The sequence below is a fragment of the Thiolinea disciformis DSM 14473 genome, from assembly GCF_000371925.1.
Taxonomy (GTDB): Bacteria; Pseudomonadota; Gammaproteobacteria; order Thiotrichales; family Thiotrichaceae; genus Thiolinea; species Thiolinea disciformis.
This window is the reverse complement of the sequence record NZ_AQVE01000023.1, coordinates 1-57,671: the sequence shown is the minus strand read 5'-3', so window position 1 is coordinate 57,671 and position 57,671 is coordinate 1. Positions and strand designations below refer to the sequence as shown.

At 46.5% G+C, this 57,671-nt stretch carries 45 protein-coding genes and 2 tRNA genes (1 of these 47 running past the window's edge); 8 read left to right on the top strand and 39 right to left on the bottom strand.

Annotated features, from left to right (window positions below):
- Nucleotides 1–608, top strand: the end of a protein-coding gene (locus tag A3IE_RS0115375) for a putative Na+/H+ antiporter (RefSeq protein WP_020396516.1). It extends 667 nt beyond the left edge of the window; 608 of the gene's 1,275 nt are visible here — the last part of the coding sequence; its start codon lies off the left edge, out of view; it ends in the stop codon at nucleotides 606–608.
- A 30-nt stretch (nucleotides 609–638) separates the two neighbouring features.
- Here the strand turns inward: A3IE_RS0115375 and A3IE_RS0115370 are convergent, their stop codons facing one another.
- Complete coding sequence (locus A3IE_RS0115370; RefSeq protein ID WP_020396515.1) at nucleotides 639–2,183, bottom strand: AAA family ATPase; 1,545 nt, start codon at nucleotides 2,181–2,183, stop codon at nucleotides 639–641.
- A 212-nt stretch (nucleotides 2,184–2,395) separates the two neighbouring features.
- Here A3IE_RS0115370 and A3IE_RS0115365 point away from each other — a divergent pair, with 212 nt between their 5' ends.
- Nucleotides 2,396–4,264 (top strand): putative nucleotidyltransferase substrate binding domain-containing protein, encoded by a 1,869-nt coding sequence (locus A3IE_RS0115365; RefSeq protein ID WP_020396514.1) that lies wholly within the window; start codon nucleotides 2,396–2,398, stop codon nucleotides 4,262–4,264.
- A 47-nt stretch (nucleotides 4,265–4,311) separates the two neighbouring features.
- Here A3IE_RS0115365 and A3IE_RS0115360 read toward each other — a convergent pair whose 3' ends face one another.
- Entirely contained in the window at nucleotides 4,312–5,598 is a 1,287-nt protein-coding gene (locus tag A3IE_RS0115360) for an ATP-dependent 6-phosphofructokinase (protein WP_020396513.1), read from the bottom strand.
- Between the two features lie 44 nt (nucleotides 5,599–5,642).
- Between A3IE_RS0115360 and A3IE_RS0115355 the strand changes: the two genes are divergently transcribed.
- A complete protein-coding gene (locus A3IE_RS0115355; protein ID WP_020396512.1) occupies nucleotides 5,643–6,047 on the top strand; it encodes a PGPGW domain-containing protein in 405 nt (134 codons plus the stop codon).
- A gap of 109 nt (nucleotides 6,048–6,156) precedes the next feature.
- Here A3IE_RS0115355 and A3IE_RS0115350 read toward each other — a convergent pair whose 3' ends face one another.
- The 21 genes from A3IE_RS0115350 to A3IE_RS0115250 all read right to left on the bottom strand — a co-directional run bounded on the left by A3IE_RS0115350 (nucleotide 6,157) and on the right by A3IE_RS0115250 (nucleotide 30,746).
- Nucleotides 6,157–6,576, bottom strand: coding sequence for a MaoC family dehydratase (locus A3IE_RS0115350; protein ID WP_020396511.1), 420 nt, complete (start codon nucleotides 6,574–6,576; stop codon nucleotides 6,157–6,159).
- A gap of 12 nt (nucleotides 6,577–6,588) precedes the next feature.
- Nucleotides 6,589–8,346, bottom strand: a complete 1,758-nt coding sequence (locus A3IE_RS0115345) for an acyl-CoA dehydrogenase family protein (protein ID WP_020396510.1) — start codon at nucleotides 8,344–8,346, stop codon at nucleotides 6,589–6,591.
- 62 nt (nucleotides 8,347–8,408) lie between these two features.
- Nucleotides 8,409–12,302 (bottom strand): DUF3683 domain-containing protein, encoded by a 3,894-nt coding sequence (locus tag A3IE_RS0115340; protein WP_020396509.1) that lies wholly within the window; start codon nucleotides 12,300–12,302, stop codon nucleotides 8,409–8,411.
- A 131-nt stretch (nucleotides 12,303–12,433) separates the two neighbouring features.
- Nucleotides 12,434–13,354, bottom strand: coding sequence for a porin (locus A3IE_RS0115335; protein WP_020396508.1), 921 nt, complete (start codon nucleotides 13,352–13,354; stop codon nucleotides 12,434–12,436).
- A gap of 104 nt (nucleotides 13,355–13,458) precedes the next feature.
- The gene (gene rpsI, locus A3IE_RS0115330; protein WP_020396507.1) at nucleotides 13,459–13,851 is read right to left on the bottom strand and encodes a 30S ribosomal protein S9; all 393 of its coding nucleotides are present in this window, start codon (nucleotides 13,849–13,851) and stop codon (nucleotides 13,459–13,461) included.
- Between the two features lie 3 nt (nucleotides 13,852–13,854).
- Nucleotides 13,855–14,295: a 50S ribosomal protein L13 gene (gene rplM, locus A3IE_RS0115325; RefSeq protein WP_020396506.1), complete on the bottom strand. Its 441-nt coding sequence runs from the start codon at nucleotides 14,293–14,295 to the stop codon at nucleotides 13,855–13,857.
- Between the two features lie 270 nt (nucleotides 14,296–14,565).
- Nucleotides 14,566–15,543 carry a glycosyltransferase family 2 protein gene (locus tag A3IE_RS0115320; protein WP_020396505.1) on the bottom strand — a complete coding sequence of 326 codons (978 nt, stop codon included), beginning with the start codon at nucleotides 15,541–15,543 and terminating at the stop codon, nucleotides 14,566–14,568.
- A 23-nt stretch (nucleotides 15,544–15,566) separates the two neighbouring features.
- Nucleotides 15,567–16,463: a glycosyltransferase family 2 protein gene (locus tag A3IE_RS0115315; RefSeq protein WP_020396504.1), complete on the bottom strand. Its 897-nt coding sequence runs from the start codon at nucleotides 16,461–16,463 to the stop codon at nucleotides 15,567–15,569.
- A 2-nt stretch (nucleotides 16,464–16,465) separates the two neighbouring features.
- Entirely contained in the window at nucleotides 16,466–16,684 is a 219-nt protein-coding gene (locus A3IE_RS0115310) for a hypothetical protein (RefSeq protein WP_020396503.1), read from the bottom strand.
- 1 nt (nucleotide 16,685) lies between these two features.
- Nucleotides 16,686–18,734 carry an HAD family hydrolase gene (locus A3IE_RS0115305; RefSeq protein ID WP_020396502.1) on the bottom strand — a complete coding sequence of 683 codons (2,049 nt, stop codon included), beginning with the start codon at nucleotides 18,732–18,734 and terminating at the stop codon, nucleotides 16,686–16,688.
- Nucleotides 18,727–19,905, bottom strand: coding sequence for a glycosyltransferase family 2 protein (locus A3IE_RS22220; protein ID WP_020396501.1), 1,179 nt, complete (start codon nucleotides 19,903–19,905; stop codon nucleotides 18,727–18,729). The genes A3IE_RS0115305 and A3IE_RS22220 overlap by 8 nt, the downstream gene beginning before the upstream one ends.
- Nucleotides 19,906–19,970: 65 nt before the next feature.
- Nucleotides 19,971–20,969 (bottom strand): class I SAM-dependent methyltransferase, encoded by a 999-nt coding sequence (locus A3IE_RS0115295; protein ID WP_020396500.1) that lies wholly within the window; start codon nucleotides 20,967–20,969, stop codon nucleotides 19,971–19,973.
- A gap of 7 nt (nucleotides 20,970–20,976) precedes the next feature.
- A complete protein-coding gene (locus tag A3IE_RS0115290) occupies nucleotides 20,977–21,873 on the bottom strand; it encodes an LpxL/LpxP family acyltransferase (protein WP_020396499.1) in 897 nt (298 codons plus the stop codon).
- The gene (locus tag A3IE_RS0115285) at nucleotides 21,870–23,048 is read right to left on the bottom strand and encodes an ABC transporter ATP-binding protein (protein ID WP_020396498.1); all 1,179 of its coding nucleotides are present in this window, start codon (nucleotides 23,046–23,048) and stop codon (nucleotides 21,870–21,872) included. The genes A3IE_RS0115290 and A3IE_RS0115285 overlap by 4 nt, the downstream gene beginning before the upstream one ends.
- Entirely contained in the window at nucleotides 23,045–23,836 is a 792-nt protein-coding gene (locus tag A3IE_RS0115280; protein WP_020396497.1) for an ABC transporter permease, read from the bottom strand. The genes A3IE_RS0115285 and A3IE_RS0115280 overlap by 4 nt, the downstream gene beginning before the upstream one ends.
- Nucleotides 23,837–23,960: 124 nt before the next feature.
- The gene (locus tag A3IE_RS0115275) at nucleotides 23,961–25,448 is read right to left on the bottom strand and encodes a hypothetical protein (RefSeq protein WP_020396496.1); all 1,488 of its coding nucleotides are present in this window, start codon (nucleotides 25,446–25,448) and stop codon (nucleotides 23,961–23,963) included.
- Between the two features lie 115 nt (nucleotides 25,449–25,563).
- Nucleotides 25,564–25,962, bottom strand: coding sequence for a hypothetical protein (locus A3IE_RS0115270; protein WP_020396495.1), 399 nt, complete (start codon nucleotides 25,960–25,962; stop codon nucleotides 25,564–25,566).
- Nucleotides 25,952–28,162: a type II secretion system secretin GspD gene (gene gspD / locus A3IE_RS0115265; protein WP_245539204.1), complete on the bottom strand. Its 2,211-nt coding sequence runs from the start codon at nucleotides 28,160–28,162 to the stop codon at nucleotides 25,952–25,954. The genes A3IE_RS0115270 and gspD overlap by 11 nt, the downstream gene beginning before the upstream one ends.
- A 99-nt stretch (nucleotides 28,163–28,261) precedes the next feature.
- Nucleotides 28,262–29,125 carry a hypothetical protein gene (locus tag A3IE_RS0115260; protein WP_020396493.1) on the bottom strand — a complete coding sequence of 288 codons (864 nt, stop codon included), beginning with the start codon at nucleotides 29,123–29,125 and terminating at the stop codon, nucleotides 28,262–28,264.
- Nucleotides 29,122–29,706, bottom strand: coding sequence for a type II secretion system protein GspM (gene gspM / locus A3IE_RS0115255; protein WP_020396492.1), 585 nt, complete (start codon nucleotides 29,704–29,706; stop codon nucleotides 29,122–29,124). Before gspM ends, A3IE_RS0115260 begins: the two co-directional genes overlap by 4 nt.
- Complete coding sequence (locus tag A3IE_RS0115250) at nucleotides 29,703–30,746, bottom strand: PilN domain-containing protein (protein ID WP_020396491.1); 1,044 nt, start codon at nucleotides 30,744–30,746, stop codon at nucleotides 29,703–29,705. Before A3IE_RS0115250 ends, gspM begins: the two co-directional genes overlap by 4 nt.
- A 158-nt stretch (nucleotides 30,747–30,904) precedes the next feature.
- On the opposite strand from A3IE_RS0115250, the gene A3IE_RS0115245 reads away from it, so the two are divergent.
- Nucleotides 30,905–30,995 (top strand) — tRNA-Ser (locus A3IE_RS0115245).
- A gap of 161 nt (nucleotides 30,996–31,156) precedes the next feature.
- Nucleotides 31,157–31,741, top strand: a complete 585-nt coding sequence (locus A3IE_RS0115240; RefSeq protein WP_020396490.1) for a ProQ/FINO family protein — start codon at nucleotides 31,157–31,159, stop codon at nucleotides 31,739–31,741.
- A 198-nt stretch (nucleotides 31,742–31,939) separates the two neighbouring features.
- On the opposite strand, the gene A3IE_RS0115235 is transcribed toward A3IE_RS0115240, so the two are convergent.
- Both A3IE_RS0115235 and dusA read right to left on the bottom strand, forming a co-directional pair.
- Nucleotides 31,940–32,015: transfer RNA gene (locus tag A3IE_RS0115235), tRNA-Asn, on the bottom strand.
- Between the two features lie 82 nt (nucleotides 32,016–32,097).
- Complete coding sequence (gene dusA, locus A3IE_RS0115230) at nucleotides 32,098–33,060, bottom strand: tRNA dihydrouridine(20/20a) synthase DusA (protein WP_026154973.1); 963 nt, start codon at nucleotides 33,058–33,060, stop codon at nucleotides 32,098–32,100.
- A gap of 164 nt (nucleotides 33,061–33,224) precedes the next feature.
- On the opposite strand from dusA, the gene A3IE_RS0115225 reads away from it, so the two are divergent.
- The 3 genes from A3IE_RS0115225 (at nucleotide 33,225) to A3IE_RS20915 (ending at nucleotide 35,845) form a co-directional block, all read left to right on the top strand.
- Complete coding sequence (locus A3IE_RS0115225) at nucleotides 33,225–34,331, top strand: tyrosine-type recombinase/integrase (RefSeq protein WP_020396488.1); 1,107 nt, start codon at nucleotides 33,225–33,227, stop codon at nucleotides 34,329–34,331.
- A 504-nt stretch (nucleotides 34,332–34,835) separates the two neighbouring features.
- Nucleotides 34,836–35,627 (top strand): phage antirepressor N-terminal domain-containing protein, encoded by a 792-nt coding sequence (locus A3IE_RS22215; protein ID WP_020396487.1) that lies wholly within the window; start codon nucleotides 34,836–34,838, stop codon nucleotides 35,625–35,627.
- Entirely contained in the window at nucleotides 35,624–35,845 is a 222-nt protein-coding gene (locus A3IE_RS20915; protein WP_020396486.1) for a helix-turn-helix domain-containing protein, read from the top strand. Before A3IE_RS22215 ends, A3IE_RS20915 begins: the two co-directional genes overlap by 4 nt.
- A 42-nt stretch (nucleotides 35,846–35,887) precedes the next feature.
- Here A3IE_RS20915 and A3IE_RS22210 read toward each other — a convergent pair whose 3' ends face one another.
- The 14 genes from A3IE_RS22210 to A3IE_RS20900 form a co-directional block, all read right to left on the bottom strand.
- Entirely contained in the window at nucleotides 35,888–45,952 is a 10,065-nt protein-coding gene (locus A3IE_RS22210) for a PLxRFG domain-containing protein (protein ID WP_020396485.1), read from the bottom strand.
- On the bottom strand, nucleotides 45,953–48,205 hold the full coding sequence (locus A3IE_RS22205) for a transglycosylase SLT domain-containing protein (protein WP_020396484.1): 2,253 nt from the start codon (nucleotides 48,203–48,205) through the stop codon (nucleotides 45,953–45,955). It lies immediately after the preceding gene.
- Nucleotides 48,205–48,813, bottom strand: a complete 609-nt coding sequence (locus A3IE_RS0115200) for a hypothetical protein (RefSeq protein ID WP_020396483.1) — start codon at nucleotides 48,811–48,813, stop codon at nucleotides 48,205–48,207. Before A3IE_RS0115200 ends, A3IE_RS22205 begins: the two co-directional genes overlap by 1 nt.
- Complete coding sequence (locus A3IE_RS0115195; protein WP_020396482.1) at nucleotides 48,813–49,481, bottom strand: hypothetical protein; 669 nt, start codon at nucleotides 49,479–49,481, stop codon at nucleotides 48,813–48,815. The genes A3IE_RS0115200 and A3IE_RS0115195 overlap by 1 nt, the downstream gene beginning before the upstream one ends.
- Entirely contained in the window at nucleotides 49,481–49,747 is a 267-nt protein-coding gene (locus A3IE_RS0115190; RefSeq protein ID WP_157832889.1) for a hypothetical protein, read from the bottom strand. The genes A3IE_RS0115195 and A3IE_RS0115190 overlap by 1 nt, the downstream gene beginning before the upstream one ends.
- Before the next feature lie 3 nt (nucleotides 49,748–49,750).
- A complete protein-coding gene (locus A3IE_RS0115185) occupies nucleotides 49,751–50,218 on the bottom strand; it encodes a hypothetical protein (RefSeq protein WP_020396480.1) in 468 nt (155 codons plus the stop codon).
- Entirely contained in the window at nucleotides 50,218–51,927 is a 1,710-nt protein-coding gene (locus tag A3IE_RS0115180; protein WP_020396479.1) for a hypothetical protein, read from the bottom strand. The genes A3IE_RS0115185 and A3IE_RS0115180 overlap by 1 nt, the downstream gene beginning before the upstream one ends.
- Nucleotides 51,924–53,168, bottom strand: coding sequence for a hypothetical protein (locus A3IE_RS0115175; protein ID WP_020396478.1), 1,245 nt, complete (start codon nucleotides 53,166–53,168; stop codon nucleotides 51,924–51,926). The genes A3IE_RS0115180 and A3IE_RS0115175 overlap by 4 nt, the downstream gene beginning before the upstream one ends.
- Nucleotides 53,169–53,180: 12 nt before the next feature.
- Complete coding sequence (locus A3IE_RS0115170; RefSeq protein WP_020396477.1) at nucleotides 53,181–53,489, bottom strand: hypothetical protein; 309 nt, start codon at nucleotides 53,487–53,489, stop codon at nucleotides 53,181–53,183.
- A complete protein-coding gene (locus A3IE_RS0115165) occupies nucleotides 53,477–54,157 on the bottom strand; it encodes a hypothetical protein (protein ID WP_020396476.1) in 681 nt (226 codons plus the stop codon). The genes A3IE_RS0115170 and A3IE_RS0115165 overlap by 13 nt, the downstream gene beginning before the upstream one ends.
- Nucleotides 54,154–54,795 carry a phage adaptor protein gene (locus A3IE_RS0115160; RefSeq protein WP_033407336.1) on the bottom strand — a complete coding sequence of 214 codons (642 nt, stop codon included), beginning with the start codon at nucleotides 54,793–54,795 and terminating at the stop codon, nucleotides 54,154–54,156. The genes A3IE_RS0115165 and A3IE_RS0115160 overlap by 4 nt, the downstream gene beginning before the upstream one ends.
- Before the next feature lie 66 nt (nucleotides 54,796–54,861).
- Nucleotides 54,862–55,386, bottom strand: coding sequence for a hypothetical protein (locus A3IE_RS0115155; RefSeq protein WP_020396474.1), 525 nt, complete (start codon nucleotides 55,384–55,386; stop codon nucleotides 54,862–54,864).
- An 11-nt stretch (nucleotides 55,387–55,397) separates the two neighbouring features.
- The gene (locus tag A3IE_RS0115150) at nucleotides 55,398–56,708 is read right to left on the bottom strand and encodes a phage capsid family protein (RefSeq protein WP_020396473.1); all 1,311 of its coding nucleotides are present in this window, start codon (nucleotides 56,706–56,708) and stop codon (nucleotides 55,398–55,400) included.
- A 41-nt stretch (nucleotides 56,709–56,749) separates the two neighbouring features.
- Nucleotides 56,750–57,671 (bottom strand): hypothetical protein (locus A3IE_RS20900; protein ID WP_033407334.1); only part of this gene is annotated, 922 nt, incomplete at its 5' end.

Below are 57,671 nucleotides of genomic sequence, written 5' to 3'. Positions count from 1 at the left end.
TGTTATTCGCCAAAGAATTAAAGCCGATTGAAACCGTTACGATGCAAGAAGAAGGCAATCGGCCAGTTCCAGCCGCTATTATTATTGTGCATCTCTTATTTTTAGCTGGCGTTGTCGTGTTTTCGCATCATCCTGCAATCTTCATGGGCTTATTCTTATTTTTCTTAGGCGTTACCGCTGCGTATCCGCAATTCCAAAATCGCTTGATTGTCCGTGAGGGCTTGTTGGTGGCCTTCTTCTTAGCAGGTCTAGTTGTACTGGGTGGCGTACAACAATGGTGGCTAAAACCGCTATTAATGAGTATGAGTGATACAGCTGTGTACTTCGGTGCTACTGCATTAACGGCTGTGACTGACAATGCTGCACTTACCTACCTAGGCTCAACCGTCGATGGCTTAAGCGATAGCTTTAAGTATGCTTTAGTGGCTGGTGCTGTGACGGGTGGCGGCTTAACCGTGATTGCGAATGCGCCAAACCCTGCTGGTATCGCTATTTTAAGAAATTATTTTGAAGGCGACGCTGTAAATCCCTTAGGTTTGCTGCTAGCTGCACTTGCCCCCACCTTGGTGGCCATTGTAGCGTTCTACTTTATTCCGAGTATTTTTTAATAGTACCTTTCTGTAGCGGCTTGAAATTAATCAAGCCGCCACGCGTTGAGTCAGTTCTTCAATCCGCTCTAAACTCTGACGTAAAGCGGTATTATCCCCCCCCAAACGCGCATAAGCCGCACACTGACGTAAACAAGCTACAGCCTGCTTCATATCACCCTGATGAGTATAGACCGTGCTTAATTGTGCCGACCAACGTAAAGCATCCAACCAATTCTTTTCTTTTACTGCCTGATCGATACTAGCCTCTAGCTTAGCGGGATCAACACTCAAAGATTTGCGGGTAAAAGGATTAACTACAATCGTTTCCGTTAGCGGCAATAAGGCTAAAGACTTGTGATATTTTTCATAAAGGACGCGGTAAAACTCCATCCAATCGGAAGGATAACGCGTTTTTAATTCACTAAAAAAATAATCGCGTGCCACACTATGTAGCTCGAAACTTTCCGGCTCAGCTTCAGCGGCTAATAAACCCAAATGCTCTAAACGCTTATAAGTAGCCTTTAGTTTGCGTAAGGCCATACCACGTATGGGCCAAAACCACTCGGGTAGACCCACACCGTCCTCTTCTTCATCATGATGCTTAGCGGGCAAAATAAACGAAAACCAATACCCAGAAACACCCGAACGTTTAGAACAAGCACGGGTTAAATAATCAATGCATTCAAATAATTGCTGTGGCCTGACTGATTGGCGAATAAAGCTTAATAAATATAATAGTGCTAGTTCAGGGGTGTCTTTTAATTTCTTAGAAAATCCTGCCAATACCCGCCGCGCGGCATAAGAACCGTTGGAGTCCTTCCAAATGGGTAAACTATCTAAACCCTCTTTATGGCCTCGATAATAGTTTTTGAGATAGCTAGCACCATAGGAAAAAGCTAAAGGATGATTATTAAGATGCCGCACTATTTCACCTAGTGAAACCTCGTCCGCAGCTACCCCTTGTTTTAATAAAAATGATTTAGCATCCTCGGCAGGCATTGCTTGGAGTTTTATTACTCCGACCTTAGGATCATCAGTAATAGTTTTGGATAAAACAGCATCAGTGATTAAAACGCATAGCCCTGTATTATTTTCCCATAGATACCCTAAAAGCTTATGCAACCAATCCAAAGGCATAGGCATAGAAGAATTAAGCTGGAAAATATCACTGGGCACATTATCAAAAACCAATAAGGTTTTATGCTGAGAAAAGTGTACGGCGAGTTGAGCAATTTTAGCCGAGGTATTTAAAGTATTCGAAGACGATCCTAAAAAGCAACGAGCCAATTGCTCTAGGCCAGCCAGATCCTCTGGGTCATTGGGTAATTCGCTGCCAAAAGTCCAACCATAAATACACTCAACATCCAGATCATTTTTTTCTGTTAAACGCTGAAGCCAAGTGCGAACCAAGGTGGTCTTACCCATACCAGCCGGTGCGTGGATAGTAACAATTGGATGCTGCCGATTATTAAGAAACTTACTCAATTCCGCTAGCTCTGCCTCACGCCCAAAGCGCATAGCTGACCAGTCATGTTTTAAACCACCCGATAACGCCCCTGCTGCGTTCGGATGATAGGTCATGAAGACCCCCATGCAGTGCCCCTTCTTATTATTGTTAAGCTTATTTGGAAAGTTCCTGAATAGTAAAGGTTTAAACACAACTCCTAGATGAATGAAAACCATGCCGTTAACGCTAATAATTTTTATTTCTTGCCTCAAATCAACAAGCATGGCAAGTTCTTAGCGTAAAATTAATTTTTAATTCTTAAAAATAAAGGGTATAGCAGCCCTCGACAGGTTAAATTATGAGCATTGAGCAACTCGAAATTCGCGATTATCTAGCGAAAACCCCTCCTTTTAAGCATGTTCCCATGGATGAACTCAACACCGTGTCTAAACAAGTTCAATTACGTGAACTTGCTGCTGGAACAAGCCTAATGCGGGTTGGTGACTCAAATACAGAAGTCTTCCTGATTCGCGATGGCGCGGTGGATGTATTCCAAGATAATGGTGAACTCTATGGGCGGTTCAGCGATGGTGATTGGGTAGGTTATCGCTCAGTGCTGCGCGGTGGCACGGTAAGTATGCATGTAGTCACGCTCGAAGACACTATCTTTTATGCGGTGCCTGCGCGCATTTTTCTTGATCTATCACGACGTTTTGAGTCCTTTAGCAAGTATTTCTCGGAAGATAAACCTGAGCGGCTACGCCATGCTTTAAAAGATATGCGAGCAGCCGATGACGCAAATATGATCGCGCTGCATGTGCGCGATATTATGAAAAAGCCCTTGCTTACTAGCGAACAAGACAGTATTCAAGCCGTAGCACGCCGCATGAATATGGAAAATGCAGCGAGTGCAATGATTACGGACGCTGAGCAAAATCTACGCGGCATTGTCACCGACTATGACTTTCGGAAGCGTGTGGTTGCCGAAGGCTTAAGTGTAGATCGCCCGATAAGCGACATCATGACGACAAACCCGCTCACCTTAACCCCACGCGATCAAGCCTCAGAAGCTTTATTGCTCATGGCACGGCGTAATATTCGCCATGTACCAGTCGTTGAAAACCATCAAGTGGTCGGTGTCATTGCCGCGACCGATCTATTACGCAGCCAAAGCTCGACAGCCATTTATTTAGTTGGTGATATTTTTGCAGCCAATACGGTGGGGCAGCTCAGTGAATTAAGTATTGGGCTACCACAAGTGTTGGTAGGTTTAGTCAAACAAAATTTACCCGCTTACGATATCGGTCACGCGATTAGCTCGATTGGTCAAGCCTTCGTGCGTCGATTAATTAGCTTGGCAGAACAAAAGTTTGGCCTAGCCCCCATTCCCTATGCCTTTATTGTGGCAGGCTCGATGGCACGCCGCGAGCAAACCGCTCAGTCTGATCAAGATAACGGTATGATTTTATCAGATGCGTATAATGAAGCAGAGCATGGTGAATATTTCCGCAATGTAGCGAAATTTGTTTGTGATGGATTGGATGCCTGTGGTTATGAATATTGCCCCGGCAATATTATGGCAACCAATGATCAATGGCGTCAGCCTTATTCGGTTTGGCTCAACTATTTCCGCGAGTGGATTGATAATCCACAGCCGCAAGCCCTGCTTTATTCCACGATTTTCTTCGATTTGCGCTATCTGCATGGTGATGAAAGTTTATTGAAAAATCTCCAAACCGAAGTATTAGCACGCACTAAAGCAAGTGGTTTATTCCAAGCTCATATGGCTAGCAATGCACTGACTTTCACGCCTCCACTCGGTTTCTTCCGTGGTTTTGTGCTCGATAAAAATAAAGATGGCAGCGACGAAAAAGGCATGGATATGAAAAAGCGTGGCGTCGTACCCATTATCGATCTAGCACGCGTTTATGCGCTCGCCACCGGTGTTAGTTCCGTGAATACGTGGGATCGACTCGATGCGGTCGGCAAAGCAGGCGCTATTCCTAGCAGCAGCGTGGAAGATTTACGGGATGCGTTGGAGTTTATTAGCATGGTACGTTTACAACATCAGGCACAACAAATTGAAAAAGGCCAAAAACCTAGCAATTATGTTGCACCCGAAGAACTATCTGCTTTAGAACGTCGTCATCTAAAAGATGCGTTTGCCGTGGTTTCTAGCTTACAAGATTTTATGGGGACCAAATATCAATCAAGTCGTTTCCGCTAAACAGTTGCTACTTTCACCCTGCAAATTTATTGTTTGCAGGGCGATTTTTAACCAATATCCTGCGGCTGTCCTGTATTTTCTCGCACACTAAACCAAAGCTCCCCGCTGGGATTGACACGACGCGATTGGCCATTCAAAGCTCGAATTGGCACATGCGTTAAACGCCCATTCCAATCCCCAATCATCAAACCACCCTTGCCTGCCATCGCCGCATGAACAGCCGCACGCGCCAACTGATCGCAATATAACTGATCAAACGCGGTAGGAGGGGCTGCACGAATCAAATAACTTGGCTCCACATACTTCATCCCAAAAGGCATATCTTTACGTTGGAAATGCTCGGTGATTTTGCGCTTTAAATAACCCCCAATATCACCCAATTTAGCATTCCCTGACGCATCGCAACCTTCGCCTTGGACTAAGTGTTGCCCTGCCCCTTCAGCGACAACAATCACCGCGTGATGACGTGACACTAAGCGCTTTTCGAGTAAGGCTAACAAACCATTCTGCCCTTCGAGTGAAAATTTTACTTCAGGCAATAAGCAAAAATTCGCATGTCCCGACGCCACACAAGCTGTTGCAGCGATGAAACCCGCATGACGCCCCATTAGCTTCACTAAACCTACGCCATTGGGCATTCCTTTGGCTTCCACTTCTGCCACATTAATCGCTTTAACAGCTTCAGCGACGGCGGTATCAAAGCCAAAGGTACGTCGTACATAAGGAATGTCATTATCAATTGTTTTGGGAATCCCCACTACCGCAATCGCCGCTTCACGTTTACGAATTTCGCGCCATAACGCATCAGCCCCACGCATCGAACCATCGCCACCAATCACGAATAACACATCAATCCCCATAGTCTGGAGATTATCCACTAATTCTGTAGTGGGTGGGGTACCGCGTGAAGAGCCGAGCATAGTTCCCCCCGAGCCCTTACTCGGCGAAACAAAATCTGGCGTTAATTGAATCGGCTCAAGGCGCTTATTCCCCAAACCTTGATAGCCATAGCGAATCCCCAAAATATCCTGACAACCATATACATGCCACAACTGCATCACCAAACCACGAATCACCGCATTTAGGCCAGGGCATAAACCACCACAAGTCACAATCGCCGCACGTACTTGATTGGGATTAAAATAAATAAACTCACGAGGGCCCGCTAACTCCATCGTGTCATTGAGCAACAACTCAAAACCAGTATCCGTGCAAGCAACTTCGGGTTGGACTAACATCCTTTCATTATCCGAGCGATAGTGAAAATCTAATAAAGCCTTTAAGGGGTTGGGGAAGTTTCTCGAACCTAAATGCTCAATGCTAAAGTCGGTCATGTAATTATTGTTCCTTACGCGTTTACAGCGGAGCTAGCTTAGCGATGTTTGATACAGTGTTAAACTTTATTAATCACTATAAATCGTTTTTTGTCTCACTTGGCATGATCTCAGTGGCTTTAGTGATTATATCGATCATTTTACTACCTTGGTTGATTTCGCTCATTCCGGCTGATTATTTCCAAAAACCTCGCACTGAAGAAAATAATAAAGTTCTATGGCAACCTATCAATATTGTCCGCAATATAATCGGTCTGGTGATTGTATTAGCAGGCATTGCCATGTTGGTCTTACCAGGGCAAGGATTATTAGCGATTTTGGTTGGCATTGGGGTGATGAATTTCCCCGGAAAATATGAGCTAGAACGCTGGATTGTTAGCCGCCCAGGGGTATTAAGTGCACTTAACTGGGTTCGCAGCAAAGTTAACAAACCGCCTTTACTTGTCTAATGCATTCTCGGTGTGTCGCTAGGGGAACACCAACGAAGTTATTCACACCTTATTTAATCAGAATAAGCTCAGAAGCGGTAAGCTGAGCCAGCTTACCGCATAGCACGCTTTAACTTTCCATCTTTAACCAAGGTACATACATCACTGAATCACCTTGCACCAAGGTTTTGCCCTCAGCATCCACTACCGTGCACGCAAACATAACAATCGGTTTTTTAGGATGAAAACCTGTGATTTCCACTTTAGCGGTAACGGGAGTATTCAGAAATACCGGTGCTTTAAAATTCAGATTCTGGGTCATGTAAATCGAACCACGCCCCGGCAATTGCTCGCCTAATAAAGCGGTGAATAAGCTGCCGACCAACATACCATGTACAATACGCTGCTTGAATTGTGTACCGGCTGCAAAGGCTTCATCCAAGTGCACAGGATTGTGGTCGCCCGATAAATCCGCATATAAACGCACATCAGCATCGGTAAAACTGCGCGTTAAGGAGGCGCTATCACCGATTTTTAAAGACTTTTCCATGCCTGCTACTCCTTAAAATTGCTCATTACTTAATGCCATCGTACACGCACTACCGGATTCAATTGCGCTTAAATAGCTAGCTGTGCGTGGTAATAATTGCTCACAGAAGAAACGCGCTGTGACCTGTTTAGCCACTAAAAACTTACCATCCTCGTCACTATGCGACATTAACTCATGCGCTTTCAATGCTGACTTAGCCATCAACCAGCCACCACACAAATACCCCATTAACATCATAAAGCTGTAGCTGACACTACCAGCAAAGTGTTCATCTTGCTGGGAACGAGTCAGTAATAGATCAAGCGCTTGTCGCCCTGCGGCTAAGGCTTTAGTCAATTCATGAGTAAGGCTAGCTTCTGGATAGTGCGAAGCCTCTAAAGCATCCACAATACCCTGAATTTCATTTAACAGATTATTGAGAGCCTTGCCGCCATCCATTAAGGTCTTACGCCCGACTAAATCCAGCGCTTGAATGCCGCTAGTACCCTCATAAATGGTCAAAATGCGCGCATCACGATAATGTTGTGCAGCACCGGTTTCTTCAATAAAACCCATACCGCCATGGACTTGCACATTGAGTGAAGTCATTTCCAACGACAGTTCGGTACACCAACCTTTAACAATCGGTGTAAATAACTCTACACGCGCATTATGCTCCGCAGCATTGTCACAATGAGCACGATCCATTTCTGCGGCAGCTGTCAACGCTAAAGCACGCATCGCTTCAGTACTAGATTTCATACTCATTAACATGCGGCGCACGTCAGGATGTTCAATGATGGGAATGCGTGAACCATCTCGGCGCGTACCTTGTAAACGATCTTTGGCATACTGCACCGCTTGTTGATAAGCACGCTCAGAGATAGATAAGCCTTGTACACCGACCGCTTGGCGTGCATGGTTCATCATGGTGAACATATACATTAAGCCTTTATTAGCTTCGCCCACCAGATAGCCTGTCGCATCTTTAAATTCCATCACGCAAGTTGGACTCCCATGAATCCCCAACTTATGCTCGATAGATAGGCAATTTACCGCATTCCGATCCGTAATAGTGCCCGCTGCATCAACATTAAATTTCGGAACGATAAAGAGTGAAATGCCTTTGACACCTGCTGGTGCATCCGGTAAACGTGCCAACACCAAATGCACGATATTCTCGGTCATTTGATGGTCGCCCCAAGTAATGAAGATTTTCTGGCCTGTAATTTTATAAGCATCACCGTCTGGTACAGCACGTGTTTTGACAGCAGCCAAGTCAGAACCCGCATCTGACTCGGTTAAATTCATCGTGCCTGTCCATTCGCCGGAAGTCATGCGCGGTAAAAACGTTTGCTTAAGCCAATCACTGCCATGATGACTAATACTCGCCATGGCACCCACACTTAATAAGGGACAAAGCGCAAACGCCAAATTGGCCGATTGCCAAATTTCATTCACAGCGGTGCCTAATACATTGGGTAAGCCTTGTCCGCCATAATTTTCATCTGCCGTGAGTGAAAGCCAACCGCCTTCAGCCAGTTGCCAATACGCAGCTTTAAAGTTTTTAACTTCATGCACACCTTGCTCATCAATGCTTGCCCCTTGCAAATCGCCTTCGCGATTTAAGGGCGCAATGACGTCCGCACCTAATTTACCGGCCTCCTCTAGCACAGTGAGTGCTAACTCGGCGTTCACCTCTTGCAAATTAAGTTGGCTACATAAGTCATCGAACTGAATAAGATGGCGCAGCACAAAGGCCGCGTCTTGCTGAGGATGCGTATAGCTCATGACAGGACTCCTTGGATGGTTAACGCCGCTTACCTTACTCCATCAGTAAGCGGCGCAGTATTTTATAGCAATACTTTTTCAATACCGCCGTTCGTAGCTTGATCTACAAAGGCTTTTTGCCAATCTTCGCCTAATAGATGATTGGCGAGTTCTACTACAATATAGTCGGTTTGCAACCCAGTATCATCTGCATAACGCGCTAAACCTTGCTGGCAGGCTGGGCAGGAAGTCAATAACTTCACATTACCATTTTCCGCGCTATCTTTACCGGTTAAATCCTTAATGCCCGCACGCAAACTTTCTTCCTTGCGGAAACGTAATTGGCTGGCAATATCAGGGCGCGATACCGCGAAAGTCCCAGCCTCCCCGCAACAACGATCCGTGAGTTTGACGGTATTTCCCAAGAGGTTTTCCGCCACTTTAAGCGGTGCATATTGTTTCATCGGTGTGTGGCAAGGATCGTGATACAAGTATTGTACACCTTTAACACCGTCCAACTTCACCCCTTTTTCCATCAGGTATTCGTGAATATCCAACAAACGACAACCGGGGAAAATACGTGAGAATTGATACGTGAGCAATTGATCCATGCAAGTACCACAGGACACAATCACGGTCTTAATATTCAAATATTTCAGGGCATTGGCGACACGATGGAATAGCACACGATTTTCAGTGGTGATTTGACCACCTTTTTGTAAATCGCCCATTGAACTTTGCGGATAACCACAGCACAAATACCCTGGGGGCAAAACCGTGGTCGCACCCACGCGATACAACATAGCAAGGGTAGCTAGCCCTACTTGGCTAAACAGGCGCTCTGAACCACAACCGGGGAAATAAAACACCGCATCCCCTACCTCACTACGCTTTGGATTGCGCAATATGGGAACAATACGGCTGTCTTCTAGACCCAATAAAGCACGGGTGGTTTTTTTAGGCAAGCCGCCTGGCATAGGACGCTGCACAAATTGAATCACCTGCTCTTTAATACTCGGTTTGCCCGTGGTGGCTTTTGGAATTTTCTCCGGATTCGCAATCCCCAAACCTTTGGCGAACTGATAAGCCAAGCGTTGTGCCGCTGCCCCACCCCGCACTAAACTGGTATGAGTCAATTTGATTTGCGTGGGATCGCGCATATTCAAATATTGCATCGCAGCCCAAGCGGCTGGGCTAGTACGCCTTTCCTTTTTCTGGCGCAGAATATTGCGCATACGAATAGTGACCGTACCGAAATCAATATTCACTGGGCAAGGCGTCACACATTTATGGCAGATAGTACAATGATCCGCCACATCATTCATTTCATCAAAGTGATGCACCGAAATCCCACGCCGCGTTTGCTCTTCATACAAGAACGCTTCAATCATCAAACCTGTCGCGAGAATCTTATTGCGTGGCGAATACAGCAGATTAGCGCGAGGCACATGGGTCGTGCAAACCGGTTTACATTTACCACAGCGTAGACAATCTTTGATGTCATTGTTTAGCGCGCCCAGTTCGGTATTTTCCAACAAGAGTGCTTCACGTTCTACCAGCCGTAAGGACGGTGTGTAGGCATTTTGTAAGCCAGAGCCGGGCATTAATTTCCCGCGATTAAAATGACCCTTTGGATCAATTTTCTGTTTATAGCTAGCAAATTCTTCAGCCTCACGCCTATCCAGATATTGGTATTTGGTCAAACCAATCCCGTGCTCACCTGAAATAACTCCATCTAAGGAGCGTGCCAACACCATAATCTGATCCACAACATGATCTGCTTCTTGTAACATCTCATAATCGTTGGAGTTCACCGGAATATTGGTGTGTACATTACCATCCCCCGCGTGCATGTGCAGCGCGACAAATAAACGGCTAGAACGAATGCGCTGATGGATTTTCTCCAATGCCGCTAATAAAGGCTCAAGCTCGCGCCCCGCGAAAATATCTTGTAAGGGTGACACCACCTCACTGCGGTAGGAAATACGCAAATCACGACGCAGTAATAAATCAATTAAACGATCCGCTGGACGCAGTGCCGCTTTGGATGTCGCATCCAATAACGCGAGGTGTTGCTGCGCCGGCTCAGCAAAGTTTGCTAAAATGGCCACCCAGCGTTGTTTACGCTGTTGTAAGAAATCTATGGCATGAGCAATTTTATTTGCTAGGATTTGGCGACTTTCTACACTCGACTCATAACTCTGCTGATAGCCCTGTACGTGGCGCAACTCTGGCAAATCACCTTGCAAATACTCCACCAAAGCATCAATCATACGCACTTTGTTTTGCATCGATTGCCGCACATTAATGGTTTCAATGCCCTCTGTATAAGCTGCCAGATTGCGTAAGGGAATTACGACATCTTCATTGATTTTAAAAGCATTTGTGTGTGCTGCAATCGCGGCAGTGCGTGAGCGATCCGCCCAAAATTGTTTACGTGCTTCTGGACTGATCGCAATAAAACCTTCCGCATTCCGCGCATTCGCAAGGCGTACCATTTCTGCGGCGGTGGCTGAAACAGCAGCTTCATCATCACTCACAATATCGGCAATCAAAACCATTTTCGGCAAAATACCGCGTGCTCCTTTAGGGGTATATTTCACCGCTTTGACATAGCGCTCATCCAAATGCTCAAGGCCAGACAATAAAACATTATTCAGGCTATCCAGATAATCTTTAATCTCAACAATCGCCGGTACGGCTTCATGCAAATCAGTGCCATAAAATTCTAGGCACACCGTGCGAATCTGATCCGGCATCCGGTGCAAAATAAACTCAGCCGAGGTGATTAAGCCATCACAACCTTCTTTTTGTATCCCCGGCAATCCACCCAAAAACTTATTAGTAACATCTTTACCTAAGCCTTCTTTGCGGAAATAACGCCCTGCAAAACTTAGAATTTCTGGATCGCCTTGGGGTGTTGTACCATCGTGCTTAAAACGTTGGACTGAGAATTTCACCTCAGGCTGATCGTGAATTTTCCCTAGATTATGGTTTAAGCGTGTGACTTCAAGCCAAGTAGCATCGGGTGCTACCATGCGCCATGACAATAAATTATCCAGCGTCGTTCCCCATAATACCGCTTTTTTGCCCCCAGCATTCATGGCGATATTGCCACCAATCGTTGAGGCTTCTTGCGAGGTTGGGTCTACAGCGAACACTAATTTATGTTTTTGTGCTAAATCCGATACACGTTTGGTCACTACACCCGCACCAGTACGCACCACAGGAACCATTTGATCGACGCCCGGAAGATCACGACGAAAATCGACTGAGCCTAAAAACTCCAGTTTTTCGGTATTAATCACCGCACTATAAGCATCCAGTGGAATAGCACCACCGGTATAACCAGTACCACCCCCACGTGGAATCACGGTCAAGCCCAGCGCAATACACGCCTCCACTAAGGCTGCCATTTCCTCTTCGGTGTCAGGTGCTAATACTACAAACGGCAACTCAACCCGCCAGTCGGTCGCGTCAGTCACATGCGAAACCCGCGCCAAACCATCAAACTGAATATTATCTTTACGGGTAATACGTTGAAATTGATGGCGCGCACGTTCGCGCAAACTGGCCTGCGCTTTAAAATTTTCGGCAAACTCAGCCAGCGATTTTTCAGCAATATCTAATAATTCTAAGGCCAAACTATTCTGATTGGCGCGCTCACGAATACGATCAATCCGCTCTTGTAAGGTATCTAATAAGGATTGCTGGCGCTTTTGATTCTCTAATAAATCATCTTGAATATAGGGGTTACGATTCACCACCCACATATCGCCCAGCATTTCCAATAGCATATGCGAGGAAATACCCGTGGCACGCTCACTGCGCAATTGATCAAGAATCTGCCATGCTCGTTCACCCAATAAACGTAGCACAATTTCTTTATCAGAAAACGAGGTGTAGTTATAAGGAATTTCGCGGCTTGGTGGTGCGTCAAGCGGTAAGTCGACTTTTATAGGTATAGGTGCTGTCATGAGTGGCATCAAGCTGTCAAAAGGAAGTTGAGTTTACCGCGATGCAGCAATGAAAAAAACCATAGATTCGAAAGCTTGGCAAAGTAATGCCAACAATCGCTAGCCAGCTAGCTTAAAGCTATTTTGAGCGCTTAGAAACTGTGTACTAAACCAATGGCCGTGGTACGGACTTTATCACCCTCCCGATGCTCACGGTTCTGATTAACGCTATATTCTAAAGTAATACGCGTTTTTTTATCCAAAGCATAATCCACACCCGTTGCCATCAGGGTTTCTTTTTTACCGCCCGCCTCCGCTTTATTGGTGCCGTATTGGGCTTTGAAGGTCAGTTGACCCGACTTATAGGCTCCATTGAGGATCTGTGCCTTATAGCCCTCGCCTGCATCGGGCTTGTGGCGCTCCAACACCGTACCCACTTGATAACCGCTCGGTTTTTTATAACTAAAGGTAAAACGATTCGTGCGAAAATTATCTTTGGCACGCACCGTTCCTGCCGCCGCGTAAATATCACCTTGCTGATAATTAATCATAAAATCCGTGGCGGTGACTTGATGATGCTTAGGGCTTAGATCATCATCGCTAGATACTTCAAAGGCATAACCAAAAGCGCCAGATTTATTAATATAAGCGATACTCTCCTTATGAAAAACTTCACTTTCTAGAATGGTATTATAATCACCATACTGGTCAGCAAATAACTCTACCCACTCTGAAGACACTTGAGTCGCCCCCAGTTGACGGCCTGCACGCAACTCGCCCCAATCACCGCGTAAGCCTGTCCAAGCTTGACGGGTATTTTTGCGGGTATTGTTATCTTCGACACTGACGAAACCTTCAATCATATAAGTGACATCCAGTTTGGGGTCAAGCGCTTGAAAACCGCGCACACCCACCCGTGAACCCGTACCACGTACTTGTGAATCCTTATTACCATTCGCTTTGACTTGGCCATACGAGACATCCAGCGTTCCAAACCAAGTGGTCTCAGCCAGTGCACTCGCTGGCGTCATGATACTTGCGAGTACGGCTACTAAAGCACGTCTGTTATTCATCGCAACTCTCCCCATTGTGATCTGTGGTAGATGACTCATAGTCCAAATGCAAAAAAAAAGCCACAAAGTACAACCTTGTGGCTTCTGATAAAACGTAGAAAGGTTTAACGCTTAGAGAACTGAGTAGCACGACGAGCTTTATGCAAGCCGACTTTCTTCCGTTCAACTTTACGCGCATCACGCGTTAAGAAACCAGCTTTTTTCAGTGAACCACGCATGACTTCATCGTATTGCAATAAAGCACGAGCAATACCTAAACGAATGGCACCTGCTTGTCCAGTAGTACCGCCGCCTGTCACCGTCACGTCGAGGTCAAAACGATCAACCATATTAACGTTTTCTAAAGGTTGACGCACAACCATACGCGCGGTTTCGCGACTAAAGAACTTTTCAATGGGTAGACTATTAACAGTAATAGCCCCTTTGCCAGCACGCATAAAAACACGAGCTGAAGAAGATTTACGACGACCGGTGCCGTAATATTGGGTATCTGCCATAAATTACTCCTTACCCTTAATATCCAGCGTTAAGGGCTGTTGTGCTTGATGATTATGCTCTGCACCGGCATAAACTTTGAGTTTACGATACATCGCACGACCTAATGGGTTCTTAGGCAGCATACCTTTTACAGCGATTTCTAGAACACGACCCGGCGCACGTTCTTGCATTTTCTCAAAGGAGAACGCTTTCATGTTACCGATATAGCCAGTGTGTTTGTAATAAATCTTGTCTTTGGCTTTGTTGCCACTTACGGCAATCTTGTCGGCATTAATGACGATAATATAATCGCCAGTATCGACATGGGGCGTGTATTCCGGTTTGTGTTTTCCACGCAAACGCCGGGCTACTTCGGTTGCCAGGCGGCCCAATGCCTTACCTTCGGCATCAACGACAAACCAGTCGCGTTTGACCTCAGCCGGCTTTGCACTGAATGTTTTCATTCCAGACTCCAAGAGAGTGTGTGTAATTATCTGAAAAAAATAGACCGCGCATTCTACGAGAAGCGCCTACTAGAAACAAGCTTTTGTCTTGCATTCTGCAAAAAAAAACGCGACCCAAGTGAGCCGCGCAATTACCACCAAAGGAGGATGGAGGAGTGTAGCTTAGTTTCCAAAAGCAGTATGAGTACATACTAATAATCTAATATGGAAGAGTCAATAAGCCTATCTCTTCAGAGATGGCTAAAACTTACCTCTATCCCTTTGATTTAATTATTGGCTTACACCCGTTGCTGCACGCCATGTTTCGCTGGGCGACAAGGGCCTTTGTAGCCAATAAGCCTTTTGTAAACTAATGCGCTTAACCCATGACTCTGGCAAGCGTTGATAGTGCTTACCCAGTTTAAAACCAATCAGTTTGATTAAAGTTTGTAAAGCCGCCAGCGGTAATAAATGTTTGTGGCTTTTATTCAAATACTGAATCAGTGAACGTACATACACCCATGCTTCCTGATCTGGTTTGCCCACTTTCGCCAGTAAAGCCGTTTCATTCGCATGAAATACCCCCACATCAAAATAGCGGCGCAACAAATGCACTAAGGAATAATGGTGTGAATGGCGTACTTGGCTGGTGGCTGAATAAACCGTTTTCCAACCTGCTAATAAGAGCCGCGCTGCCACATAACTATCTTCGCTAACAATCGCGTGCTGTGGAAAACCGCCGATCCGATGCAACACACTAGCGCGATAAGCAGCATAAACATCTGAGGAAAATGCTGCCCGAAAACCTAAAGTTTGAAAATCAGCGTGAGCACGAATGGCACTTTGCTCAGGATAAGTAAATAAACGCGCGTGTTTCTCAATCGGGCTTGCTGTTTCATGCGCCACATGACGCCCATAAGCGAGTGCTACCTGATCATCCTCAAAATGACTCAATAACTGTTGCAGCGAGTCGCGTTGCTCTAAAAGGGCATCTTGGGTTAAATAAACCAAAAAGCGTGATTCTGCACACAGTTGTGCCGCACGCTGACGCGTTCCACCATGATTAAAACACTCCGGATCGACACGATAAACCTCAAAACCCGCCTCGACAGCCTGCTCGACTGTGCCGTCGCTTGAGCCAGAATCCATGACCAAATAACGTCCAGCATAAACGGTTTGATGACGAATTCCATTCAAGCATTGTGTCCACAATGCCCCTGCATTGCGCGTCATGACAATGACTGCCACATCTGGGCGACTTATTAACATTGTTATAGCCCCGCTTGGTTTGATTAAGCAAATAGCATGAGTGCTAGATTTGCTGCAATTCCTGATTTAAAAAAACGATACTTCAGAATGTGGCGGCGGCGTTGCCAAGCACATTCATATTGCAAATTCGCTAGCGCCTGAATCTGATGATAATCGGCGCGGCTTAACTGTTTCCCGAAGCACTCCAAAAATGACTCGGCTTGGCGACTCCACGAATTAATGCGTTCGGCTATCTCGAGTCGACCCACGCGCACACGAGCCCCCACAACATTCCCACTATGTTGGCGATAGCCTATTAAAGGCCGATCTAGCGCTACTATCTTCCCAAACCATGCACAAACCAAGGCCAGCCAACGATCATGCAATATAGCGCCTTGAGGTAGCGGGAACGCTAGGTTGGCAGCGGTACGATTAAACATGCAAGCACAGCCGGAAACGACATTACTCACCAAATAATCTTTTTTGGCCTGATGTACATCAAAATCGCGCAACGCCCAAAACGATGGCGCAATTAAGCTTTTATCCTCATTGAGCACTGTGAGATCTGAATGAACCAATAAGGGTGTGGTACTGCCCTGCTTAACTTCCAAAGCCTGCAAACGCGCTAAACTGAGTTCCACTTTCTCCGCAAACCACACATCATCTTGGTCACAGAACATCAGATAAGGCGCTGTACTTAACTCAACCAAACGGCTAAAACTCGCCGCACACCCGAGCCGTGATCCAGCCTCTAATAATTTCACTTTATGCGGATAGCGTTTTTGCCAAGCCATCAAATGTTTGATGGACTCATCCGTTGAAGCATCATCACGAATTAATAACTCCCAGCTACTTTTCGTCTGTTGCAACAAAGACTCAAGCAACTCATCTAACCAAGGTGCGCCATTCCATGTTGATAATAGAATCTGCACCTGAGCCATGCTTAATGACGCTCAAAATACATGCGCCATTGGCGCGCAAGCTTACGATTTAACAGCACTTGCTTAAAACGCTGGGCATACCAAATCATCAGCGCTTTAACGCCTGGACTAAAACATTTCCCATGACCCGATGAAAAACGGAATGCTTGGGCATAAATGAATAAGCGCCACGGAGTGATTTGCAAATGAACGGATGATATGGATGGCTTAGCACGGCTCATATTATTTTTTCACCGCCCGTAAATACGCCATACGCAGCACGAAATTAGTCATATTCGTGGGAAAACCTGCCAGCCATGCATAACGCCATGCTGACACTTTAAAGCGATGCCAGAGCTGCCTTGGCTTTAATAGGTCTTGCCATGAGAGTTTATCGCGGCCAATGCTTAATATATGATCGTGTCCGAAATCCTCAGTGTGCACCAATTGCGACAATAAACGACTTTCTTCGCGGGTTGGATACACCACGGCACGCTCCAACAAACCATAGACATAGGGCAAAATTTCAACACTTTGGTAGCCAGTTAGACGCTGTACTGCTTGAAAATGTCGCCAATGCGCGAGAATGCCCTGCTGTAAACTGGATACCATGTGATTACAAGCAATTTCAGCCATACGATCCGGCGCAGTCGGCGATTTCAACACCGGCTCAACCACCCCAGCTTGCTCACGATAAGCAATCGTTGTCGCTTCTAAGGCACGCGCACCTTGCTCAAAAATCTCTTCAAATTCAGAAGGAATACGCTCACAGGCATTATCACGCCGTGAATCATGAATAATGCCTTCACAATAATTTTGCGCCCCAAAATCATGATAAAGCTTAGGTACGAATGCAAAGTAATAGGCATTAATGATTGGAAAATCAGCACGATGGCCAAATGCCTGTTTAAGAAATTTTTGTACCGTGCCATTCCAGCCAATATCGACTAGCGCAATATGCTTATGTTCAAAAAAACCAGACTGTTCTAAATAAGCTTCTAATAAACGGCGGTGCTCAATACCTAACGGGCGAATTAGGGCTTGTACATTTGCATCTGCTAAAAAATCTAATAGGCGCTTATCATTCCAATCGTGAATGGGTTGAGCCATCTCGCGAAAACCATGGCACGCTGCCAAATAACGTAAACTGTCCTCTGGCACACCGTAGATTTTGCAAATAGAACGCAAACCCTGTTGTTTTGGATTATAAAAAGCGACTTTAGCTTGTTCGTGGGTCAAGCCATCTGCAGTTGAAGCCGCCGTAATAACTTTGCGCGAGAGGTATAAATAGCTTTCGGGTAGTTTTTGAGGTAAGGCTTGGTACATTTGTTGGAACAAATAACCATCACGTGCCACAAAGAAAATTTTATCCACTGGTTTACGCGTTAGGCGTTCTTGTAAACCGAGCATAAAAGTGCTGAATGCCGCGCCTAAAACATCGCGTCCATAGCGATAATAAAAATCATCACTCGCTGGCTCTAGGGCGCGTAAGCGCTGTTCTAGTACAGAAAAAAAATGTTGACCTTTCCATGTGCTGCCACGTTTTGCCATGTTGGCCATTAGAACTTGTGTTTCACGCTGACGTAAGGCCGCTTTCTCTAATAACCAAATGCCTTGAATACCTTGTTCACAAGCTGCTCGTCGATCTGAAATAGGATTATCACCAATATGAACCCAAGTGCTAGGACTGATATTTAATTCATCGCGAATGCTCGCAAATAATCGCCCTGAATATTTCCCTAGACACTGCTCTGAAGAAACATGCACCTGCTCGAAATAAGACAGCAAGCCTTTACGACGCAAGATTTCCAACAAATGGGCACGTTCCAAATACATATCAGAAATCGCCAACACACGCAGCCCTTGCTGCGCAAGCCAATGCAAGAAAGCTAATACATCGGGTTTAATATAAAGGGCGAGTTGCTCCAATTCTAATTCGGTGGTGATGATAAAACGTTGCAATGCTAAATCCGCGTGACCGACCAAAGCCTCCACCCACGCACTGACCCACTCCCCGAAACGGCACTCGGGATCCAACCAATCACGTAAGGCTTTTTGGCGTAATGCTTGCTCAGTTTGCTGACGTAATTGCCACACCTGCTCGATCGGTCTAGCCAAGGACTTCGCCACCTCACGACATACCGCATATTGCACTTGCTCAGGAGTATCAATACGCGCCAAGAGCGTGTCAAAAATATCTAAGGATACTGTTTGTAATTGCCCACGCTCTAAACGTGCTTGTAATAAGTCACGTACTTGCGCAAAGTTGTGGGCAATTAATTTATCAGGCATGGCGCACCGGATGTTGCACTAGCTGCTCCCGTAACCAACGCCAAGGCTTTAATAAAGTCTCACCCAGACGGTAAGAGCGACTGGCATAAACCTTGACTTGCTCAGCACGCAATTGGCTGATTAATTGATCACGTTCGGCGATCCACGCATCACGATCACTGACCCACGTTTGCTGTTCTTTAATTAAAGCATCGCGCTCAGCAATCCAAACTTCACGGTCAGTAATCCAGATTTGCTGCTGTGCAATTAATTCATCCCGATCCGCAATCCATGCATCACGATCTTGGATAAGGGGAAATAGCTCAGACTCTTTCGCTACCAACCAGTTATGAATTTCGCTTAGCCATTCTTCACGAGTATAGCGATACAAATTACGTAATTGGCTTTGCAAATGGGTGAGTTGTGCAAGGTTTAAAGCTGGCGCTAGGGACAACTGATCCAGCAACAATTGCATATTCTCTTCAATGGCCGCCAAAGGCTTTTCACGAATAGTATTACTAGCGTGCAAGCGATAATGGAGCAATGGCTTATCCCAGAGCATACGCCAATTAAAACCGGCTCGAACTAAACGCAAGGCATAATCATAGTCGTGCATGTAACGCAAATTGGCGAAACCACCCAAGCGCTCATAGACACGTCGATGCAGGAAAAAATTCGAAGTAGTAATTAAATAATTGCCTGCTAATAAGCAAGCTAATGCATCATTACTACTGAGATTTAGCTGTTTGAGCTGCGCATACCAGTTCAGCCAATGGCTTTCGGTTTGCTCGGGTTGGGAATGGGCATCCCAAAGTTCGATGGCAGTGCTTAGAAAATCGAGTTGCTCTTGCTCAGCCACTTGAAAAAGTGATGCTAGGCGTTCGGAGTGCCAAGCATCGTCAGAGTTTAAAATTGTTAAGTATTGACCACATGCGAGTTGCAAACCTTGATTAAGGCTAGCAGGCGCACCTTGATTCACATCATGGCGATGTAGTTGTACGCGTTGATCAGCGTGCTTTTGTTGCCATGCTTGAATAATAGTCCACGTTGCATCACTGGAAGCATCGTCAATGACGATAAGCTCCCAAGCTTGAAACGTTTGATTACGTACTGATTCCAGTGCCTCAAGCACCCATGGGGCATGATTGTAGGCGGGAAGAATGATACTAATCTCGGGTACTGATGCGCACATCGCTGTACTGCGCCCCTGTTGTTATTTATTGTTGTTAGTGCAGCAAAGAGCCTGATTGCCTTAGTCTAGCAATGGGTGGTTAAGCGATCCTGAACAAACTCACCACGCCATAACCCCGCCAAGCTACGTAATAAACGCCAACTACGTGTGGCATAAACACGACCCAGTTCCTCTTGATGAGACTTTAAATCATGTTGCGCACGTTCCAATTGACGTTGCTGCTCCTGCATTTGTAATTGCAAACCATTAATAATCTGTTGTTTTTGCTGCAAATTACTAAAGACCTTCCCCCAAGTATCCCAAGAAGCTGCCATCGGTTTTAGATTATAGCGGTTCTCATCGGAGTGTTTAGACTTTGACTGTGGCAATGGCAAACCCAAGGACAAAATAAATTGATACGCGACGGCATCGGGTTTGTGGAAGTAATCTAATATACGGGGTGTGGCATCCACACCAACTTGGCGTAAGTAGCGCGAGATCACCGTATCGGGAATATCATGCCACGTATAATCCACTTCATTTAGGCTAAAGCCACTACGCTCAACCAGTGACTTCAAGGTTTTTAAGGTAAAAAACTTCAGATGTGTGCTATCCAGTATACCGGCATCTTCGTAACGGAAATCGCCCGTCAATAATTCCAAACGCACTGATACATGCGCCACATTCGGCACTGATAATAAGATCACACTTTCATCCATTAAAAATGGCTTAAGGCGTTCTAATAAGGACTGGGGATGCTTTAAATGCTCTAATACATCAACGAGCGTAATGACATCAAATTTTTCGAATTGCAAGGCATCCAAACTATGGGGATCGTCTAAATCTTCGGTAAATACATAATCGCAATAACGCTTGGCTTGGTCTGCTAATTCAGCATCTTTTTCGACACCAAACACTTTGGCTTGGCATTGTTCTTTCATCAGGCGGCTCATCGTGCCATCACCGCAGCCTAATTCTAAGACCTGCGCATAACGTGGAATACGTTGCACGATTTGATAGTGAGAATGATTTGGGTCTAAATCCTTAAAGGATTTTGGAGGATTAGCCACTACGGTGGGTGTCATAATAATTTTATTGTCTCCGTAGAAGAGGTAGAGCTGCCCAAAGCCACCAATGCCCTGGCCGCGCAAGAATATGCGCTTCTAACTGGTGAGCCAGCAGACTCATAAAGCCCTCATCATTATAATTTTCTGGTTCTAGTAGCTCGGCAAACTCTGCTACCACAGTCCCATTACCCCGATCACGCATATAAAATGGCGCAACCACTGCCTGTGTCTTTTTTGCAATTCGATAAATTCCAGCAGGTACTTGTATACTACCTTTTAGAAAAGGAACTGTCACGCATCCTGCATGACTTTCAGCATAAGGAACATCAAAAATCAGCGTTAATAGATTGTTATTTAAACCATTATAAAGTTGTTTTAAATTGTCACCCTCAACCAAAAACGGTCCACCGAGTGCTTGCTGCAAACGTTGCAATTTCCAACGCCGGTAGTTGAACTCACCCAAGGGTAAGTGTTGTAAATTTGCATCTAAACGATCACGGGTGACCGTCCCCACTGAAAATCCAGCACGGCGCATGGCAGGCCCTGCGAGCCAAAACCGTCCATAATGCCCACCGGTTAAAATCACTTTTCGCCCCGTTTGGCGCGCTGCTACTACTTTTTCAAAGCCGCTTAATTGCGAAAGCTGTGGCAAGGCTCTTTTACTCAGAAACCATGTATCTAAAGCCTCTTGTTCCACCATACAAAAATAATCAGCCAACCAAATCTGTAATGTGGCTTCACTAGCGTCAGGAAACACTTGCTGCATTTGCGCCTTAATCTGTGCACTTTCGTCAGCTCGCCGTTTTACTAACCAACGGGATTGCCAGTCGGCACAACGATAAGCCAGTCCTAGCGGCAACTGAGCTTGAATAGGAAAGGCAAGATGATAGCGCCATGAAAAACGACGTTCAGCTAAACTCATGTCACAGCCTCCACTTCCCAGCGATGCGCCATCCAACTCAAACCTATTCCTTGCGTTTGATCCTGTTGTTGCACCCGAAAATGGCAGCAGCGCTCGCGCGCATCAAATACATGCAAACCCGTTTCATCAATCAACCAGACCTCCAAACAATACTCCCCCGACAACAGGGGAAGCTGATCTAACACAAAACGCACTTGGCTAATTTGACTACTACTATCCAACTCAACTTTATCGTGTAAGGTGCTAATGCCATAACACTGAATATCATCATTGCGCCGAATGACCACCCCAACATGAACGTTTTGTGCCTCATAACCCGCACGGTCGAAAGTCACTTGCACGCTGAAGCGCTGCTGCGTAGTAAATACCTTGCCATCCAGTAAAATTACGTCCAACAAGCTAGGTTGACCTTGGTGCGTGACCTGAAAACTAGGCTTTATATGAGCTTGACGTGCACGGACTGCATCTTGATAAGCATCCACGACTTGCTGCGCGCAACCGTGCATACGAATACGACCTTTTTCCAGCCAAATCGCTTGCTGACAGAGTTCACGAACTTGATAAAGATTATGTGAGCAGAAAACTAGGCTTGCACCTTTATGTAGAATCGCCTGCATACGATCCAACGATTTTTTTTGAAAATATTGATCACCCACCGATAAGGCTTCATCAATAATTAATATATCTGGCTCTATTACGGTAGCAATCGCAAAACCTAAGCGCACCATCATGCCACTTGAATATTGCTTAAGCGGCCGATGGATAAAATCACCTAGCTCTGCAAAAGACTCTACTTGAGGTAAATAAATTTCCACCTGTTTAGCGGTTAAACCCCGCAAAGCTAAGCCTAAACGAATATTCTCGATACCTGTTGCTTCAGGTTGTAAACCACTGCCTAGCTCTAATAAGGCTGAGCGTTTACCTTTAATCTCACAAATACCTGAGCTAATAGGCAGATTGCCAGCCAGCACCCTTAGAAAAGTGCTTTTGCCTGCGCCATTATCCCCGACCACCCCCAACGATCCACCCTGCTCTAAGCTCAGGTTAATATCTTGCAGCACATGAAAAACTTGGTGGCGTGGCTTGCGTAATAGCCATTCCAATAGCACCTCTGTTGGCTTTGCATAGTGGCGAAATTGCAGATTTACCTGCTGTAGATTAATCGCCACACTCATAAAGCAAATCGCACGCGCGGTGCAAGAATTTGAAACAGTAAAGCGGCAAATCCGAGTAAGACACTTGCTAAAAATAGCAAGCTCATCAAGAGTGCTGCCTTTAAATTGGCTTCGAATAGCATAGAACGATAGGCTTGAACCAAATGACCTAAGGCATTCCAGTCATACCACGCACGATAGTCCGCAGGGACGCTATGTAGTGGATACAAAATGGGAGTGATGAATAATAAAACAGTGAGAAAGGCGGGCATGATTTGACGCAAATCCCGCAAGAACACCCCTAAACAGGCTAAGCTATAAGAAGCCGCTAAGGACAATACAAGGCGTACCAACAGCAATGGCCAATATAGCCAAATCAATGACCATGAGGCGTGGCCACTGATTAGCAACACCCCCACGAGAACGGCTAAGCCCAGCCACTCCAAAACTATGGAACTAGCCACCGGCAATAAAGGTAAAATCCAAAGTGGCAAAGGGGTATTGAGTAATAAATCACGCCGATCACTGATACAAGTGGGTGCGCGGGTTAAGACTTCGCTGAATGCATTAAACACTACAAGACCCGCAAACAAATAATGTGCATAGCTAAAATTATTGCTGACATCATGAGGCGCAAAACGCAGTTGTAACACTGCACCAAACACCCAAGTGTATAAGCCCAATAAGATTAAAGGTTGAACCAACCACCACCATGTACCCAACAGCATTCCCGCATGACGCTCGTGTAAGTCACGGCGCAATAATTGCCATGCTAAACCCAAACTACTATACAGAGCATGTGTGTTCATAGGATTGAACCTCAGTCACGCCTCCCATCACTAATCAACCAAAGCATACGCTCGAACGACGCAGGATAATCAACATAGCCCTCCACTAACCGAAGCCTGTATTTCGGTTAGTGGCTATAACCGCTTATTTACTCGGTACGAGATGACCTACACGATGCGGAATCGCATCAGCGAAATTCGCCGCATTACCCGCGCCTACCTTACCTTGGATAGCCGCAAAACCTAAGACCGGAACACCCTGATAAATCACACTACTAGCATCATAACTGCCTGCAGATTTGCCATAAGCTGTCACCTTGGAAATACCAGCGCCTAAGGTATAGGCAGGGAAAGATAGATTTGCCCAGCCATTCACAAATGCACCGACCGATAATTCTTGTGTAGCAGCACTACCTAATACCGTATAGGTTTTGTCATAGCTACCGTCAGTACTGGTAAAACTAATGACATTCACGCCACGCGCTAGCAAACCTTGCTCCTTAGCAGTGGTATTAGCGACAAAGCCAAAGCCTGCATTACGTGCCGTCGTTTGCTGGTTTTCTTCGCGGTCATACACACCAGCGATCGTGGCCAAGACATCGTTTGAGCCGTTGAAAATATCATACTGGCGCATGGGGAAAGTGATGACCCAATCGGTGTGACCGTCATAGCCCCCCGTAGGGTCAGCAAAATACTCATTCATCAGGTGCGCACCCAATAAGACATGCGCCATCGGATAAGGATTTGTACCGCAAGGTGCTGCAATAGCTTTTAAACAAGCATCTTCCGTGGCTTTCCATTCGGTTTCGACTAGATCAGTATTACCATCGGCGTTCTTGACAAGGATATTACTAGTAGTGACATTCCCAGAAGCTAACGAAGGTAATAAGAAGGTGTTTATATCGGTAGGTTTATAATGTTGCGCTACGGTGCTGTAGTTTTCAATCGCCACTGGGTCAATTGCAATCGCCCCACCGCCAGCAATATTGAGAATAGCAGAAGAACCAAATAAACCACCACTAGGCGCTGTTAATCCCAGCGCTTTGTCCCCTGCTCCTGCCGTAAAACGCTTATCTGTCCATGCCTTTTCAATAACCGTACAGTCTTTTGGAATACCATTGACATGTTTAACACCCGCCACCACAGTGCTGTCATTCACAACACCCATTTCAATCACTTCAATGAAGCCTTCCTCAAGATCAGCCGCTTTTACATCTAGACTATTAAAAGGAATATTTACTTCACATTCACCCGTTTTGCAGGAAGCCAGAGCCGGCATAGCGCAAGTACGATCACGGGTATTCACGGAAACCACATCGACCCCACTCTTATTTTTGGCAATGCGTACACTACCTGTCCATACATCTTGGGGTGACAAATACAAGTTAAAATTGCTGACGTCACTATTTTCCGCGCTATCACGAAAACGAATACGCACAGCTTTAGTTTGGTTGGTCGAATTCACCAAATTCACATTCGTGATATAACCGGGGTGAGCATTGTAATAGGGGAAAATTAAAACCTGTCCCGTGCCATCGGGATTAACATGCACCGCTTGTACGCTGGTGTACACCACGACACCACCTAAAAGACTGGCAGCTATCCCAAGCGCTAATTTATGTTTTTTAAACACGGCTCGTGCCTCCGATTATTATTATATTTTATTTGGAGTATTTTTAATCAGCTTGCGCTTAGGCGCGCTATAGCCTAATTAGGCTTAACTTAAAATACGATTTTAATAGATTTTATTAATCTTTTATATACCGCCAGTCCGAAAGCCACGCTTGCTTCACCCAGACTTCCTGTAGCATATCGCTGGTCTTGATGGGCTCAGTAATACCACGCATTTTCAGCACCACGGTCACTTTTACCTCAGCTATACAACGTTGCACCTTAGATTCACACTGGACTTTTTGTATTTCTGCTTGCTGCCAAAAACCGACGCCGCGTACTGTCTTTTTAAACTGATCCAGCGTGGTAGTGGACTGAAAAGCATCGGTATAAAAACGATAAGCCTCCTCCAACCTCCCTGCAATCAATGCCTCCCAGCGTTGTTGTGCCAGTCGTTTGACTGTCAGTTCATGCGAATCACAGGCACTTAGCAAGAGTGCCATACACCCCAGCAAAGCTAGGGACTTACTTAACATACATCCCTTGCAACTGGCGTACAAAGCTATCGTCATCCATCAGACGTTTCATACGGTCACGCATGTCAGCACTATTTTTGGCTAAGGCTTGTTGGTCTTTAATTGCCGTGGGTGTAATCAAGACTAATAGCTCGGTACGCTTATTCCCTTTGGAAGTCACATTAAAAGCCCCCCCGACTAAAGGAAGGTTCTTTAAGACGGGAATACCGGTTTCACTGTCACTTTGATTCTCACGAATCAAACCACCCAAGACAATCGTTTCACCACTTTGCACCGCGATATTACTTTTGATTTTACGCTGTAAGAAACTACGATTTTTGGTCACGGAGTCCTCTTCGCCTACATCCGTAATATCCTGTTGAATATCCATTTTCACCATGCCATTTGAATTGACATGCGGGGTGACGGTCAAAGATACCCCTGTATCCTTATATTGAATCGTTTTTGAGGTCGTTAAAGTATCACCTGCTCCAGCACTTAACTCACCTGTAAAAATAGGTTGCTGATCACCAACACGAATCTCAGCGGTCTGATTATCCAAGACCAAAATCGAAGGTGAGGAAATCACCTTAACTTTCGATTCGCGTGCTAACGAATTCACAAAGGTTTTCAGGCTAACCGCACCACCCGATAAGCTAAAGGAAAAACCATTGGAACTGGTGGACAAAGCGCCTACACCTAAGCCATTGGTATCTAAATTATTTTGCAAATACCATTGCACACCATTTTCCATTCCCTTAGACAAAGTGACTTCCAAAATTGATGCTTCAACTTGCACCTGCATGGGCATGATATCAATGCGTTTCAAGGCTTCTAAAATCTGACGATACATCGCCTCACTGGACAAAATCATCAAAGAATTATTCGTTTTATCTGCGACGATTTTGACATCCGCATCGGCATTAATCGATACTCCCTCACTACTTAAGCCACCACCTAAGAGATTATTGATCGCCGCCTCCGTACTAGGCTTACCATCACCGCCCACGGTCACCGGTGTTAATCCGGGCGCTAAACTACTAGGCGTACCCGATTTTTTCGAGCCCGCTTTGCCGGAGAAAATTTGGTTGAGCATATCCGCCAAATGTTCTGCATTGCCGTTTTGGACGCTATAAACATATAACTGTTGTCCCGCTACTGGACCGGTTTGATCAAAGCGATCCACCCAAGCCTTCATCTCACGCAAATAATCTGCACTAGCCGAAATCATCATCAAGCTATTCATATGCTCGATAGGCACAATTTTCACCATGCCTGCCATTGGACTATTCCCGCCCTGTCCAAATAACGCATCCAGATTTTTAGCTACCACCTGCGCTTCTACATTCTTAATGCGGTAAATCCCGACCGACATGCCTTGTAATACATCGACATCAAAGGTTCGAATCGTGGCATTAAGACTTTCTAGCTCGGCGCTACTACCTGCTAACACCAACAAATTACGGTTGGGATCGACACGTACAAACGCATCGGGATTAGCCAGTGGCTCCAGAATTTTCTGCATTTCGGGCGCTGGAATATAACGCAGAGGAATAATTTGCAAGCTATACCCTGCTTTAATTTTGCCAGCATTAGGTACAAAACTACGGCCTTTTAAATTAGCGCGCGCAGCTACTCGGAAACTACCATTATCGTCTTTATATAAGACAGCGCCTTGGGTTTGTAGCAAGGACTCTAAGGTTGGAATTAAAGCATCTCGCGGAATCGGGGCACTAGAATTAATGGTGACCTCACCTTCCACTCCCGGCTCAACAATATACGTTTGCTTCAGAATATCCCCTAACACCACGCCAACAACTTCACGCACACTCGCTCGCTCAAAGTTTAAAGCAATACCTTCTCCACTTTGTTTAGAGACTTTTCCTGAGAAACTTTTAGAGCGCTCCACATCATTACGATAATATTGCTGATTTCCCAAAATCAGCTCCATATCAGTGGTTTGATTAGGTGCTGTCTTGGTGACTGTCACAGCCGGTTCTTCAACGAAAGGCTGTGTAGCGGCATAATTGGTTTTAGGCATCTGAACAAACGGCAGATTAAAGCCAGAACGCTCTTTATCTAATTGCTTGATAGCTGCACTGCGCTGAAATGACTTACTATTCACATTTCTGCGAAACCCTGGACCATCCTTTGTGGAAGTGCAGGCAGCCATCGCGACCGATAGGCTCGCTAGTAGCACGACTGCGATTCTATTCAACACAAGCAAACCCCATTTATTATTCTTATCATTCGATTATTTCAGCTTTCAGAAACCAGCGCAAAACCAACAGCCTATCGGCTTAAGCCCTTGTATACGATCTTATTGATTGGCTGCACTTCCCCAACGTTCGGCCATTAATTTTTGCCTAGCCTCCAAGGCCTGATGCAAACTCACAGCCGCATCAGGAGCTAATTCAAGCGGCTTTGACGTATCGGGTGGCGACTTAGCAATAGCTTCGCTACCCGTTGTTCCACTATCTGGCTGAGCAGGAGAAGCTGGCTGTAGTATCGGTAATAGCACATTGGCGGCAATTTCGGCTGGTAAAGACTTCACGACTTGATTAAGCGCCTCCTGTGGAAGCTTAGGTAAGGCTGCCTGTGCTTGAGCTAAAGCCGCTTGCCCGCCTGCATTTACCGGTGGCAAAAGCTGTTTAGCTTGTTGCTTGGCCTTAGCTAATTGTTGATTTTCTTTAGGGGCAGAAAACTCTGCTAATAAACGAACTTCTTGTTTTTGTGCCCCAGCTACCAATACCAAGCGATCTTTTGCAATAGATTCAACTGTCCAACCATCCCACTGATCCCCTTGATAAAGGGAAAGATTTTTCTCTTCGCCCCGCACCAAGCCATAATGTTTTTTGCCATTATTCACAATGCCTACCAATCGCCCTTTGGGTAATTCAGCAGGAGGAGCAACGGGTTCGGCAACAACGGCCACTGCTGGCGTATCGGACTTAGGGGCACGTGATTCCCAAAATAAAGGGGCTTCGACTAAACGTGTATACGTTGACAGCTCCGGCACTTGTAACGCGGCTGCATCAGGTAATTGGATCGCTACACTCGCTGCTTGGGTCTGTTGCTCACTCAACTGACGTAATTGCCATAAATTCCAAGCGGCGAAACTTAAACAGCCTAAGCTTGCTAACCATAAGAGATTTTGAATAGGGGGTTTAAATAAGGACTTCACAATGCCGCGCCCCCACGCCAATAGGTCGACACTTTCACAGTGGCCTTAATTTGTTGGGTTTCTGGTTCAGACACTGGACGCACTTCCAGTGCATCAACAAACATTAAAGGACGTGCTTGAGCACAGGCATGTAAAACATCACGCAATAAAACCATGGAGCCTTGAAAACTGGCCTGTACACTCACCTGCTGGTAGAGCGTGGCAGTGGCTTCAGCTTGATTTTTTTCTGGCTCTAAAACTTCGGAGCTCAGCATCAAACCTTGATGCTTGGCGACCACAGCGGTTAATTGATTTTGTAGCTCCTTACCCACTTGTGCACTGGTCATACCTTCAGGATAAAACAATTTATCCAAACCCTGCTGCGCCACGCGCTCATATTCGTTGGCAAACTTCGGCGCATCTAAGGCCGCTTGACGTAGCTTTACTAAACGCAGGTAACCTTGTTCAATATCGTCTGAATATTGCTGCGATTTCAGCAAAGTCGGCACAACACCATACATTAAAACTGCGGACAAGATTAAACCAAGCAATAGCCAAGCCAAGAGCGGATGAAAACTTTTAGAAACACTTAAATCGCTCATGGCGTTATTACCGGCTCGACCTGCGCCTCAATATGAAACTTGTCCTTGCCATTCGCGGCATTGCGCGTTACCGGTGACTTGAAACTCACCTTTGCAAAACTTGGTGAAGCTTCTAAGGTATCAATCAGACTTAGTGCTGCGCTGGATTCGCCACGAATTTGAACAGTCGTTCCATTCACTTCCATACGTTCCAACCAAGTATCACTAGGCAATACGGCTGACAGTCGCTCCACAACCTCTAACATTAAAGGTGCTGCCTTGCGCCGCTCTTGCAAAAACCGTAACGCCTCATCCGCCGCCATTAATTTATCGCGTACGTCTAATTGCTGAGCCGAGGCGCTTTTGACAGTAGCAAGCGCTGCATCAATTTGCTCCAAACGCCGTTGCTTATACAGGAGCGGAAACAACAAGGAGGCTATTAACGCCACACCAAAAATGTAGAGCGGCCATTTTGACCAACCTAACTGCTTGTCTAACGCAATATCTTGCACTTTGCTAAGGGTAATGGCACCTTGTTTGGCAGAAATACGCTGAATAGTGGGAATGCCAAGGCTAGCCAGCTGCTGCACTAATTTATCCACCACCACTGTAGGCGCTAAATAAATGTCAGCTTTAAGCTCTTTGCGTGCCTTATCATGCTGCGCTACTTGAGCATTAAAATAAACCGCATCGGTTTGAAACGGTGTCAAACGATCAATTTGATAAGACACGACTTGTTTTAAATTGTCTAAAACCGCTTCCGGAAAAGTATGCTGTAGCAGTAAAGCTTGTTTATCACTCAACATTAATTCCAGATGATGCGGACGGCGGGTGTATTTCTTGCTGATTGTTTGAAAATTAAAATGCTTATCCAGCCTAAAGTTGCCTACCACTTGCTGCTTGCCATCTTTTAGCCAATGCACAGCTAATTGTTGTTCGCCAAGACTGAAGGCTAAACGTGGCAAGTGAGTTTGGAATAAGCCACGCAGAATAGGCGGCAATCCTGCATATAGATTACTTTTCCACCAAATAAGAGCAGCCTTGAATGTTGTGAGCGCCATTTTATCATTATTGTTGTGTTAACCCGCCTTAAGCAAGAATGCTACAAGACCGCTCAAGTCTTGTCGATCAAATACCGATAACAGGTGATATACGGTAAACTCTTAAAACAGAAGAGTTTACAAGCCGCCTTAGCTAGGGTAGGATGCGGCCTCTTACCGGAGAGGTGTCCGAGTGGTTTAAGGAGCACGCCTGGAAAGTGTGTATAGGCTAATCCCCTATCGAGGGTTCGAATCCCTCTCTCTCCGCCAAATACAAGCCCAAATTCCCCGCCCTTTGAGCTTTTTGTCTATACTTAAGGTTTTTAATCAGGCAAATACCTAGCTAAACCTAGCCTAGTCGGATTAAACTGGTTGACAACTCCTCATGATGAGTAAGTCTACATTACACCTTATCAAACGAACAAACTATTATGACTGAAACGCCGCGAAAAACGCTGACTCTCAAACGCCCAGTAGTGCAAACTCCTACTGAATCCACCAGCAGCGAAACAAGCTCCCGAGCCAATCGCTTATTAAGTAAGCGCATTATTCGCCGCGAAGAATTACCCGTCAGCCCTGCTGCTAAATCACCCAGCCCTAAAAATGAGCGTGCAGATACGCGCAAAAAAACAGCCGCAAAACCTCGTAATAACAAACCAAAAACTGAGGCGAATACTGAGCCGCCACCGTCTAAAGTACTTGCTCATCAATTAAACGATAAACTCTTTGCCACCTATCCCGTATGGGCGAATTACCAGCCACTAGCTTTGGGTGTGGAAGAAGCTATTTTGGCGATTATGGAGCAGGAATTTCCACCTGCCTCTAAACGCGTAGTACAACGCCTACTACGGATGCACTGCCGCCATGGAAAATATCTACAAGCTGTTTTGGATGGGTCTCAGCGTTATAATTTAGCGGGCGAAGAGGTGGGAAAAATTAGTGATGAAGAGCGTCGCTATGCGGTACGTACTCTAGAAACACAAACACCACATGATACTGAAAACCCTGAAGCATAAGGCTTATGCGCAATCATGGTAAGGCTTTACTTAAACTGCCTTGGCTGCAGAACTAGAAACAATCAGAAAATCGCTTGGCTTGAAAATAAGAATTAGATTAGGCGTTTTATTTTAAGTGAATGATTCAGTAGCCAAGCCGATTTTTAAATCGCTATAAACAAAAAAGGTTGCAGTTTTCAAGCTACAACCTTTTGAATTTGGCTCCCCAAGAAGGACTTGAACCTCCGACCCAGTGATTAACAGTCACTTGCTCTACCGACTGAGCTATTGGGGAATAGTGTCGAGGCGCAAATAATACTGATCTGCTGGTATTGAGTCAACTCTCTTGTGCAAAATTTTTAAGCCGCTCGTCTTGTTTATAAAACCACTAAGCTTGCCGCGTGCTGTAGCACTTCGATGCCCGCTTTGGGCTTATGCGCATTTTCGCTGATATATTGCCGCCAGCGTCGCGCTCCGGGCAAACCTTGAAACAAACCAAGGATATGGCGACTCATATGCCCCAAGGGCGTACCTTGAGCAAGTTGCACGCTAACATAATCTAAATAATCCTCTAGCACTGATCGCTGACTTTTAAGACCAGTGTCTTTTCCATATATCCGCTCATCTACTTGCGCTAAGAACCATGGATTATGATAGGCCTCGCGCCCCACCATCACGCCATCAACCCATTGTAAATGCGTTTGGCAAGCATCCAAGCTCGTGATGCCGCCATTAATAATGATTTCTAGCTGAGGCAATTCACGCTTGAGTTGATACACCAACTCATAACGCAACGGTGGAATCTCGCGATTTTCTTTGGGACTTAAGCCTTTGAGCCATGCTTTGCGAGCATGAATAATAAAGGTTTTACAACCTGCTGCGGCCACAGTACTTACAAAATGATGTAAACCGGCATAATCTTCTTGGTCGTCAATCCCAATACGATTTTTTACTGTAATAGGAATAGCGACTTTAGCCTGCATAGCCGCAACACAATCCGCAATTAATTGTGGCTCAGCCATCAAGCAAGCACCAAACGCCCCACGCTGCACACGTTCGCTGGGGCAACCTACATTAATATTGACCTCGTCATAGCCAAAATCCTCAGCCATTTGTGCACAAGTCGCCATCTCTTGAGGCTCACTACCACCTAGTTGGAGTGCCACTGGGTGTTCGGCAGGATTAAATTGGAGATGACGCTGAGCATCACCCTGCAACAAAGCACCTGTGGTGACCATTTCGGTGTATAATACTGCATGCTGGCTAAGCAAACGATGGAAGTAGCGGCAATGTCGATCTGTCCAATCTAACATGGGCGCAACACAAAACGATCTTTTCATAATATAATCAATAACTTATAAAAAATAAATTTACCTTCAAGAATAACTAATTTAACTAATTACATTATCTTTAAGTGAAATTAAACGATTATTTCTTGCTTTTATCGGTAAAATGTCGCAACAATCCATAAAAAATGTTGCGACCACACCCAAGGAATAAAATCATGGCAACTACGCTGCGATTCCGCCAAAAACAAAACGGCATTATTGCCAGCACCGCCACCATCCGAATCTACGAGAATAGGGAAGTGGTCTACCAAGAAACCAAAACCTTTAGCAAAAGTTCAAGCGCCCAGAACAAAGCAATGGCAGAGCTATGGGCAAGGAAACGCGAAGCTGAACTTGAAATAAACGGCATTCCCATCTTGCAAGCGAACTATACACTGTCCGATTTGACTGACCTATACATGGATGACCCATTAAGAACCCTTGGAAGAACCAAGTTATTCGACCTACAAAAACTAAAAAGCTACCCGATAGCCGACAAACCGATCAACTCGCTTACCAGCCAAGACTATACGCAACATATCAACAGTCGCTTAAAAACCGTCAAGCCACAAACTGCAGGCAATGACCTAATCTGGATAGGAGTTTTACTTGATTTTGCCCGCGTTGAGCTGAACGCAAAAGCCGACATGGATGAATTGCGCTCGGCCAAAAAACACCTAAAGAGCGTGGGGAAAATAGCCAGAAGCGAAGAGCGTGAACGATTACCAACGCCAGAAGAACATAAAAAACTCCTAGAGTATTTCAAGCGTAGGCAAAGCATAAAATCAGATGTTCCGATGCTAGATATTCTGTTGTTCGCCATGTATTCAACAAGGCGCTTATCAGAAATAACACGGATAAAGTGGCAAGATAACGACGGGGAATTTAAAACGGGCATCGTGCGCGATGCAAAGCATCCTAAGCACAAAATAGGAAATAACCGAACCTTTAACTACGGTGAAGAAGCGTGGACAATCATGAAACGCCAAAAAAGCACAGGTGAGTTCATCTTCCCTTACAACGCAAAGACGCTCAGTGCGTACTTCACCAATGCCTGTAAACTGCTTGGCATTAATGACTTAAAGTTTCATGACTACCGTCACTGGGGAGCTAGTGAAAAATTTGTCGTCAAAGGTCTGCATATCCACGAGGTAGCAGAATATACACTACATGAAGACTGGAAAACCCTAAAACGCTACACGCACCTATCACCCCGCGAAAAAAAGCAGGTGATAGAAGTGCATGAATTAACTAAAACCCATTGCGAGCAGTTCTTCTTTTAACAAGTCTTGTTTGGCTTTAAATACATCAACCAACTTTGGCCTCCACTGATTAACTATTTTATGATGATAGTCTAATGGCTCACACATCTTGCAATAAAAATAATTAGACCTCCAAATTTAAATCACTGGCTGTGCCATAAATAGTTTTACCACCATTATGATAACAATCCAATAGCGCATAAATATATCTTCGTTTGAGCTTGAACAACCCAAAATATACACCTTGACACCCAAGCACAAAAGTTATACTTTCAACCTGCACTCGAAAAAAACGAGTGTCGGGCGTGGAAACCCGTCGTGATCAAAAGCGCATCAGCCGCGTTAGCGGTTTTTTTATGCCTACAATATAATTGCGCATAAAAAAAGTCCTCTATGTGGGACTGTGCGGGCAGCCGCAAGGCTGGTCGGTTTGCTCTTGATCCCGATATTTCCACCCCGCACAGTTCCCACTCCAATCTGTGGAAAGATTAAGTGGGTAGCTAACTTAGATTGAGAGCAGCTATCATGCAAAACATCATCCAAGCCGATTTTCACGGCACACCCATTTCACTCATTGAACACAATCATGAACCCTACATAACCGCCAAAGAAATCGTCGAAGCGTTACGCCTAGATTGGGCTGGTCAATACTCCAAACTCAACCATAATAAGGCTCGCTGGACTATTGAGAAAATCTCAATAGTTGCCAAAGATGGTCTACAACGCGAGGCGATTTGTATGCCCTTGCGCAAACTCCCTGCATGGCCCATGACTATCCAAGCCAACAAAGTACCCAATGAACTGCGCCCCAAGATCATTCAATACCAAACCGAATGCGATGAAGTGTTGTGGAAATACTGGAACGAAAAACAAAAACCACAAGCTTTGCCTGCACCCGTCGCACCGATGACACCGACTTTGCCCGTGTTTGCCAACAACACCATCACCATTGTCACCGTGATTCGCCCCCATCAAGCACCACAAAGCACCACCTACAATGAACCTATCGAAGTCATCCCCGCCCAAGCTTTAGTCGATCTTCAGCGCCAGACTCAGAAAATCCTCGTCAATGCTGAAAAACAGTTGCAGCAATTATTTAAGCCGTTTGCAAGTCTAAAGCATCTGGAAGAACCCACGCCAAAGCTCCCCAAAGCGGATGCCAACGGGCAAGTCACCATCAAACAACGCCAGCTCGACATCATGTACGATGAAGTAGAAGCCCTCACCATGACCCTTGATTTGGGCTTATCCCGACTCAAGCGCCACAAAAGTACTTTCACGCCAACCCCTAGCGCCGCCCAAGGAGCAAAACCATGAACCCACTTGAGCAGCTTGAACAAACGGCTTTCCAACTCACCCAAGACTTGCTTCAGCAAAACACCGAAATCGCATGGAGCAAACTGATTGCTAGCGCAGAACGCGGTATCTTACGTGCTGCCTTACAACAGGCTAGAGGCAATCAAACCACCGCCGCCGCCTGCTTGCGAAAAAATCGCAATACGTTGCGTGAACGTATCGCCCGTCATAATCTATAAAGAACCCAACCGACAAGCCCAAGCGAATACTTGGGCTTAGAGTTACTCTTCACGCAAATACGCATAACCCTTTTGCACCCGAACCCCGCGATCATTCTCATTGCGGGCACGCATCCGCGCCTTCATCGACCGCCCAACCGCCTTCGCATCAAGCTGCTTCGCCTTCGGATGCGCCTTGTTCCATGCTGAAATCTCCGCCATTGCCTCACGTTCCGCGTCCTTGTCGCGCTCCATCTTCGCAATAAACAAACGATTCAACGCCCGTTCACGCGACCGACCCGCCCGCGCCTTATAATTATAAAACGCATTGTTTTGGATATACTGCCGAGTCAGCTTCTCAGCCCCAAACCCGTTCGCCTTCATAAAGATATTCCAAAGATTCAACTCTTCAGAAGAAGGTAATCCAGCCAAGTCTTTTTCAACAATCGGAGAACCCCTCATCGTCAACGCACCTTCGTTACCAAACCGCAACGCCTGCATCACATCCCGCGCAAACTTCGGCACTGCCTTCTCCACTGCTCGCCATTCGTTGCCCTGACTCCATAGCTCTGGCACAGTTGTCACTGCATTCACACCATATCCGATAACTGGCCCAGTCAAAGACTCCATGAGTGCAGCCTTAGCATCCGCACCTTCCAATTCCCGATCTTGTGACCGGATCAATAGATCATCCAAACTAATACGGCTAGACATATCAACACCCGTCGCAGCATTGACCGCCCCACGAAACACCAAAGATTCCAGCGCATCCCCACCCATCTCTCGCAACACCTTACGTGTCTCAGTCTCCCAATCCTCATCGTCATCAAACACCGCAGCCGCCAACACCATCAAGCCCAAAGAAGCCCCAGCCATCCCCACCACAGCCGCCTTTGTGCCATACTTCGCATTCACATAAGCAAAAGCCGTCGCCCCACCCACAAAGCCAATAGGCAAAGCCGAAACCCCGCCCATTGCCAGCGTAACGCCAAGAATACCTAACAACTTAGCTTTAGCCTTTTTCGCATCTTGACCACCCTTACCCCAGTCATTAGCATTTTTCAGCATGAAATAAATCATGTGCTGCGAATAACTCTTAAACATCAGCAAAATTTTAGCCCAGTCGCCTTGCATCAGCCGCGCACGGTTGGCATTGGAATAATCAAACTGACTCTCCCACGTCGCAGAACTGGCAAACTGCATCGCCCGATCATGCGACCATCCCGCATTCCGCGCCAATCGATAACCTGCCAATAACATCACCTCACGGTTGACTACTTCGGCTTTGTGAAATAACTTGGTCGTCAATCCCATGACTTTCTGGTACGTCGCAGAATTAGATAACGCATCATTATCCGCCACCCCTGCCAACATCTGCGCCTGCGTCTTATCAATCACACCTTCATCATGCCAATGCTCAAACGCCCTGATCTCGTCTGCACTCATGCCCGAACGCTTCAAAGCATCCTCCCCCAGCAAGGTCTCCTTAACGCTCAACAAACGCGACGCATCCATTAAAGCTTTGCCAGCCGCCTTCCAACCGAACTCAGCCGCCAACACCGGATACCCCACCACTGCTACCTGCGACAAATTCACCAGCGCCGCCGCAGGCGAAACCCCCAAATACATTAAAAACCCGAATGAACTCGTCCAATTAGTCCACGTCGCATTTTTAGGATTCATTACCCAGTCATGCCGCTTTTTTAATTCTTCGCGCAGATTACCCGACAACATACGATCTTGATTCGAGGCAAGCTGGGATTGCTCAGCCACTTGATCTAACAAACTCGCCAAATCATCCCGTGCTTCCAACTTAGAAATCTGGTGCGCTTGGTGCATCATCTGATGACCAAACGCCTGTAAAGCATCATCGGAATAACCCATAACCCCCTTACGATGTATCGAGTTTTTGCGCATCGACAATTCCGGCAACATCTCTAACATCATCTGATACAAAGCGTCCGGCACATCCTGTCCTGATTTTTTCATTTGCGCCATTGTCTGCATCATCACACCCGCTCGGCTCAACTCATCTTGCGTATTTTCCTTATTCAACTTCCCATGCTTAACTGCGCTATACCCGTCCATTTCACTGAGTCGAGACGACTCACGTTCCGCTTCAGCAGCAGTCGGGAACATCATAAAAACCGGCTCGGTCTGCTTTTCCCGCAAAACCCAGCCACCATCATGCTGCACTGCCTCCAAATCCAACGCGATCAAGTCAGATCGGGATTGCGCGGAACGCATCGCCGCTTCAGGACTATCCCACGCGGATGATTCTTGAGACACTTCACCCGTGCCGCGACTAATTTTTTCAGTGCCCGTACCACGTTTAAAGTGCAACACCTCACTAGCACTACTCTTTTTCTTATCAGCGCGAACAAAATACGAACCCTGCCGATGTAGTGGAAAGTAAATACCGTCTGTTTGAGCACTCTCGAACTCATGTTGCAGCGTGCGCGTTAATGCTGCTTTTTTGTCATCTGCCATGTCTGAGCTTTTAATAGACCGCACTAGCGCATCATGCTTACGCTTAAAACGTGCCTCATACATATCCCGCGAATCTGTAAAAATAGCCTGAGCAGACTCCGGCAAGTTTTGAAACAATACCCGCAATTTCGCAAACTCAGCCCCCGCTTGTTGACTGCGAATATGCGCACGCTTAGCCTCGCGCCAATCTTCAAGCGTTTGCTGCGCCACCTTATTGTAAAGCTCAAACTTTTCCCGACTGCCCTTATACTTCTGAGCTACCTTATTAGCTTCAATCCTGCGCTTATTCAGTAGATCAATAATTTTTGCATCAACCGACAAGCTTTCTGGCTCAAGCTGCGTCAACAACGCACCGCGATCCGGCAGACCCAACTTAGCACGCCACTCCCCATCCGCTACACGGATTTTCATCCTAGCGTCAGGTGATTTACTCAATGACGGATCAACTTTTGCCAACGTTGCCAAGTGCATCAGCGTCGCCAGACGGTGACGTGTACGCTTGTCCAAACGCATCCAACGCTGTGATAACTTGCCCGCATCATCCATCATCTTATTGCGTTCGGTGAGCATTCGCTCAACACGGCTCATATATTGACCTATGGCCGGTACAACTTGCTGCCCTATGTCGGCCAACTGCCGCAGCGTTACTACTGCCAGACCGCCAGTCTTAACAAATTCCTGTGCATTATCCTTAGCCCACTGCCACGCTTTACCCGTCAGTTCTTTTGTGCGCTCAATCCCCTGCTTGGGTGCATCCTTATCAATATCTGACCATAGGCTGTCATTGGCAACAGAATACTGACTAGCTGCTTTGCTTTGTACCTGCCCATCCGCCCATGCTTTTGCCGAACGCTGCGCAAGTGCTTGTATATCAGAAGTGGTAAGCTTCATGTACTGAGTCAGCCATGAGGGAAGCTTAGCGAATGCCCATGAGCGAATACTAGCGATTAATCGTTGGGCTAACGCTTTAGCCTTTCCTGTCTTCGTCTGGTCGTTCGTAAATTGTTCGATTAAGTAAGCGAGTTGTTCAGAACTAACATGCTCTGGTGGCGTATCATCCGGCACACGACGAGAGGCGCTAACCGCATCAGGGTTATTCTCATTCAGCAAACGATCAAAGCTAGCCACCACCTGCTGGTATTTATCACCTAGCATCGCTGCTAATGCAGCATGCTCACCCGCTTCATGCAGAAACACACCCCATTCATTCCCCTGCTCCATATTGGCAGGGTATAGGGTGACTACGCCATTCTCATACTTGCCTTGCACGCCATTGGCAGGCGATGCTTCACTGATAATCAACTTGCCTTGCTTTAGTAGTGAGGCTAAGCGGTTTTCGCCTAGCTTTGCAGTTAGGATCTGATTAACTAAGCGTGGTGTGCTAGGAGTTGTATGGCGCTGTGGTTGAGAATACTGCGGGTCTTTATCAATTAATAACTCCTCCAGCGTTCCACCCATGACTATATGATCATCCACCCATGTCGGTTTACGTCCTCGCCCTGTCCACGTTAAATCAGGATTGGTAAGGCTACGGTATTTGGGTTTGACTACATTAGGCGGATTACTAACAGCAGTAGTATCAACTTGTTCCGTGCTTTCTGTGGGTTCTGTTACCCGCTCAGGCATTGCTACATCATTTAACGTATCAAATAGCTCGGTTAAATCCTCAATATGACTAAAATTCAGTGACCGCTTAAACGGTATATTCACACCCTTCTTAGTCCATGCAGACGGGATTTTATCAATCACTAATATCCGTGTCTTAACACTGGTTCCCGCATTCTTAAAGGTAGTGTTCGGTAGACTAATTTCAGCAATCACCTGTGCGTCTTTTTGCGCCTCTAACCAATTAGCTACCTTAGTATCCGTTGCGCCACCTTCAGGGATCAGCACAATTACCCGACCTCCATTACGTGTCATATTAAAAGCACGGCCCATGTGCGTAATCGCATCACTCCCGCCATGACCATACGGGGGATTCATCGCCACCCCGTCAAAGTGCCGCGCAGGGTTAAAGCTCATAAAATCAACATTACGCACCTCACCACTGCCCAACATCCCAAGCTCACCCGCGAGGGAATACGACTGCTCCACAAAAATATTTTTGGTGTCATTAGGGAACCACTTAGCAATCGCGCCATGTCCCGCACTGGGTTCGAGTGCATGGTCATTAGGCTTAAGCATCAGCCACTGTGCCATTTTTAAACCCACTGGCTCCGGTGTGGCGTAATAATCCTTACCTTCGCGCTGATCACGGCGTTTACTATTTTTCTGTCGGGTGTAATACGCAAGCTTGGCCTGATCCATTAGGCTTGCCACTGTTTCACCCGCCCTATCGCCTTGCTTGCCACCCGTGCCTTGTTTTAGGCTCGGTGCTTCTTCATTCGCATTTTGGTAGGCATCCACAAAGGCGCGTAATAAATTCCGTCCCTCATGGCCTAGCGCTAAGTTTTCAGCGGTACTACTGCGCGTGGCTACCGCATTAGCAAAGGCGTGATTTTCATAATCTAATCCAGTAGTGAGGTATTCAATAATCGCGTTTGACTTTACCCCCGTGCGATAAATCCTCCCTTCGGTTTGTATCGCATCCGTAGGCTTAGTGGGGAGTCCTAGATCAATCAAAACCCGCTGGTGCACATTAGTCGTATCATGCAAACTAATCCCTTCCTTGCCTGCCTCACGCTGCACCAGAATAATATCCACCCCGCTATTATCCCGATTAAAAGCTTTAACATTATTTGAGCGCTCGGCCTTGGGAATATCCCCATTAAAAAATACGGCCTGCTTACCAAATGCCTGTTTAAGCGCTTCAATCGGACTGGGTAAATTCTCAATGGGTAAATTAACCAAGTCGGACCTAGCTTGGTTAAACCGATCAACAACACTTTGCGATACACTATCAGTCGGCACAAACTTAAAAGGATGTGAAATGCTCCCACCTTTTTTATAGGTGTGAAACACTACGATCTTACGACCTAAAGCTAAGTGTTTATTAATACGATTAATGGCATGCTTGACCTTTAGCGCTTCTAATAATTGCAAGCGTGATAAATGATCAAACCGATCATAAAACTGTCCAGACAAACCTGGATATTGGTCATGGTTATCCCGTAAATACCTCATGCCCTCATCAATTTTCTTACCAATCGCATCATCAATTAAGACAAATTCCCGCGAATAGTCCGCATCGACCTTAAGGCGACGACCCAGCAACGCTCCAGCTTTTTTCAGCTCCTCATTAAAGTTGCGCTCAGCAAGGCTAGTGTCCACACTGGCATCAGGACGGTTTAGCTTTCCGGTTTTCATGTGGTAGCCAAACTTGCTTTCTAATACCGCATCTAGCCCGTTGGCTTCGTTATAACCTGTACTTTGCTTGCGTGGTGCATCAAATAAATAGCCTTCTGCATAGCTTAAGGATTTATGGTAAGCAAACGGTGTGGCGCTTAAAAATACCACCTTGGCACGCGGTCTGGCCTTGATCTCATCGCGGCGACTTTCCGCGTGTTTCATAATCTCGTTATAGCGCACCACATCAGGATGAGTATCCTCTAGGCCATGATCCTCAAAGTTAGGTTTGCTGAAGTAGTCGGTAAAGTGGGTAAAACTTTCCCCGTCTTTAGCATAGGTTTTATGTAATTGTTTGAGTTCTGCCAAATCGGGAATAAGCCGATTCCAGTACGTATTCCCGCGACTCGCATATAAGCCTGATATGTAGTCCAGCATCTGCTGCGCTCGTGTTATATCGCCCGCTTCACTGCTATTCAGGCGGTGCGACTCATCCGGCACAATCAAATCCCATTGACGATTGAGTAATGAGGGATTAGCACCAAAATTCGCGTAAGTGGTCACAACAATCCCACTACCACCATTATCCTCGGTATTTTTGAGCTGCTTAACCTCAAGGTTAAACGCCTTAGCGGCCTCTACATAATCCAGTCCGGTTTTATCACTAGGAGTAATAATAATAATATTGTCGTGACCTTGACGGGCAAAGCGTTTGATCATGCCTAATCCGGTAAAGGTCTTGCCCGTTCCAGTGCCATTAGTAAACAGCACCCCAAACTTATCCGACTGGCTAAAACGCTCCTCCGCAAACTTCACATCCTCTTGTTGCTCAGGTAGCAAAATGGGCAAAGTAGCCCGAATATTATTTAGGTCGTTGGCTACATGAGGTAAAGACTCGGCTTGTTTTTGTCGCTCTAGTTTCTGCTGAAAACTGGATTCAATCGGTGGATTTGATTCTTTAGTGGCTTGTTTTTTTTGAACAGGCTTTACATTTTCTGCACTGGCTTCATCAATATACTTTCTATTTTCCTCTCCTTTAAACTTCCTTACAAACTCTGAATTAAACGTTTGCAAATTTTGGAAGGCGCGATCAACATCTTGTTTTAGTGCTGAATAGGCAGGGTTATTTTTTATAGTATCTGGGGTTAGTCCCATTGAGCTTTTTGAATCAATATTAAGTTCACGTGCTTTTTCATTCTTAAAAACAGTAAGCTTATTCTTGCTGGCAGTAAGCGCAGCTTCTAATACTGCGCGTTTCTTAATAGCCTCATCATAAGTGACAGAACTATCAACATCAGGCTTATTCGGTTCAGCAGCCTGAATGGTTGGCTTTTGCTTTTTCCAGAACCAATACTTCTCTACAAAGCTCTCAACCGTTTCAGGCATCAGTGGCCCTGATGAAACTAGTCCGCCGTTGGCTAGCTCAAAACGCAGCCGATTATCTTTAATAACAGCTTTAACACCGGTAACCTTGTCACCACTAGCAACAAATCCATCATCCGTTAGTGCAGCGCCATAAGGGACAAGGGCATCATGCGCAAATTGTAGTTTGGGATTTAGTTGGGAGTTAAACTTAGAGCTTGCTCCAGCTCCTTCAATAGCTCCAGTGTCAACATTGGATTGTCCTGTTGAGCTAGACTCACTGCCTCTTGTGGACTCAGGATTTCCGGTAGCGCTTGCCTGAGCTGATATTGCGCTTCCTCCGGCTGTTGATTCAGCCATGCGCTGATTGCTTCCTGCTCTTCTAGCAGCGGAGCTAGGCGCTGGTATGAGGTTGTTATCTGGTGGCTCATCCCGTTTTGCTCCAGCATCATAGCCCACTCGTCCATCGCTTGGTCTATCTCGCTTTCCGGCAGATTGAATAGGTGAAAGTATAGCTCGGTTTGCATTTCCGGTTGCAGTGCTATCCGCCTCCAGATTTCTTGGTTGACTTGGTACATTTTTTCCTTCTAACTTGGGTAGTCTATCAGACTGTGAATCACGATAAGCATTACTAGCGCTTTCCATTGATTCATCAATAGCATGCGAATTTTCTTTGTTTTTAATCGGTTTACCGAATGGTTTCTTAACCCATCCCGACTTGATTATTTTTTTAAAATCCTCAAGAGAAATAGGCGTAACATCCCCCAACCCATTCCACCCAGACTTGTAATTAGCCAAATACCCCTGCTTAGCAGCCTCTAAAGATGGATAGCCCATCATCACCTTATGCTCATCAAATGAACCATCAGGCTTAATCTGATCGACTACGAACACCGGAAGATTAGGATTAGCTGCATCATCTCCAAGAAAAACATCAACCTGATCACCATCAACCCCGGAACTGCCACGCACATACCCATAGTGCGCAAACATCTTTTGCGCCCAAGCCTTACCTTCTTTATCAACTCCTTTGCGCTCTGCCCCTTTGGGTATTTCAATGGCAATAGGCAAACCATGTAAACGTACCATGCCTTTTTTATAATTACCCGCTTCTTTTTGTGCTGTTGTTGGCTCAGGTAATTCATTTAAAGGTGATAAAGCAGCTTGACTAGAAGCAATTTGAATTTTTGCTTTATCTTCTTGGTACTTATCAATTAGCTTTTGATGCTTAACTAGCGATGGATCAGCCAAAGGCTTAGCATAACGATCTTCATATTCACTACCATCTTTCGCCACCCACACCCCTGCATCTTCAGGATGTGCTACCACGGCTGTTCCATCTGATAATTCATGCGTTGGCAAAAAGCCAGGCTCTGCCAAAGCAGGCTTAGCGATCTGCACCTGCTGCATCAAATCCACAGGCTCGCGTTCCCCAGCATCGCGCAAGCCTGCATCGGTATCTAATACCCCACCATACCGATAATTTGACGGCCGACTGACCTCCGTATTCGTCCTCAACCCCGCATCCGTATCTGGCAAGCGATAAGGTACACTTCGGCGAGCAAAATCTGCCGCATTAAACCCATCACCTGGCACTGCCGTATTTAGACCCGCATCAGCACTCAAGCCCATGCTGGATAGATTAGCACGTCGAAAACCACCACCCTCTTGCCTTACAGCTGTATTAAAATCATCAAAACCCAATGAGCGCTCAAGATCACTGGATACTCGTGGCCGAATATCTTGCAAGCGCCTCTTAGGAGCAGGAAAAGCCTCAAGCTCTCCCGTTTCACGATTCAATATTCTTGTTGGAGCAACTACCGAATCAGGAAGCCTTGCTGCAAGAGACCGTTCTGGATCGGGGCGATCAGGCGGCAACGTAATAGCACGCTGCTTAACTGGCTCCTTAGTATCCTGATCTATCCACAAACCGCTACGCAACTCAGCGTCTATTGCAGGTGCAAAACCCGCTACCTCCCCCGTTGAATTAATGGCATATACATCATCAGGATGAGGTAAAGTAACCTGTGGCAAATCAAGGACACGCTGAGGCTTTAATGTTGGTTCAGATGCTTCTGGCATGTCCGGTTTAGACGACAAAGCAGGTAATGCAGCAGGCTTATTCAAAATTCCCGACAAAGCAGATCGTGCAGCAGGCAGCGTACCCATCACCCCCCCGCCCACTGCTCCAGCCCCAAACGCATCAACAATCTGCTTAACTTGCGCCAAATCAAAATGATCTTTATTGGAGTCAATCCACTCCAAAGCGGAAAGCTTCATGCTTTCCTGTATCGCTTCGGTCACACCCTCTTTGAGTGCTGTTGCACCTAACTCTTGACCAAAGACCTTAGCGCGTGCCGGATTACTAAACGCTTGACGCATAATCCCTGAGCGGGCCGCATCACCTACCCCAAAACGATCCAATACACCCATGACTGGCAAAGTATCCAAAGCAGTCTGAGCCACGGCCGTCAGCGCCATCGTAGCCGTGCTCCCTGCTGGCAACTGACCACCATGCTCAGCACGCACAGCCTGAACATTCTCACCGAATTGTTGCGGATATGCAGTAGCAGTAATGCCCGACAAAGCCCCTGCCCGCCCCATTTGCCGCAAGGCCGACTCGCCTGCTAGCCGTGCCAGACCCCGACCCGCAAGACCACCAGCACCACCACCTGCTAATGTAGTCCCTAAATTAACAACAGACTCCCCCGCCGTCCCAGCTAGCCAATCTCCCGCATCAGACAAACTACGAATATTAGTCATTCCCTCCACTTTGGGCGCATAACGCTGCGCTTCCAATTGATTCATATCCGCCGCAAACAATAGCTCCTCATCTCCACCCATCAAAGCACCAGCAGCCGCCTTGGTCATGCCCTTGGTTCCCTCCCAAGCGCGATTTATTCCTTTAACGAACTCGCCACTATCATTCTTCGGCTCCGGCGTACCACCATTTGCTAAAATGCTTTTCCAGCGATTTAATACAAGACTCATTTAGCGTTCCCCCTGCCACTGCCTAAATTGCGGAAAATCCTGCTCATAAAGACGCTTTTGTTCTTCATACGCCTGTTGTGCCTGACGCTGTGACTCGGCTTGACGCTTTTTCTTTTCAGTGGATGCTTTAACTGCCGCTTCCATTAGTTGTAATTGAGCCTGCGGATTATTCATAATCCCTGGTTTGCTCAACACTTCAGCCGCCACATCCTTAATATCCTCGGATGACCATCCCAGCGCCTTAACTTGCTCTGCCAATTGGCTTAAGCGTGTGGCTTCAGGACTACTTTTCGCCAATTCTGGATCAATCCCCTGCGACAAATCCGCCGCCCATTCACCCGCATTTCGTGTAACGTCCATGTCAAATCGGACTTGATCAACCTGCCCAAATACTTCAGCGGGCTTAGCCACATCGCGCAATTCATCCAGCAAGTTGGCCTTTTCCTGAATACCCAATTCGGGGAAGCGCTGATCAATCAAATTAGCCTTGGCCGCTTCAGGATCAGTCGAAAAGTCTTCCATAAAATTAGCTAAAGGCACATTTAACGCCCCACCGCTCTCAGCACGATCAAAGCGCGTCATTTTCCCCGTGTCTGGATCATAAACCCCAATATCATTTTTACTGACCGTAATAGGCCGACTGCTAGACCGCGAACGACTACCCGCTTCATCCAGCCCTGGAATGCGCATGGCTCCAAGTTCTGGGCGACTTGCGTCTTTCCACTGATAGCCCGTAGGCAATTGAGGTAATGATAAAGAGCGCTTCGAGACATCCGGTAACTGACTCCCAGTCGCTAATTGCCGCGCCAATAACATTTCTTTAAACCTAGGATGTAATGCGTTCTCTAGTGCAACCCCCTGTTGAATTTTGCTCATGGCCTGATCTGGCGTGTCTGCAATAAGCGGATCATTAGGATCACTACTACGGTTCTTTGTGGCCGGAAGCGCTTGGCGCAATTGCTTATAGTACCCTGTCACTTTGTCCACATAATTAGCAGTTTCTTTAAAAGGTGGAATGCCCTTATATTTATCAACAGCCCCTGGGCCAGCATTATAAGCCGCCAGCGCCAACCCCACATTGCCATCATACTTATCTAGCTGCTGCTTCAAGTATGCGCTACCCACCAAAATATTATGCTCAGGATTATTCGGATCATAACCCGATAACCCAATAGTGCGAGCCACCTGCTTAGCGGTTTCTGGCATGACCTGCATCAGTCCTTGTGCACCTTTCGGCGATACTGCAGATTTATCACCCAGTGACTCCTGCCCAATGACAGCACTAATCAAACGTGGATCAAGCTCAAAACGCTGCGCCGCCTGTTGAATCTCGGTGCGATATTGCCCGCCAAACTTTGGCAACAACTTATACCCAATCCGACCGTCTGGCAGCTCATCAAAGCCCGCGAAATCATATTTATCAGCTCGCCCCGTATTAATCATCGTGGGATAAGTATACTGCTTTGCTGTTTGCACAAAATCCGGATCATCCATACTGCGCTGGCCGTTCAATACCTCTTGCGTATATTGCTGCATTTTGCTGGCGGTGCCGCGTGCAGCATTGCTAAAAATACCACCACTCAATCGATCAGCCTCTTTAATCAAGCGCTCGGCTTCTTGCGGATTACTAACTAGCAATTGCTCCGCTGCGGTATAAAGCTGGTTAGCTTGCTTTATGTTGCGCTGCTGCACTTGATACGCATTATTCTCTTTAGTAATTCCAAGATTATAATCAGCCAGCGCATCCGCCTTTGTATCGAGATTCTGTTGACGCGGACGAGTGTAGTCCATCAAATAGCGCCGATCCTCTTCAGCCCATTGATTAGTATTTTTAGCCGCATCCAACTGTAAAGGCCGGTACTTCGCGTTGTAATCAACACTTCCCTTTAAATCGCTTAACCGAAGCCTTGTCTCATCCAACTGCATTGGCCTTACCTGTTCGTTATAACCAACACTTCCCGCCAAATCTTTCAACCTAAGTTGAGATTCCTGCAACTGCATAGGTCGGTACTTCGCGTTGTAATCAACACTCCCTTGTAGGTCACTTAAGCGCAAATTAGCTTCACGCTCGCGCAAAGGACGCAACACTGAACGATCATAATTATATTGTTCTTGTTGATTATTGAATAACAAAGCCTGCTGCTTGGCTGCCTGCTCACGCCGCTGTTTGGCCTCCAATCCATCTAATAACGACATTGTGCTTTGCATGCCGCCCTGCAAACCACCGACGAACGCTGATAAAATCCCTGCCATTAGAATAAACTCCCCAATAGTTGAACCCCCGCCATCACAGCGCCCGCCATCGGATTGCCCGTTGTCATTGTAGTAGTAGCAAACGTCATGGCTGCATTCCCCAATGTTGATGCCTGTTGCTGACTAGCTGCCTGATTCAGTGCTTTATTGGTTGCATCACGATTTGATGCTAGACTCGACAAATACCCCATCTGTCCTAGGCCTTGCATCCGGTCTTGATTAGCATAACTCAGCAAATTCCCCAGAATACCCTGCTTACGCTGTCCTAGTGCCTGCCCCATATTAGTTTGATTCTTAGCCAGCAATGCCGCCCGATCATTGCCCATCTGCCGGTTAAAACTAGCCTGCTCATCTGCATCTAATTGGATACCATAACGTCGATTAACCGCATTGCTTAGCGCCCTATTCCGCCCATAAGCATTATTGGCTGCATCCGTCACGTACTGCCGCGCAGCATTATCAAAAGCTGGATCGTTATATGCCTGCCACAAATAATCTTCTTGTGGTGCAAAGCGCTGCTTCCAATCCAAATAATCATTGCGCAACCAATCCGCGTAACCTTGTTGAATACCTGATATAGAAGTTGGTAACGTTTGGTCTGCTAACATTACACTAACCTCCCTAATACGCCGCGCAGGCTATTATCATAAGCGCCATTGATATAACTACCATCTTGAGCAACCACAGGTACTTGACTCATTAAGTACCCCTGCCCTATGCCAGCCAATTTACCAACGGCTTGTTGGCGCTCTAGCCTATCCTGAAACGCTTGCTTAGCATCATAAGCCGCCTGATTCGCCGCCTGCCCCGCCAAACCCTGCTGACCCTGCAATATGCTCGATACATTGCCTCGACCCATCTCTGCCACATCCATCAAGCCCTGCAGATAACCGGTCTGCTGCCCAAAACGAGTTTGCGCTTCCACCCCCGCATCAGAACGCATCTTTTGCTGCAAGGCCCCTAACATCCCCGTTCTACCTCGCCCATTATTGGGATTTATCCCTTGTAATAAGGGCTTCCATTGCTGCTGCGCCAAGGCCATCGCCTGCCCCGCATCCGTGCGCACACTGCCGTCAGCATTAAGCACCCCCGCATTCGGATCAATTTCCCATTGATTAGTAGCTGGATTCAGCTTTCGCCCCGTGCGTAGCCGAATCATTTCGTTTTGCAGCGGAATACCCCGCTGCTGGTAATTCAACAGCTTGTCTCGCGAAATCTCAAAATTTGCAATCTCTTGTGCCGTTGGCTTTTGCTCTTGAACCTTTGGCTTACCCATTAAAGCATCCTTTCTAATACCTCATCGTTATGAGGCAAAAACCCAAAACGACGATACAAACGAGCATGTGCCGGTGTATTAGGCACGCAATAAATAGCGCTAAACCCCAGCCCTTTAAATAAACGAATAAAATCGGAAAGATAATGCCGAATGACATTAGGTGATGTGCTATAAACTAGATCAATAAAAACACCGCCCCGACACGGCGACGCAATCACATAGCCCCCGACGATCTCAAATACCATCGAATTGGCTAGTAATCTCATAACTTATGGACAACAATTCTCTTGAATATTGGTGATAGCTGTTTGAAGCTGCGCAATCTGAGTATTAGTATTTTGTAGCTGTTGATTCAGCGAAAGCACCTCATCCTGTAATTGTGCAATCGTCAAATTTGCATTTTGCAAGTCGCTCTGCTGCGACTGCAAAGCGCTCTGCTGCGACTGCAAGTCATTCTGAGCTTGCGTCAAATCATTTTTAGTTTGAGTCAATTCACCCGATAACTGAACCAGCTCCACTTTTTGTGAAGCCAGTGCTAGAAACGCTTTGGCTAACTGCTCCTGCTGAGCAGCACTAAGCCCGCTTAATGACTTAAACAGCCAACGGTACTCATTCAGTGCATCGCGCAAGCCCTGCAAGTGGCGCGTAAGCTCAATCGGATTACGCACATCACTAGGGACCTTCGGAAAACCATGCCGAATAGAAGTATTACTTCGCCCTTGTACCCCGCCAGCCATTAAGGAAGCTCTCGCATATCAGATGAAAAGAAAGCAGCACGTAGCCGCTCTTTGCCCAACAAGCGAAAACCAAAACGGGTCTGCCAGCGCCTACCCGCACTAGCAAGACGAAACGGCAGCTCATGATTAATGGCTCGCGACCAAAAAGGAATGCGCTCCTCATCAGCCATATCTACGCGACCCGCTCGCGCTAAATTAGATGATCGAAACAATAAAAGCTCTGTCTCTGCTTGTGGAATCAGTCGGGCGCTATTAAAAGTCCTAGCCCCTTGAACCACAAAAGGCTTACTGATCCACTCGGCCACCAAAGGATTACCTTCATTAAAGCGCTCCAAGGCATCACCCCTTACCACCCACAAGCAATCCTCTTCCACATCACTCAAGACCGCGTGCGCATCCCCTTGACTAAGGCGCGTAATATCCTGCCGACCCAAATGATACAAAAACCCCTCACCTGCTTTCGGCTCCGTATTCGCCACCCAATCCGGCAAGCCTGCACTAGCCGCCGAAGGCGCTTGTGGATAAATCACCAAATTATCCTCATATACCCCGAATAACATGGCTTTAGGATTTAATAACTGCCATTGCTCACGGCTCCAAATCAAACCAGACAAAATCTTAATCGTGCGACCACCATAGACCGCCACGCCATCCGGTGACGACCATACCACCGCATCCCCTAAATATGTCACTGACCGCGCATCAGCACAGGAATGATAGGTTTCCAGCGTATGCTCATCCATCACATCCGGCGTTGATCCGGTGATAATACTGGGCTTCCCTTCCGTCAACACCAGTACACCTTCTGGTATCGCAGCCAACGCCACCACTTTGTAACGAATCTTGAACCGATACTCCGTAGGCCAACAATGAGGAACATAAGGTGTACTAAAGTGGATTGTGCTAGTCACTTGGCACTCACCATCATGGGTAAAACCGGCCAGCACACCATTCGGTAATGCAGTTAAACCACATAATTCTTTAGGAGGAGGCGAACAATTAGCCGTCAATAAAGGCGTGCCGGTCAAATCATCGGGATTATTGGCATCCGGCACCAAATCATCATCTAGCGGATCAATAGCTATGCTGCTTGTGCTAGCGGCCACTTCCTTAACTAGAAAATACTCTCCCTCAATCGCCATATAAACGCGCATAAATTGAATATCCGCATCCGTCGTAGCAGGAAGACTTAGCGATACCCCATCAATCCCATCGGAATACTGAAGCTGATTCGATGCTGGACTGGGTGCAGTTTCTTCGTCGCGAACAGTGACATAAGTAACAACAAACGTCGTGTATTTATCATTATCTTCATCACCGCCATGCTCTATCAACGTAGCTACAGGTGCTATAGTCGGCGCTTTCAATAATGATAAATTAACGCCCACCACATCATTCGCCAAGTCTTTGCACTGAATTACCTGCAAGCCTGGCTGATCACATTGCGTAAAATAAATCCGCTCAAACTTATCTTGTACAATGGGAGAACGCGCAAAATGAGTCCATCGGCTCATATAAATGAATTGCGCCCCTGCCCGAAATAAAGTTTTGGCCGCTGCAAATCCTGTTTTGACAAAAAGCCCAGCCCGCAAAGGATCCAACCCAGTCGTATGCAAATAACAATCACGACAATAACTAGCTTGATCATCCTGCAAATTGAGCGGCTCAATAAGAGGCCGCTCGCCGGAAAAATTACGGAATTGAATCATGTGGTTACGCTACAAAACCCAACAATACGCGCACAATAAGCGGTATGCAAAAAGCCCAAGTTAGGTTGAGCAATAGCCATCGTTGTAAATTTAGCTGTTACTGATCCATTTGCTGTGACAGGTATAGTGTGTTCATAAATGCGTTGACTCCTGTCATTCGTATTGGATGCTCCTGCTAACACAGATACATCGCCGCTATAATATTTTTGGCGATATAAACCCTCCAAGATAACACCAACGTTAGCTTCACTATTCGCAGTAGCTACTGTATTAGCTTGTTGAATATCACAAGATACCTCAGTGCGGACTATAACCGCATTATCACAAGTACGCATCCCTAGCGTCACTAAATCGGCCTTTGTCCATGTCTTCGTATCGACAATATCGCCACCCCATTCAGAACCGACAATGTTTGTACCGGCGGCGTGATCTGTTGATTTACAGTAAGATGCTATAGCAGCTAATGAACCTTGATAATCGATAATTTTTTGACGATAGGCATCCGGAGGACAAGCTGGCAGTGTACTATTTGAATTGTTTACAAACTGCATAATGATTGTCATCAGCTCATTAATTGAGTAACACTTTGACCAATCATTAGTAGCTTCTTTGTTAACTGGATACTGATAATCCTTGCCAATAACAACATCTCGCAGAGCATAACGCAAACAACCATTAACACATCTAAATTGGTCTTTTTTAATAACATCACCACACGATAGGGCTTCAATTGCTAATAAACACCCCATGCCTAATATCTTGTTAATCTGCTCTTGCAAATCGTCATACTCTTCCCCTGTAGCGCCTTGCATAACTATAGTACCAGCAGGCCATTCTTGATCAGCCCATCCTTTGACTGCACGCTTTTCAATTAACAACGTCACACCGTCCTCAGCATAGCCAGAGAACTTAACAACTTCATAACGCAATAGCTCGCCGCTGGCCTGCCCTTTGACTTTGCAGTTTGCTTCAGTGGCATCTTTAGTGCCACTACAACCGCCACCACAGCCACAACCACCCGCTGCTGTTGGCTTCTTGCACCCTGGCGCACAACCTTCATTGCATTGACTGAGTGGATCACCATACTCAGCAAATACAATGTACCCGCCTTTAGCATCGGGCAGTGTGTAAGGCACCACATGACCTTGACAAACTGCTAATGCCGACGGTGGCAATAAACGCACCCGCATCCCATCTGAACTTAGTTTAGTTGCAGTAACCGTTCTTGAAAATGTACCCATAAACCCAATCCCCTATTGAAACATAAATGCTACGCTGCGCTTTTTACCGCTCACTAGACACAGCCTAACCTTGACTACGTGGCACCGTGCCAAACCATAAAAATGCACGGCATTACCCCATTTATTAACGTGGCTAGCCCCTTCCAAAAGCTCAATACCTGACAGCTCCAGCGTCTCTCCTTTAACCTCAAAAGACACCACCGCGTTATCTCCGACATAACTCACCTTCGGCACGGCGATATAATCAAACCACCCACCCAGTTTCACCGCTTGACTACGGCCAACTCCCTCAAACAAAGCACCTGGCATCAATGGCAACATAACAGCCTCCGCGTAGGGCAATAGGTCGGACGATCCGCACGCAAATCAAAATGCCGTAGCAATCGCGCCTCTTCTTCCAAACGCTGCAACTCCCGCTCAAAAGCCGTTGAATACGCTATTCCAAGCTCTGTACTTGACCATTCCTGCTTGGGTATTAGATAAGCCTTAGCTAAAGCGCCTTGTTCAATCACGTTTTGATGCTGCTCTAGCAAAGCCGGTGGGAATGTATCACTGCCAGCAGCTGGCTTTAGCTGCAACGCAAAGCGCACGTTTTGGCAACAATCCCAATCTTGATTAAATACTACCTTCCCAGGTAAAGGTTCTTTCCAGCCCTGTCCATCGGCACAGCCGCAAACAGCCTTGAATACACCCAACTTAGGGAGGACTTCTTCGCAGTCGCAGTGCTGAATATAAACATCCAACACCTTCGCGACTTCAACGCCATCCTCTTTTGGAAATTCCAGCACCGTATCACCTGGGCAAAGCTCCTGCTCATACTGCTCAAACGTCCACAAAGCACTACGCTGTGCAAAATCTCGCAACGCTTGAGCAATCTTGTCCCGCGCTACACTCTCCGGTATCCCTGGCAACTGCTGAATCAAATTATTCAGTAATAATCCAGCAGCCCCCGACTCACCATCAAAGCAACTGCTTGAGGCTTGTGTCATGTTTGCACCCCACCAATAACCCCGCGTGCACGCAACTCCCGCTCTACCTCAACCGTTTTATAAACACCCAATGTGTCCCAAAACGACTGCCGATAAGCCTGCCACTTGCCACTGTTTTCCGAACCTTCACGTTCAAACGCACGCCACAACATATAATCAATGATTGCCGTCATGTATTTGCAGCCCAAATCATCTGCTGTTAAATCATCTGGATTTTTAAGAATGCCAATAAGCAATACATGCCCCGCCGGAGTGGGTGGAAACACAGCAAACCCGCGTTTACTAGTGCAGCCTTTTGTCCAAAACTCCACATAACCCTTCCACAGTGACGTTTTTTCAGCCCAGCATGGCATCAAATTACTCAGCGCCTGATTATCGTAATAACGAATAGCTCGCCCCGACTGGTTCGACACCACCTTGATAAAGCGACTCCCCAAGCCTTCCGGCAACTCTTGATTAGCACCCGCTTTAGTAACCATCTCTACGCACGCCATCAAATCATCGGGATTACCCATCTCCGCAATAATGCAAATGGCTTCGTTTATCGAATGGTCATGGAACGATTGCTGCCAAAAATCAAACAACTCATCCGTCAACAACTCCGCAGCCCGAAGCGTCAATGCACCTGTGTCAACCATAACAATCCCCATAAAAAAAGCCGACTAGCTTCCCAGTCGGCTTTTTAAGCATGGCAATAAAACTCATTACCCGAACATATACCACACGACAATATCCAACTTGCCGCACGCTTTGGGTGTGCCATGTAGCGTCATCACCAAATCTGACAATCCGCATGGCTTATGCGCATTTTCAGGGGGGCAGCAATTAGCAGGCATTTGTGTAGGGCAACAGTTAGGCATGCAACTCTCATTGCAATCCCAAGGCCCACAAGGCACATCACCACAATAAGCCCCCGAAACATCCAAGCCCGCCAGAATGCGTGTCAAATCCTCACAAATTGGCTCGCATGTCGCACAGTCACGCTCAAAACTCACACAACCCAAATCAATCGTGACGGGCGACTCTCCAGCAGCTTGTAAGCCACTGGTCGACACCTGAATTTTCAAAATTGAAAAATTAGGTATCACGCGAGCCAACGCCCACTGACTACCATCCTTATGCTCAATGCCGCCGTCAAACTGCAAGGTTAGCCGATGCGCATTTACACACATCAGATCGTTTGTCCATGCTTTGCGATACAGCGTATCCCACCGTTTATATTGACTCATAGATTACCCCCTTAGCAGCTTTTGCCGCTGTTGCAGGATACTGCGGTATCCAACACAGCAACGCCGTGGTCATAAACACGCCCCATGCGTGACGCAAAGCGAATTTTCTTTTCGCCATCTAGTGCCTTGATATGCACGCGACGACCTTCGCCACCATCAAACGTGCCAGACCAAAACGCAAAGTTGGTCTTGCCGAATGTTTTATTTTCCGCATCTTGCACACTACCAAACGCTTCTGCCAAAGCAGCTCCGCCCAAAATAATGGCTCGGTCTACACAGAAATCCGCATTAGCTGCTAATCGCGCCTCATGAGTCGATGCACAATCATCATCATTACTCACTAACAAGGCATGTCCTGGCTTAAAACGCACAGGCATGGTGTACTTCCGCATGAGCACACCATCCCACAGCAAGCAATCGCCGGAAAACGCGGGATGATTACCACACTCCGCCCCCGCTTTTGCAGCAAACGCTTGCAACTGCGCATACCATTTTCCATCAGCACTAGCACGAAAATCCGCCCATTGCGCGGGTGTTAACAGCATTAAATACTTAGCCGTAATGCCACTTTCACCAAACTTAATCGGTAATAACGGATGTGCTGATTCGTCCATGCCCGCTATAAAGCGCGTCACAGTATCCAAGGTAAACCGATCATCCTTTTCAAGCTTATCACCGTACTGCCCATCAAAGTCCGTCGCATCACCGCCGTAGTAGTGTCTGCAATAGCTAGGCGCTTCCAAGCAATTAATCATTGCTTTGCGAAACGCCACCCCATCAAGCGGTAATAATTGGCGCTCAGGATTGTATTCATGGGCACGAGCACCAGCTAACTGATAAATCACCCGCTCCGTCTTAATACGATCCATCCAGCGTGTTAATAAAGGACGGGCCAACTGAAACGCCTCATTTCCTAAGCGCAGATTATTTTGTGACACACACTGATCTCGAACACCGTGACGCGTGATCCCGATCTTCATTTCAAATGAACTCCAGGTACGTTCTTCTTCTCGACCCTCCAACGGGTCACAGCAGACAGTTGGCATCCCTTGCAGCTCATGCTGAATATCAACACGCACCGTATCACCACGCTGATCGGATTTCGCCAAATCATTAATGGTCATAATCGGTGCATACTGGCCGGTTTCCATGCGGGAACCCGCTTTAGTAGTATCTTTGGGAATAATACTTGAAATATCTGCCCGCAATAAATTGGGCAGTGAAGCTGTAGAGGCCAGCTCTACAAAAGTTAATCGCGAACGGACTACCGGAACATCGGCAGACGTAATATGCGATAAAGAACGAACACTAGCATTTGGCATTTTGAATAACTCATCTTGAGTTCAAAAAAGCCAAGCGAGCTTTACATACCTAATTGGTTCCACAGAGCATTACGCTCTTTTTCTGTCATCTGGCGCATTCTTGCCAATTGCTTCTCTTCTGGCATCGCTAAAAATCTTTGCAATGCACTGGGCGCAGACGAAGCCCCTTGCCCATATACCCCCGCTGCCGCTGACAAACTGCGTGGCGTTCGTGGTGGAACAGGCTCAGAAACTGTTTGCGCTTGCTTGCTAGATGGAGAAGATTGGCGCATCGCTGGACTCGCAGAACGTGGAGCTAACACATCGTGCTTAGCTCGCTTGACCACTTCTGCGAATAAAGAAGCGTCGTCCATTTGTGAAAATGCCGGATCGTTTAACAACACTTGCTCATGTCGAGCTGCCGCCTGATACAGCCTGGCCGCCTCAGCATCAGCAGGATTATTCCCCCGTGGCTTCGACAACCACAACCAATCAGCCACTTCATGCATCGGGTGGCTTGACGGCAAACGATCAACTGAATTAAAAAAAACCTGCTCTTGCTCATACTGCGGTATATTTTCACCGCCGTCCTGCCGATTAAAGCCAGCTTGCTGGCTCATGCGCTGCCACTGCAATTGCTGCAAATAAGCAGCTTGTGCTAATGCGTCAGGATCGCCATCTCTAATAGCATTAAAGTCGATCTGCTCAGGCACATTTGGCACACTGACCCCCATATGCTTTGCATACTCAAACTGCTGCTTTAGCGCCTCCAGCTCAGACTCTAGTTTACTAGCACGCTTTTCAGCGCCCTCTAAATGCCGCTGTGTACGACGATAATCACGGACAGGAACATAGCCTTTAGGATTTTTTTGCTCAGCGTGCTGCGCATCGGTGTCTACCTGATTAAGATCAGACTCTGGCTCAGCATCCAGCATTTCATCCTCCGCTTGCACAGCAGCAGGATCAGCAGGATCAGCAGGATCA

Bases quoted from the DNA above. Each gene is read 5' to 3' on its own strand.
- A3IE_RS0115370 (WP_020396515.1), bottom strand. From the start codon at position 2,183: ATGGGGGTCTTCATGACCTATCATCCGAACGCAGCAGGGGCGTTATCG.
- A3IE_RS0115365 (WP_020396514.1), top strand. From the start codon at position 2,396: ATGAGCATTGAGCAACTCGAAATTCGCGATTATCTAGCGAAAACCCCT.
- A3IE_RS0115360 (WP_020396513.1), bottom strand. From the start codon at position 5,598: ATGACCGACTTTAGCATTGAGCATTTAGGTTCGAGAAACTTCCCCAAC.
- A3IE_RS0115355 (WP_020396512.1), top strand. From the start codon at position 5,643: ATGTTTGATACAGTGTTAAACTTTATTAATCACTATAAATCGTTTTTT.
- A3IE_RS0115350 (WP_020396511.1), bottom strand. From the start codon at position 6,576: ATGGAAAAGTCTTTAAAAATCGGTGATAGCGCCTCCTTAACGCGCAGT.
- A3IE_RS0115345 (WP_020396510.1), bottom strand. From the start codon at position 8,346: ATGAGCTATACGCATCCTCAGCAAGACGCGGCCTTTGTGCTGCGCCAT.
- A3IE_RS0115340 (WP_020396509.1), bottom strand. From the start codon at position 12,302: ATGACAGCACCTATACCTATAAAAGTCGACTTACCGCTTGACGCACCA.
- A3IE_RS0115335 (WP_020396508.1), bottom strand. From the start codon at position 13,354: ATGAATAACAGACGTGCTTTAGTAGCCGTACTCGCAAGTATCATGACG.
- rpsI (WP_020396507.1), bottom strand. From the start codon at position 13,851: ATGGCAGATACCCAATATTACGGCACCGGTCGTCGTAAATCTTCTTCA.
- rplM (WP_020396506.1), bottom strand. From the start codon at position 14,295: ATGAAAACATTCAGTGCAAAGCCGGCTGAGGTCAAACGCGACTGGTTT.
- A3IE_RS0115320 (WP_020396505.1), bottom strand. From the start codon at position 15,543: ATGTTAATAAGTCGCCCAGATGTGGCAGTCATTGTCATGACGCGCAAT.
- A3IE_RS0115315 (WP_020396504.1), bottom strand. From the start codon at position 16,463: ATGGCTCAGGTGCAGATTCTATTATCAACATGGAATGGCGCACCTTGG.
- A3IE_RS0115310 (WP_020396503.1), bottom strand. From the start codon at position 16,684: ATGAGCCGTGCTAAGCCATCCATATCATCCGTTCATTTGCAAATCACT.
- A3IE_RS0115305 (WP_020396502.1), bottom strand. From the start codon at position 18,734: ATGCCTGATAAATTAATTGCCCACAACTTTGCGCAAGTACGTGACTTA.
- A3IE_RS22220 (WP_020396501.1), bottom strand. From the start codon at position 19,905: ATGTGCGCATCAGTACCCGAGATTAGTATCATTCTTCCCGCCTACAAT.
- A3IE_RS0115295 (WP_020396500.1), bottom strand. From the start codon at position 20,969: ATGACACCCACCGTAGTGGCTAATCCTCCAAAATCCTTTAAGGATTTA.
- A3IE_RS0115290 (WP_020396499.1), bottom strand. From the start codon at position 21,873: ATGAGTTTAGCTGAACGTCGTTTTTCATGGCGCTATCATCTTGCCTTT.
- A3IE_RS0115285 (WP_020396498.1), bottom strand. From the start codon at position 23,048: ATGAGTGTGGCGATTAATCTACAGCAGGTAAATCTGCAATTTCGCCAC.
- A3IE_RS0115280 (WP_020396497.1), bottom strand. From the start codon at position 23,836: ATGAACACACATGCTCTGTATAGTAGTTTGGGTTTAGCATGGCAATTA.
- A3IE_RS0115270 (WP_020396495.1), bottom strand. From the start codon at position 25,962: ATGTTAAGTAAGTCCCTAGCTTTGCTGGGGTGTATGGCACTCTTGCTA.
- gspM (WP_020396492.1), bottom strand. From the start codon at position 29,706: ATGAGCGATTTAAGTGTTTCTAAAAGTTTTCATCCGCTCTTGGCTTGG.
- A3IE_RS0115250 (WP_020396491.1), bottom strand. From the start codon at position 30,746: ATGGCGCTCACAACATTCAAGGCTGCTCTTATTTGGTGGAAAAGTAAT.
- A3IE_RS0115240 (WP_020396490.1), top strand. From the start codon at position 31,157: ATGACTGAAACGCCGCGAAAAACGCTGACTCTCAAACGCCCAGTAGTG.
- dusA (WP_026154973.1), bottom strand. From the start codon at position 33,060: ATGAAAAGATCGTTTTGTGTTGCGCCCATGTTAGATTGGACAGATCGA.
- A3IE_RS0115225 (WP_020396488.1), top strand. From the start codon at position 33,225: ATGGCAACTACGCTGCGATTCCGCCAAAAACAAAACGGCATTATTGCC.
- A3IE_RS22215 (WP_020396487.1), top strand. From the start codon at position 34,836: ATGCAAAACATCATCCAAGCCGATTTTCACGGCACACCCATTTCACTC.
- A3IE_RS20915 (WP_020396486.1), top strand. From the start codon at position 35,624: ATGAACCCACTTGAGCAGCTTGAACAAACGGCTTTCCAACTCACCCAA.
- A3IE_RS22210 (WP_020396485.1), bottom strand. From the start codon at position 45,952: ATGAGTCTTGTATTAAATCGCTGGAAAAGCATTTTAGCAAATGGTGGT.
- A3IE_RS22205 (WP_020396484.1), bottom strand. From the start codon at position 48,205: ATGGCAGGGATTTTATCAGCGTTCGTCGGTGGTTTGCAGGGCGGCATG.
- A3IE_RS0115200 (WP_020396483.1), bottom strand. From the start codon at position 48,813: ATGTTAGCAGACCAAACGTTACCAACTTCTATATCAGGTATTCAACAA.
- A3IE_RS0115195 (WP_020396482.1), bottom strand. From the start codon at position 49,481: ATGGGTAAGCCAAAGGTTCAAGAGCAAAAGCCAACGGCACAAGAGATT.
- A3IE_RS0115190 (WP_157832889.1), bottom strand. From the start codon at position 49,747: ATGAGATTACTAGCCAATTCGATGGTATTTGAGATCGTCGGGGGCTAT.
- A3IE_RS0115185 (WP_020396480.1), bottom strand. From the start codon at position 50,218: ATGGCTGGCGGGGTACAAGGGCGAAGTAATACTTCTATTCGGCATGGT.
- A3IE_RS0115180 (WP_020396479.1), bottom strand. From the start codon at position 51,927: ATGATTCAATTCCGTAATTTTTCCGGCGAGCGGCCTCTTATTGAGCCG.
- A3IE_RS0115175 (WP_020396478.1), bottom strand. From the start codon at position 53,168: ATGGGTACATTTTCAAGAACGGTTACTGCAACTAAACTAAGTTCAGAT.
- A3IE_RS0115170 (WP_020396477.1), bottom strand. From the start codon at position 53,489: ATGTTGCCATTGATGCCAGGTGCTTTGTTTGAGGGAGTTGGCCGTAGT.
- A3IE_RS0115165 (WP_020396476.1), bottom strand. From the start codon at position 54,157: ATGACACAAGCCTCAAGCAGTTGCTTTGATGGTGAGTCGGGGGCTGCT.
- A3IE_RS0115160 (WP_033407336.1), bottom strand. From the start codon at position 54,795: ATGGTTGACACAGGTGCATTGACGCTTCGGGCTGCGGAGTTGTTGACG.
- A3IE_RS0115155 (WP_020396474.1), bottom strand. From the start codon at position 55,386: ATGAGTCAATATAAACGGTGGGATACGCTGTATCGCAAAGCATGGACA.
- A3IE_RS0115150 (WP_020396473.1), bottom strand. From the start codon at position 56,708: ATGCCAAATGCTAGTGTTCGTTCTTTATCGCATATTACGTCTGCCGAT.